The 56,885-nt window shown below is 71.8% G+C and carries 49 protein-coding genes and 2 pseudogenes (2 of these 51 running past the window's edge); 17 read left to right on the top strand and 34 right to left on the bottom strand.

Going from position 1 to position 56,885, the window contains the following annotated elements:
- Positions 1–510, top strand: the 3' portion of a protein-coding gene (gene lexA / locus ACFHWT_RS11690) for a transcriptional repressor LexA (protein WP_416594620.1). Its footprint begins 285 nt before the window's first position; only the last 510 of its 795 coding nucleotides appear in the window; the start codon falls outside the window, past its left edge; it ends in the stop codon at positions 508–510.
- 43 nt (positions 511–553) lie between these two features.
- On the opposite strand, the gene ACFHWT_RS11685 is transcribed toward lexA, so the two are convergent.
- Both ACFHWT_RS11685 and hflX read right to left on the bottom strand, forming a co-directional pair.
- Positions 554–2,401, bottom strand: a complete 1,848-nt coding sequence (locus ACFHWT_RS11685; RefSeq protein WP_416594619.1) for a hypothetical protein — start codon at positions 2,399–2,401, stop codon at positions 554–556.
- Between the two features lie 94 nt (positions 2,402–2,495).
- Positions 2,496–3,938 (bottom strand): GTPase HflX, encoded by a 1,443-nt coding sequence (gene hflX, locus ACFHWT_RS11680; RefSeq protein WP_416594635.1) that lies wholly within the window; start codon positions 3,936–3,938, stop codon positions 2,496–2,498.
- A gap of 319 nt (positions 3,939–4,257) precedes the next feature.
- Between hflX and ACFHWT_RS11675 the strand changes: the two genes are divergently transcribed.
- Entirely contained in the window at positions 4,258–5,751 is a 1,494-nt protein-coding gene (locus ACFHWT_RS11675; protein ID WP_416594618.1) for an NAD-dependent malic enzyme, read from the top strand.
- Positions 5,752–5,824: 73 nt separating this feature from the next.
- Here ACFHWT_RS11675 and miaA read toward each other — a convergent pair whose 3' ends face one another.
- Together miaA and ACFHWT_RS11665 are read right to left on the bottom strand one after the other, a co-directional pair.
- A complete protein-coding gene (gene miaA / locus ACFHWT_RS11670; protein WP_416594634.1) occupies positions 5,825–6,781 on the bottom strand; it encodes a tRNA (adenosine(37)-N6)-dimethylallyltransferase MiaA in 957 nt (318 codons plus the stop codon).
- Complete coding sequence (locus ACFHWT_RS11665) at positions 6,778–7,629, bottom strand: class III extradiol dioxygenase subunit B-like domain-containing protein (RefSeq protein ID WP_416594617.1); 852 nt, start codon at positions 7,627–7,629, stop codon at positions 6,778–6,780. The genes miaA and ACFHWT_RS11665 overlap by 4 nt, the downstream gene beginning before the upstream one ends.
- A gap of 266 nt (positions 7,630–7,895) precedes the next feature.
- Here ACFHWT_RS11665 and ACFHWT_RS11660 point away from each other — a divergent pair, with 266 nt between their 5' ends.
- Both ACFHWT_RS11660 and ACFHWT_RS11655 read left to right on the top strand, forming a co-directional pair.
- Complete coding sequence (locus tag ACFHWT_RS11660; RefSeq protein ID WP_416594616.1) at positions 7,896–9,104, top strand: DUF349 domain-containing protein; 1,209 nt, start codon at positions 7,896–7,898, stop codon at positions 9,102–9,104.
- A gap of 383 nt (positions 9,105–9,487) precedes the next feature.
- A complete protein-coding gene (locus ACFHWT_RS11655) occupies positions 9,488–10,861 on the top strand; it encodes a cellulose binding domain-containing protein (RefSeq protein WP_416594615.1) in 1,374 nt (457 codons plus the stop codon).
- Between the two features lie 100 nt (positions 10,862–10,961).
- On the opposite strand, the gene miaB is transcribed toward ACFHWT_RS11655, so the two are convergent.
- Both miaB and ACFHWT_RS11645 read right to left on the bottom strand, forming a co-directional pair.
- On the bottom strand, positions 10,962–12,461 hold the full coding sequence (gene miaB, locus ACFHWT_RS11650; RefSeq protein WP_416594614.1) for a tRNA (N6-isopentenyl adenosine(37)-C2)-methylthiotransferase MiaB: 1,500 nt from the start codon (positions 12,459–12,461) through the stop codon (positions 10,962–10,964).
- Between the two features lie 37 nt (positions 12,462–12,498).
- Complete coding sequence (locus ACFHWT_RS11645; protein WP_416594613.1) at positions 12,499–12,996, bottom strand: hypothetical protein; 498 nt, start codon at positions 12,994–12,996, stop codon at positions 12,499–12,501.
- A 163-nt stretch (positions 12,997–13,159) separates the two neighbouring features.
- Between ACFHWT_RS11645 and ACFHWT_RS11640 the strand changes: the two genes are divergently transcribed.
- From ACFHWT_RS11640 to ACFHWT_RS11625, 4 genes are all read left to right on the top strand, one after another.
- Complete coding sequence (locus ACFHWT_RS11640) at positions 13,160–13,912, top strand: amino acid ABC transporter ATP-binding protein (RefSeq protein ID WP_416594612.1); 753 nt, start codon at positions 13,160–13,162, stop codon at positions 13,910–13,912.
- 84 nt (positions 13,913–13,996) lie between these two features.
- Complete coding sequence (locus ACFHWT_RS11635; RefSeq protein WP_416594610.1) at positions 13,997–14,887, top strand: glutamate ABC transporter substrate-binding protein; 891 nt, start codon at positions 13,997–13,999, stop codon at positions 14,885–14,887.
- Between the two features lie 99 nt (positions 14,888–14,986).
- The gene (locus ACFHWT_RS11630; protein WP_416594609.1) at positions 14,987–15,694 is read left to right on the top strand and encodes an amino acid ABC transporter permease; all 708 of its coding nucleotides are present in this window, start codon (positions 14,987–14,989) and stop codon (positions 15,692–15,694) included.
- A 49-nt stretch (positions 15,695–15,743) separates the two neighbouring features.
- Entirely contained in the window at positions 15,744–16,775 is a 1,032-nt protein-coding gene (locus tag ACFHWT_RS11625; RefSeq protein ID WP_416594608.1) for an amino acid ABC transporter permease, read from the top strand.
- A 36-nt stretch (positions 16,776–16,811) separates the two neighbouring features.
- Here ACFHWT_RS11625 and rny read toward each other — a convergent pair whose 3' ends face one another.
- From rny to ACFHWT_RS11590, 7 genes are all read right to left on the bottom strand, one after another.
- Positions 16,812–18,590: a ribonuclease Y gene (rny, locus tag ACFHWT_RS11620; RefSeq protein WP_416594607.1), complete on the bottom strand. Its 1,779-nt coding sequence runs from the start codon at positions 18,588–18,590 to the stop codon at positions 16,812–16,814.
- 499 nt (positions 18,591–19,089) lie between these two features.
- On the bottom strand, positions 19,090–19,794 hold the full coding sequence (locus ACFHWT_RS11615) for a regulatory protein RecX (RefSeq protein WP_416594606.1): 705 nt from the start codon (positions 19,792–19,794) through the stop codon (positions 19,090–19,092).
- 5 nt (positions 19,795–19,799) lie between these two features.
- Entirely contained in the window at positions 19,800–20,846 is a 1,047-nt protein-coding gene (gene recA, locus ACFHWT_RS11610) for a recombinase RecA (RefSeq protein WP_278168039.1), read from the bottom strand.
- 508 nt (positions 20,847–21,354) lie between these two features.
- Positions 21,355–21,555, bottom strand: coding sequence for a DUF3046 domain-containing protein (locus tag ACFHWT_RS11605; RefSeq protein WP_281554019.1), 201 nt, complete (start codon positions 21,553–21,555; stop codon positions 21,355–21,357).
- A 49-nt stretch (positions 21,556–21,604) separates the two neighbouring features.
- A complete protein-coding gene (locus ACFHWT_RS11600; RefSeq protein WP_416594605.1) occupies positions 21,605–22,927 on the bottom strand; it encodes an MFS transporter in 1,323 nt (440 codons plus the stop codon).
- On the bottom strand, positions 22,924–23,619 hold the full coding sequence (locus tag ACFHWT_RS11595; protein ID WP_416594604.1) for a UdgX family uracil-DNA binding protein: 696 nt from the start codon (positions 23,617–23,619) through the stop codon (positions 22,924–22,926). Before ACFHWT_RS11595 ends, ACFHWT_RS11600 begins: the two co-directional genes overlap by 4 nt.
- A 71-nt stretch (positions 23,620–23,690) precedes the next feature.
- On the bottom strand, positions 23,691–25,040 hold the full coding sequence (locus ACFHWT_RS11590; protein WP_416594603.1) for an aminotransferase class I/II-fold pyridoxal phosphate-dependent enzyme: 1,350 nt from the start codon (positions 25,038–25,040) through the stop codon (positions 23,691–23,693).
- Between the two features lie 38 nt (positions 25,041–25,078).
- Here ACFHWT_RS11590 and ACFHWT_RS11585 point away from each other — a divergent pair, with 38 nt between their 5' ends.
- Both ACFHWT_RS11585 and leuE read left to right on the top strand, forming a co-directional pair.
- The gene (locus tag ACFHWT_RS11585) at positions 25,079–25,771 is read left to right on the top strand and encodes a pyridoxamine 5'-phosphate oxidase family protein (protein WP_416594602.1); all 693 of its coding nucleotides are present in this window, start codon (positions 25,079–25,081) and stop codon (positions 25,769–25,771) included.
- A 43-nt stretch (positions 25,772–25,814) separates the two neighbouring features.
- Positions 25,815–26,489, top strand: a complete 675-nt coding sequence (leuE, locus tag ACFHWT_RS11580; RefSeq protein ID WP_416594601.1) for a leucine efflux protein LeuE — start codon at positions 25,815–25,817, stop codon at positions 26,487–26,489.
- Positions 26,490–26,525: 36 nt separating this feature from the next.
- On the opposite strand, the gene ACFHWT_RS11575 is transcribed toward leuE, so the two are convergent.
- The 10 genes from ACFHWT_RS11575 to ACFHWT_RS11530 all read right to left on the bottom strand — a co-directional run bounded on the left by ACFHWT_RS11575 (position 26,526) and on the right by ACFHWT_RS11530 (position 36,473).
- The gene (locus ACFHWT_RS11575) at positions 26,526–27,590 is read right to left on the bottom strand and encodes a hemolysin family protein (RefSeq protein WP_416594600.1); all 1,065 of its coding nucleotides are present in this window, start codon (positions 27,588–27,590) and stop codon (positions 26,526–26,528) included.
- Positions 27,587–28,924, bottom strand: a complete 1,338-nt coding sequence (locus ACFHWT_RS11570) for a hemolysin family protein (protein WP_416594599.1) — start codon at positions 28,922–28,924, stop codon at positions 27,587–27,589. The genes ACFHWT_RS11575 and ACFHWT_RS11570 overlap by 4 nt, the downstream gene beginning before the upstream one ends.
- A 105-nt stretch (positions 28,925–29,029) precedes the next feature.
- On the bottom strand, positions 29,030–29,413 hold the full coding sequence (gene mnhG / locus ACFHWT_RS11565; RefSeq protein WP_278168028.1) for a monovalent cation/H(+) antiporter subunit G: 384 nt from the start codon (positions 29,411–29,413) through the stop codon (positions 29,030–29,032).
- A complete protein-coding gene (locus tag ACFHWT_RS11560) occupies positions 29,410–29,700 on the bottom strand; it encodes a monovalent cation/H+ antiporter complex subunit F (RefSeq protein ID WP_416594598.1) in 291 nt (96 codons plus the stop codon). Before ACFHWT_RS11560 ends, mnhG begins: the two co-directional genes overlap by 4 nt.
- On the bottom strand, positions 29,697–30,317 hold the full coding sequence (locus ACFHWT_RS11555) for a Na+/H+ antiporter subunit E (RefSeq protein ID WP_416594597.1): 621 nt from the start codon (positions 30,315–30,317) through the stop codon (positions 29,697–29,699). Before ACFHWT_RS11555 ends, ACFHWT_RS11560 begins: the two co-directional genes overlap by 4 nt.
- The gene (locus tag ACFHWT_RS11550) at positions 30,314–31,960 is read right to left on the bottom strand and encodes a Na+/H+ antiporter subunit D (RefSeq protein ID WP_416594596.1); all 1,647 of its coding nucleotides are present in this window, start codon (positions 31,958–31,960) and stop codon (positions 30,314–30,316) included. The genes ACFHWT_RS11555 and ACFHWT_RS11550 overlap by 4 nt, the downstream gene beginning before the upstream one ends.
- The gene (locus ACFHWT_RS11545; RefSeq protein WP_416594595.1) at positions 31,957–32,442 is read right to left on the bottom strand and encodes a Na(+)/H(+) antiporter subunit C; all 486 of its coding nucleotides are present in this window, start codon (positions 32,440–32,442) and stop codon (positions 31,957–31,959) included. The genes ACFHWT_RS11550 and ACFHWT_RS11545 overlap by 4 nt, the downstream gene beginning before the upstream one ends.
- 1 nt (position 32,443) lies before the next feature.
- Complete coding sequence (locus ACFHWT_RS11540) at positions 32,444–35,341, bottom strand: Na+/H+ antiporter subunit A (RefSeq protein ID WP_416594594.1); 2,898 nt, start codon at positions 35,339–35,341, stop codon at positions 32,444–32,446.
- Between the two features lie 180 nt (positions 35,342–35,521).
- Complete coding sequence (locus ACFHWT_RS11535) at positions 35,522–35,968, bottom strand: hypothetical protein (RefSeq protein WP_416594593.1); 447 nt, start codon at positions 35,966–35,968, stop codon at positions 35,522–35,524.
- 166 nt (positions 35,969–36,134) lie between these two features.
- Positions 36,135–36,473, bottom strand: coding sequence for a hypothetical protein (locus ACFHWT_RS11530; protein WP_416594592.1), 339 nt, complete (start codon positions 36,471–36,473; stop codon positions 36,135–36,137).
- A 187-nt stretch (positions 36,474–36,660) separates the two neighbouring features.
- On the opposite strand from ACFHWT_RS11530, the gene ACFHWT_RS11525 reads away from it, so the two are divergent.
- The 4 genes from ACFHWT_RS11525 (at position 36,661) to ACFHWT_RS11510 (ending at position 43,686) form a co-directional block, all read left to right on the top strand.
- On the top strand, positions 36,661–41,307 hold the full coding sequence (locus ACFHWT_RS11525; RefSeq protein ID WP_416594591.1) for an ATP-dependent helicase: 4,647 nt from the start codon (positions 36,661–36,663) through the stop codon (positions 41,305–41,307).
- 128 nt (positions 41,308–41,435) lie between these two features.
- Positions 41,436–41,675 (top strand): CPCC family cysteine-rich protein, encoded by a 240-nt coding sequence (locus ACFHWT_RS11520; RefSeq protein WP_278168020.1) that lies wholly within the window; start codon positions 41,436–41,438, stop codon positions 41,673–41,675.
- A 336-nt stretch (positions 41,676–42,011) separates the two neighbouring features.
- Positions 42,012–42,743 carry a DUF4142 domain-containing protein gene (locus tag ACFHWT_RS11515; protein WP_123600648.1) on the top strand — a complete coding sequence of 244 codons (732 nt, stop codon included), beginning with the start codon at positions 42,012–42,014 and terminating at the stop codon, positions 42,741–42,743.
- Positions 42,744–42,840: 97 nt separating this feature from the next.
- Positions 42,841–43,686 (top strand): DNA-formamidopyrimidine glycosylase family protein, encoded by an 846-nt coding sequence (locus ACFHWT_RS11510; RefSeq protein WP_416594590.1) that lies wholly within the window; start codon positions 42,841–42,843, stop codon positions 43,684–43,686.
- Here the strand turns inward: ACFHWT_RS11510 and pspM are convergent.
- The 9 genes and pseudogenes from pspM to ACFHWT_RS11465 all read right to left on the bottom strand — a co-directional run.
- Positions 43,589–44,374 carry a phage shock envelope stress response protein PspM gene (pspM, locus tag ACFHWT_RS11505; RefSeq protein WP_123600646.1) on the bottom strand — a complete coding sequence of 262 codons (786 nt, stop codon included), beginning with the start codon at positions 44,372–44,374 and terminating at the stop codon, positions 43,589–43,591. The genes ACFHWT_RS11510 and pspM overlap by 98 nt on opposite strands.
- Positions 44,375–44,410: 36 nt before the next feature.
- Positions 44,411–45,292: a PspA/IM30 family protein gene (locus ACFHWT_RS11500; RefSeq protein WP_416594589.1), complete on the bottom strand. Its 882-nt coding sequence runs from the start codon at positions 45,290–45,292 to the stop codon at positions 44,411–44,413.
- A 232-nt stretch (positions 45,293–45,524) separates the two neighbouring features.
- Positions 45,525–46,049, bottom strand: coding sequence for a helix-turn-helix domain-containing protein (locus ACFHWT_RS11495; RefSeq protein ID WP_416594588.1), 525 nt, complete (start codon positions 46,047–46,049; stop codon positions 45,525–45,527).
- Between the two features lie 166 nt (positions 46,050–46,215).
- Positions 46,216–46,713 (bottom strand): CinA family protein, encoded by a 498-nt coding sequence (locus ACFHWT_RS11490; RefSeq protein WP_416594587.1) that lies wholly within the window; start codon positions 46,711–46,713, stop codon positions 46,216–46,218.
- Between the two features lie 104 nt (positions 46,714–46,817).
- On the bottom strand, positions 46,818–47,420 hold the full coding sequence (gene pgsA, locus ACFHWT_RS11485) for a CDP-diacylglycerol--glycerol-3-phosphate 3-phosphatidyltransferase (protein ID WP_416594586.1): 603 nt from the start codon (positions 47,418–47,420) through the stop codon (positions 46,818–46,820).
- A gap of 4 nt (positions 47,421–47,424) precedes the next feature.
- Complete coding sequence (gene rimO / locus ACFHWT_RS11480) at positions 47,425–48,942, bottom strand: 30S ribosomal protein S12 methylthiotransferase RimO (RefSeq protein ID WP_416594585.1); 1,518 nt, start codon at positions 48,940–48,942, stop codon at positions 47,425–47,427.
- A gap of 125 nt (positions 48,943–49,067) precedes the next feature.
- Positions 49,068–49,388, bottom strand: a complete 321-nt coding sequence (locus ACFHWT_RS11475; protein ID WP_416594584.1) for a DMT family transporter — start codon at positions 49,386–49,388, stop codon at positions 49,068–49,070.
- Positions 49,389–49,441: 53 nt separating this feature from the next.
- A pseudogene (locus ACFHWT_RS11470) lies at positions 49,442–51,136 on the bottom strand (DNA translocase FtsK); the annotation flags it as partial.
- A 102-nt stretch (positions 51,137–51,238) separates the two neighbouring features.
- A pseudogene (locus ACFHWT_RS11465) lies at positions 51,239–51,961 on the bottom strand (DNA translocase FtsK 4TM domain-containing protein); the annotation flags it as partial.
- Positions 51,962–52,198: 237 nt separating this feature from the next.
- Here ACFHWT_RS11465 and ACFHWT_RS11460 point away from each other — a divergent pair.
- From ACFHWT_RS11460 to ACFHWT_RS11450, 3 genes are read left to right on the top strand one after another with little or no spacing between them, the layout of a single operon-like run.
- Positions 52,199–52,669, top strand: coding sequence for a YbjN domain-containing protein (locus ACFHWT_RS11460; RefSeq protein WP_416594583.1), 471 nt, complete (start codon positions 52,199–52,201; stop codon positions 52,667–52,669).
- Positions 52,670–52,674: 5 nt separating this feature from the next.
- Positions 52,675–54,501 (top strand): HSP90 family protein, encoded by a 1,827-nt coding sequence (locus tag ACFHWT_RS11455; protein ID WP_416594582.1) that lies wholly within the window; start codon positions 52,675–52,677, stop codon positions 54,499–54,501.
- Positions 54,498–56,066: a YbjN domain-containing protein gene (locus ACFHWT_RS11450; RefSeq protein ID WP_416594581.1), complete on the top strand. Its 1,569-nt coding sequence runs from the start codon at positions 54,498–54,500 to the stop codon at positions 56,064–56,066. Before ACFHWT_RS11455 ends, ACFHWT_RS11450 begins: the two co-directional genes overlap by 4 nt.
- On the opposite strand, the gene ACFHWT_RS11445 is transcribed toward ACFHWT_RS11450, so the two are convergent.
- Positions 56,023–56,397, bottom strand: coding sequence for a DUF2784 domain-containing protein (locus ACFHWT_RS11445; RefSeq protein WP_416594580.1), 375 nt, complete (start codon positions 56,395–56,397; stop codon positions 56,023–56,025). The two genes, ACFHWT_RS11450 and ACFHWT_RS11445, sit on opposite strands and share 44 nt — an antisense overlap.
- 148 nt (positions 56,398–56,545) lie before the next feature.
- Positions 56,546–56,885, bottom strand: partial view of a S1 family peptidase gene (locus ACFHWT_RS11440; protein WP_416594579.1) — the 3' end only. 1,244 nt of this gene lie beyond the right edge of the window; 340 of the gene's 1,584 nt are visible here — the last part of the coding sequence; the start codon falls outside the window, past its right edge; it ends in the stop codon at positions 56,546–56,548.

The following is a 56,885-nucleotide window of genomic DNA, read 5'->3' as shown; positions in this document are numbered from 1 at the left end:
TCCAGCGTCGCGTACCAGCTCAAGGAGTTGGAGCGCAAAGGCTTCCTGCGCCGGGATCCGAACCGTCCCCGGGCGGTCGACGTGCGTCCGCCGCACGACGCCGCCGACGACGAGGCCGAGCGGGCGCTGCGGCCGGCTCCGGCGTACGTGCCGATGCTGGGCCGGATCGCCGCCGGTGGCCCGATCCTGGCCGAGCAGGCGGTGGAGGACGTCTTCCCACTTCCCCGCGAGCTGGTCGGCGAGGGTGAGGTGTTCATGCTGCAGGTCAAGGGCGATTCGATGATCGACGCGGCGATCTGCGACGGCGACTGGGTGGTGGTACGTCAGCAGCCGACCGCCGACTCCGGGGAGATCGTCGCCGCGATGATCGACGGCGAGGCAACGGTGAAGACCTACCGGCGGCGCGACGGGCACGTCTGGTTGATGCCGCACAACGCCGCGTTCGACCCGATCCCCGGTGACGAGGCCACCATCATGGGCCGGGTGGTGGCGGTACTCCGCCGGGTCTGACCCGGCGGGTGCCAGACCTCGGCGGGGCGTCAGCCGCAAGGTGTCAGCCGCGCCATTCGTCCGGGTACTCGGGGGCGGACCGGCCGTAGACGCCGGGTTCCCGCTCGCCGCGCCCGGCGGGTGGACGCGGCCCGCTGCCAGCTCGTGGCTGGTCGTATCGGTCGGCTGGGTAGCCGTCGCCTGGGTAGTCGCCGCCGAGGTCCCAGGATCCGCCTGGCTCGCGTGCCTCCCCGCGGTCGCGTGATCGGCCGGAGTGCCCGGCACCGCCGTAGACGCCGGCCGCGCCGGGCCGGGCCGGTGGCGCCGGTTTCGCCGCCCCGTACACCGCCCCGGAGTCGACCCCGCCGGCCGGGCGGTAGCCGCCGGTGTCCGGCGGCGGTGCCGCGGCCCCGTAGACACCGGCCCGGCCACCAGCGGCGGGCTTGGCCGCGCCGTACGTGCCGCCACCGGCGGGCGGTCTTGCCGCCGCCCCGCCGTAGACGCCGCCACCGCTTGGGGCGGCCGGGGCGGCCGACCCGGCGGCGGGTTTCGCCGCGCCGTAGACACCGCCGGCTTTGCGGCCGGCCGGGCCTGGGCCGCCACCGGGCAGCGCGCCGCTGCCCGGTGTGCCGCTCGCGTAGGCACCGCTGCCCAGCGAATCGCTGGCATACGCGCCGCTGCCCAGCGAATCGCTGGCGTAGGCCGCGGCGCGGTCCCGGTCCCCCGGGTCGCGGTCGGACCGGTCCGGGTCGCGGTCGGCGCGGCCCGCACCGCGTCCGCTGATCGCCGCCGAACGCGCCGACCGCCGGGCCCGGACGATGCCGAAGATGCCGAGCCCGACCAGCAGTGCGCCGAGTACACCGACCGCCGCGATCAGCAGGTTGACCTCCTGCAGGCTGATCCGGTTGAGCCAGGACGGCCCGTCCCGGTCGCTGCCGCCGCCGGCGTCGTCGGCCTCGGCCGCGACCTCGGTGCTCGGGGTGTAACGCAGGATCTCCACCGGGGTCCCCTCGTCGAGGGTGGCGACGTCGGAGATGGTGAGGAAGGTGGTGCCGTCCGGGGAGTAGGCGATCGACTCGCCGAACGGGTCGGTGAGCGGGGTGGCCCGGGGGCGTTCGGTGGTGAGCGTCGTGACGATGTCGCCGTCGGCTGGCAGGTCCCACTCGAAGGCATCGGCGTAGGTGCGCAGGGCAATCCGGCTGCCGTCCGGGGACCGAGCCGCGCCGGTGACGGTGAGCCGGCCGGCGGCGGCGAACAGGTTCGGGGTGCTGGTGGTGGGCAGTTCGAGTTCGCCGACCCGCTCCATCGGTACCGGGTCGGTGTTGTCGCTGCGAAGTGGTTCGATCGGTCGGTACAGGCCGGACGGACCGGTCTCCTTGGTGATGATCAGCGGAGTGCCGTCGTCGGCGATCAGCAGTGCCTCGGCGTCGTGCGGGCCGTCCGGGTAGCTGAGCCGGTGGATGACCGGCTGGGCGGAGCCGTCGGCCGGCAGGGACCACAGCGCGATCGTCGCCCGACGTTCGTCGGCGGTCGGGTTGTCCCCGACATCGGCGATCCAGAGGGTCTGCCTGTCCGGGGAGATCGCCAGGTCCTCCGGGTCCAGCGGCGGCGTGGGGTACCGGACAGCGTTGGCGACGTCGCAGGACGAGTCGAGGAAGAACACCCGCTCGTTGCTGTCGATCTCGGTGCTGTCGTTGACCACGACGTAGCCGTCGGCGGTGGCGACGAGACCGGAGATCTCCCGGAGCCGCTCGTCGATGATCTCGCACACCGGCTCGCCCGGTGTCACCTGCTGGGCAGCGGGCGGGGACGGGTCCTGAGCGGGCAGGGCCATGGCGGGGCCGGCCGGAGCCAGGAGGTGGATCGTGAGTAGTCCGACGGCGATCGTGGCCGGGGTCAGGAGCCGACGCATCCGACGAGTGTCGCACGCCGGCCTGAGTCCGACTGTTACACCGTGATCAATCACGTGAAGTCTTCGGCGGATCACTGGGTTTGCGAAAGGAATGTCACTCGCCCGGGGTGAGGAACGGTTGGAGTTCAGCGGCGAGTGCCTCGTCGACGCGCGCCTGCAGCAGCGTACCGGCGGCGGTGTGCCGGGTGCCGAGGACCTCACCCCGGTGGTGCACCCGGGACACCAGGTCACCCCGGTGGTACGGCAGCATCACGCTGACCTGGATGGCCGGTCGCGGCAGCCGTTGCTCGATGGCGGCGCGCAGGTCGTCGATGCCCCGGGCCTGCCGGGCGGAGACGAAGATCGCGTCGGGCCAGAGCCGTTTGAGCCGCAGCAACTCCTCCTCGCTGGCGGCGTCGATCTTGTTGACGACCAGCAACTCGGGGCGGCGGTCGGCGCCGACCTCGGCGAGCACCTCGCGGACCGCGCGGACCTGTTCCTCGGGGTCGGGATGGGCACCGTCGACCACGTGCACCACCAGGTCGGCCTCGGCAACCTCCTCCAAGGTGGAACGGAACGCCTCGACGATCTGGTGCGGCAGGTGCCGGACGAAGCCGACGGTGTCCGACAGGGTGTAGACCCGGCCGTCGGCGGCGTGCGCCCGGCGGGTGGTCGGGTCGAGGGTGGCGAACAGTGCGTCCTCGACCAGCACCCCGGCACCGGTGATCCGGTTCAGCAAGCTGGACTTGCCGGCGTTGGTGTAGCCGGCGATCGCCACCGCCGGCACCGCGTTGCGGGTGCGGCGGGCGCGTTTGGTCTCACGTACCGTCCGCATGCCTTTGATCTCCCGCCGTAGGCGGGCGATCCGGGTTCGAATCCGGCGCCGGTCGGTTTCCAGTTTGGTCTCACCGGGGCCGCGCAGGCCGACGCCGCCGCCAGCGCCGCCGCCGCGGCCGCTGCCGCCGGTCTGCCGGGACAGCGTTTCGCCCCAGCCGCGCAGCCGGGGCAGCAGGTACTCCAGCTGGGCCAGCTCGACCTGGGCCTTGCCCTCTTTGCTCTTGGCGTGCTGAGCGAAGATGTCCAGGATCAGCGCGGTCCGGTCGATGACCTTGACCTTGACCCTCTGCTCCAGGTTGCGCAGCTGCGACGGGGAGAGTTCGCCGTCGCAGATCACCGTGTCAGCGCCGGAGGCGAGCACCACGTCGCTGAGTTCGCCGACCTTGCCCCGGCCGACGTAGGTGGCCGGGTCGGGCCGGTCGCGGCGCTGGATCAGGCCCTCCAGGACCTGGGACCCGGCCGTCTCGGCGAGCGCGGCGAGCTCGGTTATCGAATTCTCCGCGTCGGTCACCGTCCCGCTTTCCCACACTCCCACCAGCACCACGCGCTCCAGCCGCAGCTGGCGGTACTCGACCTCGGTGATGTCGGCGAGTTCGGTGGAGAGCCCGGCGACGCGGCGCAGCGCGTGCCGATCGGCCAGCTCCAGGTCGCCGACGGTGGTGTCGTCGTCTGTCGGCTCGACCGGGCCGGTCCGGCCGTCCGGGTCGGCGGCGGTCGACAGGTGGAGCGGCGGGTGAACCGTCTCCTCGGCACGATATGTACGCAAAAGCTGCCTCCTCAGGATTCGATCGTGACATGCCGACGGCCGCGCCGCACCTACATATCAGGACCCGGGCTGCCCGCGCGGCCGGCACCGGGCCGGTTCGTGGCCTGTGCCGGCCCGTTCGCAGCCGACGCCGGGCCGGGTGAGGGCCACCGCGACCTGCGGCTGAACGGCTACGGCACGCCGTACGCGGGGCGGAGCGGGCACGGTGCGGATCACGCGCAAGAATGGTGCAGCGGCCCGGTCCGGCCGCCCCCACCAACGACGGAGGGATCCCGTGGCGACCACCCGCCTGCCCAGTGCCGGCTTCTCCATCACCATCCGGATCAGCATTCCCGCCGACGCGTCGGCGATCGGCCGGTTGACCACCTGTGTCGGCGAGGCCGGTGCCATCGTCACCGCGCTCGACGTGGTCGACTCCGACCCGGTCAGCGTGGTGGTCGACCTGACCTGCGACACGGCCGACGCGGCGCACGCCGACGACGTGGTCAAGGAGCTCGAGGCACTCGACGGCGTCGAGGTCCGCAAGGTGTCGGACCGGACGTTCCTGCTGCATCTGGGCGGCAAGATCGAGGTGGCCCCGAAGGTGTCGCTGCGTAACCGGGACGAACTGTCCCGGGCGTACACGCCGGGGGTGGCGCGGGTGTGCTTGGCGATCGCCGACAATCCGGCCGACGCGCGCCGGCTGACCATAAAGCGCAACACCGTGGCGGTGGTGACCGACGGTTCGGCAGTGCTCGGGCTGGGCAATCTCGGTCCGGCGGCCGCGCTGCCGGTGATGGAGGGCAAGGCGGCGCTGTTCAAGCGGTTCGGCGATGTCGACGCCTGGCCGGTGGTGCTGGACACCCAGGACCCGGACGAGATCGTGTCGATCGTACGGGCCATCGCCCCCGGCTACGGCGGGATCAACCTGGAGGACATCGCCGCGCCGCGCTGCTTCGAGATCGAGGCGAAGCTGCGGGAGCTGCTCGACATCCCGGTCTTCCACGACGACCAGCACGGTACGGCGATCTGCGTGCTGGCCGCGTTGACCAACGCGCTGCGGGTGGTCGGCAAGCAGCTGCGCGACGTACGGGTGGTGGTTTCCGGGGCGGGCGCGGCCGGCACCGCCATCATCAAGCTGCTGCTGCGTCAGGGCGTCGGGGACGTCATCGCCTACGACCGGCCGGGGGCGCTGCACCGCGGGCTGAGCGGGCTGAACCCCACCTGGCAGTGGCTGGCCGAGCACACCAACTCGACCGGGTACGCCGGAAATCTGCCCGGCGCGCTGCGGGGCGCGGACGTGTTCATCGGGGTGAGCGCGCCGAACCTGCTGACCGGTGACGACATCGCCACCATGGCGCCGAATTCGATCGTGTTCGCGTTGGCGAACCCGGACCCCGAGGTAGATCCGCGCGAGGCCCGTCGACACGCGGCGGTGGTCGCGACGGGGCGTTCCGACCAGCCGAACCAGATCAACAACGTACTGGCGTTTCCGGGCGTGTTCCGGGGCATGCTCGACGCCCACGCGGAGTCGTTCACCGACGACATGGCGTTGGCGGCGGCGCGCGCCATCGCCGACGTGGTGGGCGAGGATCGGATCAATCCGACGGTGATCGTGCCGAGCGTGTTCGATCCCCGGGTGGCGCCGGCGGTGGCCGCTGCGGTCCGAGCCGCGGCGCAGGCCTCGGACGCGGCCGCCCAGCCGGCCGTCGTCGCGCAGCCGGCCGTGGCCACCGCCCCGGCCGGTGTGCCCGCCATCGCGCAACGGTCAGCGGCAGCCGACAACTGACCCCGGGCGGCTGGCGGTACCCGGACCGGGTTTCGGCGCGGTACCCGGACCGGGTCGGCACCAGCCGCGCCGCTCAGCGCCGCAGAGCGCGCAACGCGGCGTGCGCCGTCCGGACCAGGTCCGGGTCGGCGCCGTCGAGCCAGCGCACCCGGGCGTCGCGGCGGAACCAGGAACGTTGCCGGCGGACGAACCGGCGGGTCGCCCGTACCGTGTCCGCTCGGGCCTGTTCGTCGTCGTACTCGCCGTCGAGCATTCGCAGCACCTGCTGGTAGCCGAGCGCCCGGCTGGCCGTACGGCCGTCCCGCAGGCCCTGCCCGAGCAGCGCACGGACCTCGTCGACCAGGCCCTGCTGCCACATCCGGTCCACCCGGCGGGCGATCCGTTCGTCGAGCTGCCCGGTGGGCAGGTCGACACCGAGTTGTACGGCGTCGTAGTGGGGCACCGGTTCCGGCAGGGCGGCGGCGAACGGTTGCCCGGTCAGCTCGATCACCTCCAGCGCCCGGATGATCCGTCGCCCGTTACCGGGCAGGATCGCGGCGGCGGCCGCCGGGTCGGCGGCGGCCAGCCGGGCGTGCAGCGGAGCCGGGCCGGTTTCGGCGAGTTCGGCTTCGAGCCGGTCGCGCAACGCCGGGTCGGTTCCGGGGAAGTCGAATTTCTCCAGCACCGCCCGCACGTACAGGCCGGAGCCGCCGACCAGCAGCGGCAGCCGTCCCCGGCGCAGGATGTCGTCGATGGCGGCGCGGGCCAGTCGCTGGTACTCGGCGACGCTAGCCGGCGCGGTGACCGGCCAGATGTCGAGCAGGTGGTGCGGTACGCCGGCCCGTTCGTCGACGGTGAGCTTGGCGGTGCCGATGTCCAGCCCTTGGTACAGCTGCATCGAGTCGGCATTGACCACCTCGGCGCCGAGTTGCTCGGCGAGGGTGATGCTCAGCGCGGACTTGCCGGCCGCGGTCGGGCCGATCACCGCCACCACCCGGTCCGGGCGGATCGTCGGTGGTCGGCGCGGCCCGGTGCCGCGGCCGTTGGTCAGTTCCGGTCCCACGAGGCGACAAAGTACGCGACGCCGTACGGTGCGGCGTAGTAGGTGAGCCGGCCGGTCCAGTCGATCACGTCACCGACCGCCGCACCGCCGTTCGTGGCGCCGGCCGCAACGCTGCCGGCGGCCACCTGCCACGCGGCACGGCCGGCGACCCGCAGCGCTCCGGCGAGGGCCGAGTCGAGACGGGCGAGTCTCCGGTGGTCGGCCGTGGCCAGGGCGGCGGCCACCTCGTCGTCGAAGGGTTCCGCCCGGGCATCCTGGTAGCCGGGCGAGGCGAGACCTCGGCATGCGGAGCCGTCCCCCATCACCAGGGCCGCCCACGGTCGGGCGACGGTCCCGGGTCCCGCTGCGGCGGAGCCGGCGAGCAGCCGGCCGCGCTGTCGGCACTGTTCGGGGGGCGTACCGGCGGGGACCGCGACCATCTCGACCGTCGTACCAGCGGGGTCGACGCCGGCGCGGGTGAGCAACCACGCCGCGACGGTCAGGCTCAGCGGCAGGCGGCCGCAGGCACCGGTCGACGTGGCGCCGAAGGCTGGGGCCGCCGGGTCCAGGGACGCGCCCAGGGGTACGTCGACCGCCGCACCCCAGGGCCGGAAGCTGGCGGACAACGGTGGCCGCCAGACCCGCTCCGTCGGATCGGGAGCTGTCGTCGGATCGAGATCGGTGGACGGATCGTCGGTGCCGATGACCACGATTCGCTCGGCGGAGCAGTCGACCAGTGACCGGACGGCGTCGGTGGCGGCGCGCCGCAGCTCGTCGAGCTCGGCGGCGGCCCCGCCGGCCAGTTCGGGAACGATCACCGGCGGGTGCGGGCAGAAGGCGACGCGCAGCGGGGGCACGGCGTCCACGGTAACCCGCGACCCCTGTTGCGCCACGCAGTCGACCAATCACCTTGAGTGTAGAAATTTGGCCCCTTTGGCACCGACTCGTGGGCCAACCACCGACAAGGACACCGTATGGTCACGGTCGGCGACAGGCGCTCGACGCCGGCAGGGTTGGACCTGTGACAATGCGCGGGGGAAACTTACCCGCAACCTAACTGCGCCGTGGCGGCGTCCATCGGGACATCTCGATCCTGCGACGCCGGGAGAACGAGGATGGGCACATGAGCGACTGGACTTCCTTCGGACGGGTTGATGCGGACGGCACGGTCTACGTCAAGACTGCCGAAGGGGAGCGCGCGGTCGGATCCTGGCAGGCTGGAGCGCCGGAGGAAGGCCTGGCACACTTCGCCCGCCGGTTCGCCGACCTGGTGACGGAGGTCGATCTGACGGAGGCCCGGTTGCAGTCCGGCGCCGCCGACGCGACGCATTCGCTCAGCACGATCCGACGACTGCGCGGATCGCTGGCCGAGGCCCATGTGGTCGGCGACCTCGATTCGCTGGCCGACCGGCTGGACAAGCTGGCGACTCTCGCCGAGGAGAAGGCGGCGCAGGCCAGAGCGGCCCGCGACGCCGCCCGCGCTGCCGCGCTGGCCCGTAAGACCGAGCTGGTGGCCGAGGCCGAGCAGCTCGCGGCCGAGTCGACCGGGTGGAAGAGCGCCGGCGACCGGTTCCGGGAGATCCTCGACGAGTGGAAGACGATCCGCGGTGTCGACAAGAAGACCGACGGGGAGCTGTGGAAGCGGTTCGCCGCCGCCCGGGACGGGTTCACCCGCCGGCGCGGCGCGCACTTCGCCACCCTCGACGCGCAGCGCAAGCAGGCCCAGTCGGCCAAGAACGAACTGGTCGCCGAGGCCGAGGCGCTGGCCGAGTCGACCGACTGGGCCAGCACCGCGAGCCGGCTCAAGGAGCTGATGGCCGAGTGGAAGGCCGCCCCACGCGCCTCAAAGGAGGCGGAGCAGAAGCTGTGGGAACGGTTCCGTTCGGCGCAGGACACCTTTTTCACCCGCCGCAGCGAGGTCTTCTCGGCCCGCGACGCCGAGCAGCGCGCCAATCTGGAGCGCAAGCAGGCGCTGCTGACCGAGCTGGAGGCCGTCGACATCGACGCGGATCCGCGTACCGCGCAGGCGAAGCTGCGTGAGGTGCAGGGCCAGTGGCACGACATCGGCCGGGTGCCACGCGAGTCGGCGTCAGGGCTGGACCGTCGACTGCGAGCAATCGAGGACCGGGTACGGGAAACGATGGACTCGGCCTGGCGGCGTACCGAGCCGTCGGCGAATCCTCTGTTAACCCAGATGCGCGAGCAGGTCGCCGAGGCCGAGCAGCGGCTGGAGCGGGCCAGGGCGGCCGGTGACGCCAAGCGGATCCGCGAGGCGGAGAAGGCGCTCGCCGGCAAGCGGCAGTTCCTGGCACTCGCGGAGCAGGCCAAGTAGCGCCAACCGGGTAGCCGACCGACGAACACTGACTCGACACCGGCGACATCCGAGCCCGGACCCGGCGGCGGATGCCCCTGAGTGCCGCCGGCCGCCAGCAACTGTCAGCGGCCGGCGGCCCGATGCCGCCTGCGAGCTCTGGCGGGTCCGGCAACCCGGTCGCTCTCGTGGCTGAGAGGCGCCCTACGGCCTGCTCATGACACAACCCTTTGACATCGCCATCCTTCTATGTTTTGCTAAGGAAAGCGCTTCCCCGCCCGTCCAGCGGGACCCGCCCTGTCATACCTGCGGCGTGGTGCACCGCCAGCACTCCGCACCTGCGAGCCAACCCGGGCTGGCTCTCCCACCGGCGACGCACCCCGCCATGCCGTAAGGAGATCTCGATGCACGCAGCACGGCGCCGCACGGCACTGGCCACCACTGCGGTCGCTGCCGTCGCCCTGACCGGTGCCACGGTCGTCAGCGCAAGCACCGCCCACGCCGCTACCGGCTGCCGAGTCGACTACTCGGTCGCCTCCCAGTGGCCGGGAGGTTTCACCGGCAACGTCGTCCTCACCAACCTCGGCGACGCGATGTCGTCCTGGTCCCTGCAGTGGACCTTTGGCGCCGGCCAACAGGTCGTTCAGGCGTGGAACGCCGACATCTCGCAGAGCGGGAGCTCCGTCACCGCTCGCAATGTGAGCTACAACGGCAACCTCGGTTCGAACGCAAGCGTCTCGTTCGGCTTCAACGGGTCTTGGAACAACTCGTCCAACCCGGCACCGAGCAGTTTCAGCCTGAACGGCGTGGCCTGCACCGGTGGCACCAACCCGACCACGCCGCCGCCCAACCCGACGACACCACCGCCCAACCCGACCACACCGCCACCGAACCCGACCACGCCGCCACCCGGCCAGACGCCGACCGGCCTGGTCGGCTGGGCCACTCAGAACGGCGGCACCACCGGTGGCGGCAACGCTTCCCCGACCACCGTCACCAGTTCCTCGGCGCTGTCCTCGGCGATCAGCGGATCCGGCTCCGCCGTCATCCGGGTTTCCGGGACGATTTCCTGCTCCGGCATGCTGAACGTCGGCAGCAACAAGACGATCGTCGGCGTCGGCTCCTCAGCCACGATCTCCGGCTGCGGATTCAACATCAGCAACCAGCGGAACGTGATCATCCGCAACATCAACTTCCGCAACTGGAACGACGACGCCATCAACGTCCAGACTGAGTCCACCAACGTCTGGGTCGACCACAACAGCTTCACCAACGGGTACGACGGAGCCGTGGACATCAAGCGCGGTTCCGACTACATCACGGTGTCGTGGAACCGCGTCTTCAACCACAGCAAGTCGATGCTGCTCGGCCACTCGGACAACAACGCCAGCCAGGACCGCGGTCACCTGCGGGTCACCTACCACCACAACTGGTTCGACGGCTCCGGTTCCCGGCATCCGCGGGTCCGGTTCGGCAACCCGGTGCATGTGTTCAACAACTACTACTACGACAACGACTACGGTGTCGCCTCCACCATGGACGCCGGCGTTCTCGTCGAGGGCAACTACTTCGAAAACGTCGACGACCCGACGCACGTCGGCTACGCCGCGTCGGACCCGGGCACCCTCGTCGCCCGCAACAACCACTTCGTGAACTCCGGCACCCCGGAAACCGCCGGCGGGGTCGCGAGCATCCCGTACTCCTACTCGTTGACCACCGCCAGCCAGGTGAAGTCCGTCGTCACGAACGGCGCCGGCACCGGCAAGATCGGCCTCTGACCCGATGACGTCCGTCTCCCGGCCGCGCGGTGCGGCCGGGAGACGGCGCGGTGCCGGATCAGCAGCTGACGGCACCCGGGTCAGACGCGGCTGACAGGGTTCAGCGGTCGCAGGCCGAGGTGGCCAGTGTCGCCGGGGGTGGTGCACCCACCGTCGGCAGCCCCAGCAGCACCCCGCCGGTACGTGGCGTCTGCCCCGCCTCGTACGCGTCGCCGGCCCGGGTCCGGCGGTGAGCGACCGGCTCGCCGTCGGCGTTGAGGTGGTGCGGTGCCGCGTAGCTGACGACCACCTCGACCAGGTCGCCGGGGCGAACGCGTCCGGCGAGCCGACCGGCGTCGAAGTGCACCAACCGGCCGTCGCGGGCCCGGCCGGACAGCCGCCCGGTCCGCCCGTCCTTACGGCCCTCGCCGACCGCGACCAGCACCTCGACGGTCTGGCCGAGCAGCCGACGGTTCTCCGCCCAGGTGATCTCCTCCAGGCAGGCGATCAACCGGTCGTAGCGCTCCTGCACGACCGGCTTCGGCAGCTGGCCGGGCATGTCGGCGGCCGGAGTGCCGGGGCGTTTCGAGTACTGGAAGGTGAACGCCGAGGAGAACCGGGCGGCCCGTACCACGTCGAGGGTGCGTTCGAAGTCGGCGTCGGTCTCGCCGGGGAAACCGACGATGATGTCGGTGGTGATCGCCGCGTCGGGCATCGCCGCCCGTACCTTGTCGATGATGCCGAGGTAGCGGTCGGCCCGGTAGGAGCGGCGCATCGCCCGCAGCACGGCGTCCGAACCGGACTGCAGCGGCATGTGCAGCGAATGGCAGACGTTGTCGGTCTCGGCCATCGCGGCGATCACGTCGTCGGTGAAGTCCTTCGGGTGCGGGCTGGTGAACCGGACCCGTTCCAGCCCGTCGATCCCGCCGCAGGCGCGTAGCAGCTTGCCGAACGCGAACCGGTCACCGAACTCGACGCCGTAGGAGTTGACGTTCTGGCCGAGCAGGGTCACCTCCAGCACACCCTCGTCGACCAGGGCCCGTACCTCGGCGAGGACGTCGCCGGGCCGGCGGTCCTTCTCCCGGCCGCGCAGCGACGGCACGATGCAGAAGGTGCAGGTGTTGTTGCAGCCGACGGAGATCGACACCCAGCCGGCGTAGGTCGACTCCCGCCGGGTCGGCAGGGTGGAGGGGAAGACCTCCAGCGACTCGAGGATCTCCACCTCGGCGGCGGAGTTGTGCCGGGCCCGGTCCAGCAGGGTCGGCAGCGCACCGATGTTGTGCGTGCCGAAGACGACGTCGACCCAGGGGGCCCGGCGGACGATCTCGCCCCGGTCCTTCTGCGCGAGGCAGCCGCCGACCGCGATCTGCATCTGCGGCCGCTTCTCCTTGACCGGTCGCAGGTGACCGAGGTTGCCGTACAGCCGGTTGTCGGCGTTCTCCCGCACCGCGCAGGTGTTGAAGACGACGACGTCCGGATCGTCGGACTCCCCCGCCCGGACGTAGCCGGCCGATTCCAGCAGGCCGGAGATCCGTTCGGAGTCGTGCACGTTCATTTGGCAGCCGTAGGTGCGCACCTGGTAGGTACGTGGGTGGCGGGCGTGTGCTGCGCTGGTAGTCATGACATCAGACAGCGTAGCCGGCCGCCCGCCGCCGGGATCACGCGGCGAGTGTCGGAGCCACCGAGTCGGGCCCCCACTGCGAGCCGCCGCAGAACAACCCGGCCCGGCAGCCGGGGTCGGTCAGGCTGCACAGCCGCAGGTTGGTGCGGCGGTCACCGACGCTGGTCGGTTCGATGTCCAGGTGCACCGGACGGACCGTGCCGTCCGGGGACACCAGCAGGTGGCGGGTCGCGTCGAGCGTGTCGTCGGCGAGTACGCAGCGACGTCCGGTCCGGCGGGCGAATGCGGCGAGGACCCGGTGCTCGGGCGGGTCGACCGGTGCGGCGTAGCAGTCGACGTTCACCGGGAAGTCCCCGGCCCCGTCCCAGACGTCGCAGAGCACCACGCCGTCGGGGAACCGCTCCGCCGAAGCCCCACCCAGCGACACCACCGGACGACCGATGATGGCCGCGAGGGTGGCTCGGATCTGACCTGGGGCGAGCGGTCCGTCGACGGACCAGTTCCACAGCGTGGTGCAGAACGGTGCAATCGCCATACGATCATGTTGCCCGGACAGCAGCCGGCACGTGGGCTGTGTTACCGCTCCGTGACCATTTGAGTTGCCTTCCGACACATCACGCCGCCTAAAGTGGCGGGACCACGTGAGGTGACCTCGACCGATCGTGACGACGAGGACGGTGCATGGACAGGGACGGTGCATGACGGTGACAACCAGTGAGCCGCTGATCGTGCTCAGCGGAGTCAACAAGTGGTTCGGTCCACTGCACGTGCTCCAGGACGTCGACCTCTCGGTCGACCGTGGTGAAGTGGTGGTGGTGATCGGGCCGTCCGGCTCCGGCAAGTCCACTCTGTGCCGCGCGATCAACCGGCTGGAGCCGATCAGCTCCGGGACCATCCTGTTCGACGGCCGACCACTGCCGGCGGAGGGCCGGGCCCTGGCCCGGCTGCGCAGCGAGGTCGGCATGGTGTTCCAGTCGTTCAACCTGTTCGCGCACCGGACGATCCTGGACAACGTCACGCTCGGCCCGATGAAGGTACGCCGGGAGAAGGCGTCGGTGGTCCGCGATCGGGCACTGCAACTGCTCGACCGGGTTGGCATCGCCAACCAGGCGGACAAGTTCCCGGCTCAGCTCTCCGGCGGTCAGCAGCAGCGGGCGGCGATCGCCCGGGCGTTGGCGATGCAGCCCAAGGCGATGCTGTTCGACGAGCCGACCAGCGCGCTCGACCCGGAGATGGTCGGCGAGGTGCTGGACGTGATGACCTCGCTGGCAGCCGAGGGGATGACGATGGTCGTCGTCACCCATGAGATGGGCTTCGCCCGGCACGCCGCGAACCGGGTCATCTTCATGGCCGACGGGCAGCTGGTCGAGGACGCCCCGCCCACCGAGTTCTTCAGCAACCCGCGCAGCGACCGGGCGAAGGACTTCCTGTCCAAGATCCTCACCCACTGACATCCCGCTCGAGGACGAGTTTCATCCAACGTGGAGTCGGCCGCGACCCGGCGGGCTTCCCATCGTGAAGGAGAACACTGAGCAATGCGTATGTCACGTATGGCGGCGGTAGCCGCAACGGCCGCGTTGGCGGTGTCCATGGCGGCCTGCGGCGACAGCGGCGGGGACGGCACCGGCAGTGAGAACCCCGACGTGGCGACGCCGAGCTTCGAGGCCGGTACCACGATGGCCGAGCTGAGCGAGGCCGGCACCATGACCGTCGGCACCAAGTTCGACCAGCCCGGCTTCGGTAAGCTGGGCCTCGACGGTGAGCCGGCCGGCTTCGACGTCGAGATTGCCAAGCTGATCGCGGCCGAGCTGGGCATCGCCGCCGACGACATCGAGTACGTCGAAGCGCCGTCCGCGGTCCGCGAGGAGCTGCTGGAGCAGGACCGGGTCGACATCGTCGTGGCCACCTACACGATCAACCCCACCCGCAAGGAGCGGATCGACTTCGCCGGCCCGTACTACGTCGCCGGCCAGCACATCATGGTCCGCGCCGACGACGACTCGATCACCGGGCCGGAGTCGTTCGAGGCCGGGGACAAGAAGATCTGCTCGGTGCAGGGTTCGACGCCGGCGGAGAACATCCAGGAGTACCTGGCGGATGTCGGCGAGCAGCTGGTGCTCTTCGACGTCTACGAGAAGTGTGTGGACGCGCTGCGCGGCGGTCAGGTCGACGCGGTCACCACGGACAACGTGATCCTGCTCGGCTTCATCGCCGACAACGAGGGCGACTTCAAGCTGGCCGGTGAGCAGTTCACCGAGGAGCCGTACGGCATCGGGGTGAAGAAGGGCGACGACGCGTTCCGCGACTTCATCAACGACACCCTGGAGAAGATCTACGACGACGGCTCGTACGCCGCGGCGTGGGAGTCCACCGCAGGTGCCTTCGACGACAACACCCCAACCGGTCCTGCGGTCGACCGCTACTGACCGTCGAAGGTCGCCCCTGATCGATCCCGGCCGGCCCGGCGCAGTCAGCTCCGGGCCGGCCGGTCGCCCAGGTGGACGGTTCGCAGAAGGGTCTTTCGTGTGAGAGTGCTCGTCGACCACTTCGACGTCTTCGTCGGAGGTTTCTGGCTCACCCTGCAGCTGTGTCTGCTGTCCGCGACCGGCGCGCTGCTGATCGGCACGCTCGTCGCGATCCTGCGGATCTCACCGGTGCCGCCGCTACGCTGGCTCGGCGGGGCGTACGTGACGGTGCTGCGCAACGTGCCGCTGACCGTCGTGATGTTCTTCTCGGCCTTCGGGTTGCCCGCACTCGGGTCGAACGCCGACTTCCTGCGGATCCCCGGGCTGAGCATCGTGTTCAGCCGGCTCGGCATCGACCTGCCGTACTTTCGGTTCGCGATCATCGCGCTGAGCGTCTACACCGGTGCGTTCGTCTGCGAGGCGATCCGCAGCGGGATCAACGCGGTGCCGCCCGGTCAGGCGGAGGCCGCCCGCGCGATCGGCCTGACCTTCACCCAGAACCTGCGGTACGTGGTACTCCCCCAGGCGTGGAAGGCCGCGATCGTCCCGCTGGGCAGCGTCATCATCGCCATGATCAAGAATTCGGCGCTGGCCGGCTTCTTCGGGGTGGTCGGTGACCTGTCCAACTCGGCGCAGAACCTGACCAGCGCCCTCGGCGAGCCGATCATCCCGGTCTTCGTCGGCATCTCGATCGGCTTCCTGATCATGACCGTGCCGCTCGGGCTGCTGCTCGACCGGGTCGAGGCCCGCCGGGCGGTGGCCAGATGACCGCCCCGTCCCCGGCGAGCGCCGCAGCCGTCACCGGAGGAACCACGTCATGAGCCAGCAGCAGAGCGTGTTGTACGACGCCCCCGGACCACGGGCCCGACGGGTCACGCTGATCGTCAGCGTGCTGTCGGCCGTCGCCGCCGTCACCGCCGGGTACTTCCTGGTCTACCGGCCGCTGGCCGAACGCGAACAGTTCACCATGGAGAAGTGGGGTCCACTGATCGACCCTGGCAACGAGGTGTTCGGTCAGGTCTGGACACTGCTCGGCGAGGGGGTCACCGCCACGCTGACCGCGGCCGGCCTGGCGATCGTGCTGTCGTTGCTGTTCGGCACCGCGCTGGCGGTGCTGCGGATCCAGCTGAAGGCGCTGCTGCGCCGCCGGTTCACCGGGCTCGCCACCTCGTTCGCGCTGGCGATGCGGGCGCTGAGCTGGCTGTTGAACCTGGTGACCCGGTTCTGCGTCGAGGTGTTCCGCGGCCTGCCGGTGGTGATCACGATCTTCTTCGTCGCCCGGGGCCTGCCGGACCTCGGCCTGGAGATCGTCCTCCCGTTCGGCCACGAGATGCTGCCGTACCTGGTGCTGGGTCTGACCATCTACAACGGCGTGGTGATCGCCGAGATCCTGCGCTCCGGGATGGAGGGTCTGCCGTCGGGGCAGCGCGAGTCGGCCGCCGCGATCGGGCTGACGTCGTTCCAGACCACCCGGATGATCCTGCTGCCGCAGGCGTTCCGGATCATGCTGCCGGCTCTGATCAGCCAGCTGATCGTGGTGCTCAAGGACACCTCGTTGGGCTTCATCATCGGCTACCAGGAGACGCTGCTGGTCGGCCGGACGATCATCCAGAACCTGCGTAACCCGATCCAGGTGTATCTGGTGATCGGGGTACTGTTCATCGCGGTCAACTATGCGCTGTCCAAGCTCGCCGAGTCGGTGCAGCGGCGGCTGGCTCAGGGCCGGCGGACCAGCACCACACCCCAGCCGCCGGCGGCACCGGCGTCGACGGTGGCCGGCCAACAGACCCCGGCCGGCACCGGCGGCAGCGCCACCACCGGCGGCACGGCTACGTCAGGCAGCAGCTGACCGGACGGCCCGCCCGTTGACCGGCCGTCCGGCCGGTCAACGGGCGATCTCGGTGACCCGGGACTCGCGGACCACGGTCACCCGGATCTGCCCCGGGTAGGTCAGCTCCTCCTCGATCTGCTTGGCCACGTCGCGGGCCAGCACCGCGGCGCCGATGTCGTCCACATCGTCCGGCTTGACCATCACCCGGATCTCCCGGCCGGCCTGCATGGCGAAGACCTTCTCCACGCCGATCTTGCCGGCGGCGATCTCCTCGATGCGCTCCAGCCGCTTGACGTACGCCTCCAGGCTTTCCCGCCGCGCGCCGGGACGACCACCGGAGCACGCGTCGGAGGCCTGGGTGAGCACCGCCTCGACGGTCTGCGGCGGCACCTCGTTGTGGTGCGCCTCGATGGCGTGCACCACCTCTTCGGATTCGCCGTACTTGCGGGCCAGGTCGGCGCCGATCAGCGCATGACTGCCCTCGACCTCGTGGGTGAGCGCCTTGCCGATGTCGTGCAGGAACGCGCACCGCTTGATCAGCGGGACGTCCAGACGCAGCTCGGCGGCCATCACCCCGGCGATGTGCGCGGTCTCCACCAGATGCTTGAGCACGTTCTGGCCGTACGAGGTCCGGTAGCGCAGCCGGCCCAGCAGGGTGGCCAGCTCGGGGTGGATCTCGGTGATGCCGACGTCGACGAGCGCCTCCTCGGCAGCCCGGTGGCACAGCTGCTCCACCTCCTGCCGGGCGGTCTCGAAGACCTCCTCGATCCGGTGCGGATGAATCCGGCCGTCGAGCACCAGTTTCTCCAGGGTGAGCCGTCCGGTCTCCCGGCGTACCGGGTCGAAGCAGGACAGCAGGACCGCCTCGGGTGTGTCGTCGATGATCAGGTTGACCCCGGTGACGGACTCGAACGCCCGGATGTTGCGGCCTTCGCGCCCGATGATCCGGCCCTTCATCTCGTCGCCGGGCAGATGCAGGACGCTGACCACGCTCTCCGCGGTCTGTTCGCTGGCGACCCGCTGGATGGCGTCCACCACGATGTGCCGGGCCCGCTGATCGGCGGTGTTGCGGGCGTCGGCCTCGATGTCGCGGACCAGGATCGCCGCCTCCCGTTTGGCCTGGCCCTCGATCGCTTCGACGAGCTCACCGCGGGCCGCCTCGGCGGTCAGCCCGGCGACCCGTTCCAGTTCGCGCTGCCAGCGCTCCTCGGCGGCCGCCAGGTCCGCTTCCCGGGCGGCCAGGGCTGCCTTGCGCTCGGCGAGTTCGGCGGCGGTGGCGGTCAACCGGCGGTCCCGCTCGGCGACCCGGTCGGCTTCCTCGGCGTGCTGACGTTCCCGCTCGTCCATCCGCTGGCCGCGCCGGTCCAGCTCGGCGGACTGCTCCTTGACGGTCCGGGAGAGCATCGCAATCTCCCGCTCGCCGCTGCGCCGGGCCGCTGCCCGGACCTGCTCGGCCTCGGTCTCGGCCTGCCGGTGGGCCCGCTCCAGGATGGTGTCCGCCTCGGCCCGGGCGGCGTCGAGCACCCGACGGGCCTCGGCCCGGGCGGCGGTCGCTTCGGCCTTGGCGGCGGCGGCGTCGGTACGGGCCGCAGCGGCGGCGGCCTTGGCCTGCTCGACGGCGGAGGACGCCTCGTCGGCTGCGGTACGCAGCGCGGCGAGGGAGCGTTCCTGCCGGTCGCGGGCGGCGATGAAAGCCGGGTCCTCCTCGACCGGCGTCGCGGCCGCCGGTGTGGTGAGCCGGCGCAGCGCGCGGGCACCGAGCGCGAGGCCGGCGAGCACCAGGCCGGCGAGCACGACGACCGCGGCGAAGAGCATCCACTCCAGCCCGGTCATGCCAACCCTCCGGGCCTACCGACACTCGCGTGTCCCGCCGGCTTCCTGCGCTGCGCCACGACCGCCTCCAGTCCGCCGTCGGCCTTCCCGGAGGCTTCTCGCTCCGGCCGGCCACGGCTATGGGAACGCCCGACCGTGGCGGCTGACCAACGACCAGACAGCACCTACGTGGGTGCGGGCACGACAACGGCGAAACGGCCGTTGTGCGTGCTGTCGCCGCCGGACCGGCCTGTCCGGTTGCGGCATGTCTGGCTACTGAACTGCTGCTGCGAAGTGATGCCGTACTGTTATGCGATCTATGTTGTGCGGTTAGCCTGCGACGGGTCGGTTGTTCGTCTGTAACGCGAGGCTAGGTCGCGAGGGGCCGTTCGGTCAAGAAGTCATGATCAGACCGACAACGGAACGTAGGGCATCGGCGCGCTCACAGGCAGCATATCGCGCTCAGGACGCGTCGGGATGAGTCGGAAATTTGGCACATCCCGCAGAGGATGGCATCCCGTCAGGTGGACCAGGGCCGCTCAGCATCCGGGTCGGGAACCTCGCCGATCAGCGCCTCGGCATCCACCGTGTCGGTGAACTCGGCCGCCTCGGCGGACTGGGCGGCCAGCGCCTCCCGTACCACCGGCACGGCCACCCCCGCCGAGTAACCCTTGCGGGCGAGCATCGCGACCAACCGCCGGAACACCACATCCGGAGCACCCCGGGCGGTACGCAGCTTGCGCTCGACGAGCTCCGCCGCGGTGGCCCGCTCGGTCGACTCGTCCAGCCCGTCCAGCGCGTCCCGGGCGATCTGCGGATCCACGCCGCGCTGACGCAGCTCGGCGGCGAGGCTGCGCCGGGCCAGCCCTCGGCCGTGGTGCCGGCTGGTCACCCAGGCCTGGGCGAACGACGCGTCGTCGATCATCCCGACCTCGTCGTACCGGTCGAGGACCGAACTGGCCGTGGCCTCGGAGATGCCGCGTCGCCGCAGCACGGCGGCGAGCTCCGCCCGGGTCCGGGGGCGGACGGCGAGCTGGCGCAGGCAGATGTCGCGGGCCTGCTGTGCCTCGTCCACCGGCTGCCCACCGCCGCCAGCGGCGGACCCGGTGGCATGGTCGGTGGACCCGGCCGCCTCGGCGGCGCGGCCGGCACGGAAGGCGCGGGGACGGGGCGGAGCCGCATCCCAGCCCCGTCCCGTCCGTGCGCCGCGTCGTCGCCCGGCCATCCGGATCAGAAGTCGACCGGCGGCAACTCGGGCCCGCCGGCCTCGTCGGCACCGAGCGCGCCGACGCCGAGCTTCTCCAGGATCTTCTTCTCGATCTCAGCCGCCACGTCCGGGTTCTCCCGGAGGAACTCCCGGGCCTTCTCCTTGCCCTGACCGAGCTGGTCGCCCTCGTAGGTGTACCAGGCGCCGGACTTGCGGATGATCGACTGCTCGACGCCGACGTCGATCAGCGAACCCTCCCGGGAGATGCCCTTGCCGTACATGATGTCGAACTCGGCCTGCTTGAACGGCGCGGAGACCTTGTTCTTGACGACCTTGACCCGGGTCCGGTTGCCGACCACGTCGGTGCCGTCCTTGAGGCTCTCGATCCGTCGCACGTCGAGCCGCACCGAGGCGTAGAACTTCAGCGCCCGGCCACCGGTGGTGGTCTCCGGCGAGCCGAACATCACGCCGATCTTCTCCCGCAGCTGGTTGATGAAGATCGCGGTGGTGCCGGTGCTGTTCAACACACCGGTGATCTTGCGCAGCGCCTGGCTCATCAGCCGGGCCTGCAGACCGACGTGGCTGTCCCCCATCTCGCCCTCGATCTCGGCACGGGGCACCAGGGCCGCGACCGAGTCGATCACGATGATGTCCAGCGCGCCGGAGCGGATCAGCATGTCGGCGATCTCCAGCGCCTGCTCACCGGTGTCCGGCTGGGAGACCAGCATGGCGTCGGTGTCCACGCCGAGCGCCCTGGCATAGTCCGGGTCGAGCGCGTGCTCGGCGTCGATGAACGCCGCGATGCCGCCGGAGCGCTGGGCGTTGGCCACCGCGTGCAGGGCCACCGTGGTCTTACCGCTGCTCTCCGGGCCGTAGACCTCGACCACCCGGCCCCGGGGCAGGCCACCGACGCCGAGTGCCACGTCGAGCGCGATGGAGCCGGTGGGGATCACCGCGGTCTGGATCACCGGCCGCTCGCCCAGCCGCATCACCGAGCCCTTGCCGAACTGTTTGTCGATCTGAGCCAGCGCCAGATCGAGCGCCTTTTCCTTGTCTGGCACTGCCGCCATTGCTGCCACCCCTACGTTCGCCGACTTCCCAGGCGTCCTGGCCGAGCTTCTCGTCACCCGGGTCACGCTAGGCGCTGGGTCCGACAGAAAACAGCCGACGGGCCGCAACCTGTGGATGAGCGCCTAGCTGTGGACAATAGCCGAACAGATGTACGAGTGGAAAACCAGACACGCCCACGAATTTCACCACCCAAAGAGGTCATTCGACCGCACAGAGTAAATGCAGCTACGCGGATCCACGCCCGGCAGGCAGAGGTGCGGCAGGCAGGCCGGCGACGGCCTCAGGCCGGCCCCCGGGATACCCCGAGATGCTTTCCGGGTTTGATGCCACGGGTGCATCAAGATGCACCCGTGGCATCAAACCCGACCAGCACCGGCACCAGCGCGGTAACACGATGCACATCGGCTGAGGCGTACCGTGATCAACGGAATCGAAGTCCCAGCTCGACCGACACTCGCCGGCCTGTTCGACCGACCGGCGGAAGTTCGTCGCAATCGGCGCGGGAAGTCAGCGCAACCGGCCGGGAACCCGGTCGGGGTACGCCGCGCAGACCGCCCGCCAGACCACCGCCGTCTCCTCACCCGCCGCCAGCGCCTGGGCGATGGTGCGCCCACCCAACTGGGCCAGCACCTGATCGGTGGCGATGCTGCGGGCGTACGCGGGCCCGAACGCCTCGTCCAACCGGCCCCAGAAGTCCGTCAACCGCATCCTGCCTCCTCACCGCTTCGACGCAACCGCACCGGACACACCGCTACCGTCACCGACCCGCTGGGGAACCGCCAGGTACCGGGCGCAGCACCAACCCCAGCAGCGGCACCGTGGCCAGCGCCGACAGCAACGTCAGGACGCCGTAACCGGACAGCCCGACGATGATCCCGCTGACCGCGCCGGCGCACGCGCCGGCCAGACCCATCACCAGGTCCGACAGGCCCTGGACCGACGGACGGACGTCAACCGGCACCGACTCCGACAGTAGGGTCGAGCCCGCGACCATGGTGCCCGACCAACCGAGCCCGAGCAGCACCAGCCCGATCACCAGGCGTACCGGGTCGTGGCCGGCGGTGCCCGCCACGGCGCACGCGGCCAGCAGCAGCCCGACCCCACCGAGGATCACCGGCCGGCGACCGGCCCGGTCGGTGAGCCAACCTACCACCGGTGACAGCGCGTACATCCCGGCGATGTGCAGGCTCAGCACCAGCCCGACGGTGCGCAGCAGGTCACCGCCGGAGTGCCCCATCCCGATGTGGACCGGCGTCATCGCCATCACCCCCACCATGACCAGGTGGCCGACGGCGACGGCGCAGACACCGAGCCGTGCGGCGGGTCGGGCAACGACCACCGCGAACGCCGCCCGCAGCCCTCGGCCGGACCCGGCCCGCAGACCCCGGCCGGACCGCACCGGGGCGCTCGCCGCGGCGGGGCCGGCGGCCCGTCGGGCGGTCAGCAACGGATCCGGTCGCAGCAGCACCAGCACCAGCAGCGCGGCCAGCAGGAACGCCAGCGTGCTGACGGCGAACGGACCGGCCAGCGGCGGCAGACCGACCCCACTGGCCGACCGGTCGGCCAGCCCGGCAAGGTTGGGGGCGGTCACCGCGCCGACCGTGGTCGCCCAGACCACCAGTGACAGCTGCCGGCCCCGACTCCGCGGCTCGGCGAGGTCGACCGCCGCGTACCGGGCCTGCAGCCCGGCGGTCGTCGCCCCACCGAACAGGACCATGCCGACGAACAGCAGCGGCACCCAGCGCACCGCGGCGGCGGCCACCACCAGCACCGCCCCGGTCGCACCCGTCAGGTAGGCGAAGACCAGGCCGGGTCGGCGGCCGTGCCCGTTCATGATCCGGACCACGGGTACGGCGAGCAACGCCCCGCCGACCACCGCGGCGCTCTGCGCCAGACCGGAGACGGTCACCCCACCGAGCTCGGCGGCGAGCAGGCCACCGACCGAGATCCCGATGGTGACGCCTACGCCGCCGATCATCTGGGTACCGGCAAGCAGCCGCAGCGTACGGCGTTGGATGCGGGTGACGTCACCGGGTGGCGGCGGGTCGGTCACCGACGGCGGTACGGTGAGCGCGGTCATCGGCGTACCGCCGGGGTCGGGCTGCCCCGACCGGCGAGCAGTCCACGGACGACACCGAGGTCGGTGACCAGACCTCGGAAGGCGATCTGCTGGTCGTCGGCGCGCAGCACCGCCGAGGGATGGATGGTGGCCACCAGCTGCGCCGGGGCCACCGGGAACTCCTCGGCCCGCTCGGCCGAGTCCGGCCACGGCAGCGGTACGCCACGCGAGCGGGTCACCCGGAACGCCGGGCCGAGCAGCGCCCGGGCCGCCGTCGCGCCGAGCACCACGACGACGTCCGGGCGCAGCAGCGCGAACTCGGCCACCAGCCAGGGCCGGCAGGCCACGATGTGCACCCGGTCCGGAGTCTGGTGAATTCGTCGACCGCCGCGCGACACGAAGCGGAAGTGCTTCACCGCGTTGGTCAGATAGATCTGATCGACCGGGATCCCGGCGTCGTCCACCGCCCGGCGCAGCAGCCGGCCGGCCGGGCCGACGAATGGCAGACCCTGGCGGTCCTCGACATCCCCGGGCTGCTCGCCGACCATCACCACCCGGGCATCGGGGTTGCCTCGGCCGAAGACCACCTGGCTGGCGGGCTGATGCAGTTCGCATCCCTGGCAACCGGGGGCGGCGGCGCGCAGGTCGGCGAGGCTACGGGCACCGGTGGGGACGTACCCATCGGCTCCGACGGAGGTTTCGTGCGCGGTCACGGGTCCTTCCTACCCGGTCGCGGATTGCCCGGTGCGCCTGGGTTGACCGGTCCGGGTGCGGCCCGCGTACCTCACCTGCCGACCCCGGCAAGTCCCGCTGGACGCAGCGCGTCGCGCACCGCCGCGGCGAACTCGCCAGCCCGGTCCTCGTCGAGACAGCTGACGGTGATCCTGATACCCGGCGCGCTGCGTAGCCGGTGGCGGGCTCCGGCCGAGACGGTGAATCCGGCTGCCTGAAGCTCGGTCACCACCTGGGTCTCGTCCGTCACCGGCACCCAGACGTTGATCCCGCTGCCGCCGTGGCTGGCCACGCCGTGGCCGGCGAGCGCGGCCCGCAGCGTCTCCCGACGGTGCCGGTAGACCCGGCCAGCCTCGGCCACCGTGGCGGCGACCGAGGGATCGCGCCACAACTGTCCGAGCAGCCGCTGCAGGACCGTGGAGACCCAGCCGGAACCGATACGCATCCGACCAGCAACCCGACTCAGCGTGGTCTCGTCGCCGGTCAACAGCGCTATCCGCAGGTCCGGGCCGTACGGCTTGCTGGCGGAGCGGACGAACGCCCATCGGGGTGTCGCGTTGGCCAGCACGTACGGTGGGCCGTCGGAGAGCTCAGCGGCGTGGTCGTCCTCGATGAGCAGCACGTCGTCGGTCTCGCGCAGCAGCCGTCGCAGCCGGTCGGCCCGGTCCGCGTCCAGGGCGGCGCCGGTCGGGTTCTGCGCCCGGGTGGTGACCACGATGGCGGACACACCGGCGGACAGCGCCGCCCGCAGGCCGGGTTCGGTCGGGCCGCGGTCGTCCACCGGCATCGGCACCGGGGTGAGGCCCAGTGCCGCGATCAGGTCCAGCAGGTTGGCCCAGCCGGGATCCTCCACCGCGACCCGGTCGCCAGGGCGCAGATTGCCGGCGAGCAGGCGTTCGATCCCGTCCAGCGCGCCACTGGTGACGGTGAGACCGGCGGCCGGCAGGCCGTCGTCAGCCAACCGGACCGCGGCGAGCGCGGCGAGGTCGGGCAGCAGGCCGGCGTCGGCGTAACCCTGCCCGGACGAGGTGTCGGCCAACTGCCGGGCGACCGCGGCGAGATGCGTCGCCATCGGGGGCAACAGTCGTGGATCCGGCTCACCGGTGGACAGGTCCAGGGTGCCCGGCGGGGCCGGCGCGGACGGGCCGGGTCGGGTCACGGCGACCGGCGGGCGGGCGCGGACCCGGGTGCCGCGTCGGCCGTCGGTGTCGACGATCCCCCGCTGGCGCAGCGCCTGGTACGCCTTCGCGACGGTGGCCGGGCTGACCTCGAGTGTGTCGGCGAGCGCACGCACCGCCGGCAGCAGGGCACCAGGTGCCAACGCACCGGTGCGGACACCGGCCTCGACGCTGGCCGAGATCTCGGTCGCGGTCGCACCGGCCGGCTGATATTGTTCTGACACAATTACAAGATTGTACCAGAACAAACTTGGGAGACCGAATGTATCCCGCCACCGCCCGGACCACCGCCGCCCGACGCCTCAACCGGGTCACCTACCAGCGCGCCGAGGCCCACCGCATCCTCGACGAGGCGTACCACTGCTGCCTGGCGTTCGTCGCCGACGGCGCGCCCCAGGCACTGCCCACCCTGCACGTACGCGTCGACGAGACCCTCTATCTGCACGGCTCCACCGCGAGCACCCCCCTGTTGGCCGCCCGCGACCGGAAAGGGCTCGCCGTCTGTGTTGCCGTCACCCTGCTCGACGGCCTGGTCTACGCCCGCGCCCAGGCGCACCACAGCGCCAACTACCGGTCAGTCGTCGTGCACGGCACCGCTTGGCTGGTCAGCGACCCGGCCGACAAGCGGCGGGCACTCGACGCCCTGATCGACAAGGCGGCCCCGGGCCGGGTCGCGGACAGCCGGCCACCGACGAGCCGGGAACTCGCGCAGACAGCGGTACTCGCCGTCGCTCTCGACGAGGTGTCGGTCAAGGCCCGCGCCGGTGACCCCGTCGACGAGCAGGCCGACCTCGCGCTGCCGTACTGGGCCGGGGTGCTGCCGTTGCGCACCGTCGCCGATCCGCCGCGATCCGCCGCCGGAGTCACCCGGGCGGTGCCGAGCTACCTCACCGCCGTAGCGCTGGCGGCCACCGCCCCGGCACACCCGGACACGGTGCCGCAACGCACACTTTGACCAGCCGAATATCCCTCGCCCGACCGCTGGTCCAGGTAGCAGGATGACGCCCATGCTGGGCATCACCGACATCTGGACGTACGTCCTGGGCACCGTGGCGATCATCCTGCTGCCCGGGCCGAACTCGTTGTTCGTCCTGTCCACCGCCGCCCGACGAGGCGTGCGGCACGGCTACCGGGCGGCCGGCGGCGTCTTCCTCGGCGACACGGTGCTGATGGTGCTCTCCGCAGCCGGGGTCGCCTCCCTGCTCAACACCCATCCGGCGATGTTCACCGTGATCAAGTACGCCGGGGCGGCGTACCTCGGCTATGTCGGTGTCACCATGCTCCGTGGTGCCTGGCGGCGCTGGCGACGGCGCGACGACCCGGCAGCGCCCCGGTTGGTGGACGCCGCCGAGCCGGCGGCCGTCCGCCGCCCGTTCCGGCGGGCGACGGTGATCAGCCTGCTGAACCCGAAGGCGATCCTGTTCTTCGTGTCGTTCTTCATCCAGTTCGTCGACCCGGCGTACCCGTACCCGGCGCTGTCGTTCCTGCTGCTCGGCGCGATCGCCCAGCTGTTCAGCGTCATCTACCTGACCGTACTGATCTTCACTGGGACGTACCTGGCGATGCAGTTCCGGCAGCGGCGCCGGCTCGCCGCGACGGTCACCAGCGGAGTGGGCGCCCTGTTCCTCGGCTTCGGAGTCAAGCTCGCCACCGCCAGCGCGGGAGCAGCCTGACCGCCGATCGGCCAACCGCCACCGTCGGCAGGCACGTCAGCGCATCCGCCGTCCCCTCGGGACGGTGTCGGTCTCGTCGTCGAACTCGCCGATGACCTCCTCGAGCAGGTCCTCCAACGCCACGAACCCGATCGGCCGGTCGGCCCCGGCACCGTTGGTGACCAACGCCAACTGGACCTGATCGGCGCGCATCGCCGCCACCGCCTCAGTGACGGTCGCCGTCGCTGGCAGCAGGAACGGCCGGCTCATCAGCGACTCGGCGGTCGGCGCGCCGGCACAGGTGTTCGCCCGCACCGCATCGCGTACATGCACGATGCCGATCAGATCGCCGGCCTCCCCGCAGACCACCAGACGGGACCGGCCACTGCCCCGGGACAGCTCCTCCACCCGCTCGGCGGTGTCCGTCCGGGCCACCGCGACGACCTGGTCCACCGGCTGCATCACGTCCCTGACCGTGGTGCGCTCCAGCTGGAGCATCTTGGCCAGCAGCTCATGCTGGTCCGGCGGCAGCAGGCCGTGCTCCCGCGACTGTTCCAGCAGGATGCGCAGCTCGTCCGGGCCGTGCACCTGGGCCAACTGGTCCTGCGGTTCGACCCGGAACGCCCGCAGCACGGCATTCGCGATCGCGTTCAACCCGGACAGGACCGGCCGGGACACCCGGGCGAACGCCCGGAACGGCAACGCCAGCAGCAGTGCCGACCGCTCCGGGTGGGTGATCGCCCACGACTTCGGTGCCATCTCGCCGACCACCAGGTGCAGGAAGACCACCAGGGCGAGGGCGAACAGGAACGCGACCAGGTGACTGGCCGCGTACGGCAGACCGGCCCGCTCCAGCAGCGGCGCCACCAGCCGCTCCACCGCCGGCTCGGCCAACGCGCCCAGGCCGAGGGTGCAGACGGTGATGCCCAACTGCGCCCCGGCGAGCATCAGCGACAGCTCGCGGGAGCCGTCCAGCGCCGCCCGGGCCGCCCGCGAGCCGCCCGCCGCCGCCTGTTCCAGCCGGTACCGCTTGCTCGCCACCAGGGCGAACTCCGCAGCCACGAAGAACCCGTTCAGGGCGAGCAGCACCAGTGAGGTCAGCAACGCCCACCCGGTGCTCACCCGATCACCTCCAGCCGTACCGAGTCGGGCACGTGCCGGTCGACGGAGATCACGTGCAGTACGGCCCGCCGGACCGGATGGTGGCCGTTGCCGGCGGCCGTCTCGTCCAGGCTGATCGAGATCTGGTCGCCGACCTCGGGCACCCGGCCCAGTTCCCGCATGACCAGGCCGGAGAGGGTGTCGTACTCGGGGGCGGTCGGCAGCTCGACGCCGGTGGTGTCGGCGACCTCGTCGATTCGCCAGCGGGCCGGCACCAGCCAGGAGCCGTCCGGCTGGCGGGCCGGGGCCGGCTCCGGCGGGTCGTCCTCGTCCCGGATCGGGCCGACCAGCTCCTCGGCGATGTCCTCCAGGGTGATCACCCCGGCGAAGCCGCCGTACTCGTCGACCACGCAGGCCAGCTGCCGGTGCCCCTTACGCAGCCGGTCCAGCACCGCCGGCAGCGGCAGGGTCTCCGGCACCAGCAGCGGGGGGACCATCACCGCCGCGACCGTCGTCACCGCCCGTCGCGACGGCGGTACGGTGAGCACGTCCGCGATGCTGGCGATGCCGACCAGGTCGTCGACGCCGTCCGAGCCGTGCACCGGGAACCGGGAGTGCCCGGTGTCCAGCAGCTCCACCAGCCCGGTCAGGGGCGCGTCGACGCGTACCGTGTGCACGTCCACCCGCGGCACCATCGCCTCGCCAGCGGTCAGTTGCCGAAAGTGCAGCCCTCGGTCGAGCAGCGTGGACATCGCCGAGTCGAGGTGCCCCTCCTGGCGGGACTCGGCGATGATCTGGCCGAGGTCCTCGGCGGTGGCGCCACTGGGCAGCTCCTCGATCGGCTCGATGCCGACCCGCCGGAGCAACCGGTTCGCCGCGATGTCGAACATCCGGATCAGTGGTCCGGCGACGGCCAGGTAGATCAGGGTCGACCGGCTGAGCGCCCGGGCCAACGTCTCGGCCCGGGCGAGGGCGAGGTTCTTGGGGGCCAGCTCACCGAGGACCATCTGCACCACGGTCGAGATGATCAGCGCCAGCCCGACCGAGATGGTCAGGCTGGCGGCCGGTGGAACACCGACCCCACCGAGCAGCTCGGACAATCCGGCACCGAGGTACGGCTCGGCGACGTAGCCGACCAGCAGCGCGGTGACCGTGATCCCCAACTGGGCGCCGGAGAGCATGAACGACAGCCGACTGGTCACCCGCAGTGCCCGGGTGGCGGCCGGGTCGCCCCGGTCGGCCAGGGCCCGCAGCCGGCCCCGGTCGACGGCGACGTAGCCGAACTCCTGGGCGACGAAGTACCCGGTCGCGACCGTCAATACGGTGATCAGAAAGAGACCGAAGACGATCAGCACCGGGGGCTCAGCGCTCCGGCGACCGGCGGCCGGAATGTCGGCAGCCGGGTGCTACCCGGCTGGCTACTGCTGCCCTCCTGGGCAGGAGCGTCGGTCATGGCCGGATTATATAGTGGCCCGCCGCTGCCCACCGGTTCCGTCGCCGCCGGTGCCGTCGACCGCCATTCCGTCCGCCTCGTCGGTGACCAGCAGGTCGCGCCGGACCAGATCGGCCCGGTAGGCGGCCCGGCCGATGATGTGGGCCGCGACCGGCGCGGTCGCCATCTGAAAGACCGCCACCATCAGCAGAGTGGCCAGCTCGGTGCCGCTCTGCAGCCGCAGCGCCAGCCCACTGAGGACCAGTAGCAGGCCGAGAACCTGCGGCTTGGTCGCCGCGTGTATCCGGGCGGCGACGTCGGGGAAACGCAGCAGACCGATGCTGGCCGCCAGGCTGAGCAGCGCGCCGCCGATCAGCAGCGTGCCGGACAGTACGGTCAGCACCCCGTTCACCGTTGCTCCCGTTCGGCGGCGGCCACCGCAGGTGAACGGGCGGCGACGAACCGGACGATGCTGACCGAGCCCACGAACCCGAGCAGGGACAGCACCACGAGCACCGGCAGAGTGGTGGCGTGCCGGTTGACCGCCGCCTCGGCGGCGAGCCCACCGACGATGATGGCGATCAGCACCTCGGCGGCCACCACCCGGTCGAGTAGTGTCGGACCACGGATGATCCGCCCGACGGTCAGCAGGGCCGCCACGGCCAGCAGTACGGTCACCACAACGGCCACGAAGGTCATCGATTTTCTCCGTTCCCTGGGCAGGGATCGTTCCCTGAAAGGGGATGGTCGTCCGGGCGGGAATCGTCAGGCGGGCGGGGGTCGTCCAGGTGACGTACGTCGTCCGCCGAGCCGACGGCCCGGACGATCCGTTCCTCCAACGCCAGCACCTTCCGCCGGGCCCGCTCGACGTCGTGGTGGTCGACGACGTCGAGCACGTGGACGTAGAGGGTGCCGCTGGCCGGGTCGGCCTCGACGATGAGGCTGCCCGGGATCAACGACAACGCCTCCGCGGTGAGGGTCAGGTTCAGGTCCGTCCGGACCCGAAGCCGCACCGCGATGACCGCGCTGCGCGGCGTGTGCCCGAACCGGACGGCGGTCCAGGCCACCTGCGCACTCGCGGTGAACAGGTCGACGACGAACCGGGCGAGGAAGCGCAGCACCGCCAGCGGCCGGATCCGGCCCTCGAAGGCGACCGGCGGCAACGGGAAGACGGTGACCACCACCAGTGCGACGACCGTCCCACCGAGCAGGTTGCCGACGGAGAACCGTCCGTAGAACAGATTCCACAGCACCACCAGAGCGGCGACCGCGACAATCTGGGTACGCCAGCGCGCGGCCCTGGACACCGGACTCATCGCGCTCCTCCCTGCGGGAACACCGCGTCGACGTACGGCGTACGGCTCACCAAATTGGCCGCCGCCTCGGTGCCGACCTGGTACAACGGTCCGGCCAGCACGGTCAGCGCCAGTCCGAGCAGCACCAGTGCGGTGGTCGCGCCGACCAGCAGGGGCGGCATCGGTTCCACTGACCCCGGGCCGTCGGCGGTGAGCGGGGTGGAGGCCGAGTCGGTGGATGGCACCCGGACACCGGACACCGCCCGGGTCGCGGACGGCACCGTCGCCGGCTGCGGGGCCGCAGCAGGTGCCGGCACCGTCGCCGGACCGCCCGCTGGGGCCTGCGGGGCGGTCTTGCGCCAGAAGGCGAGATTCCACACCCGGGTCACCGCGTACAGGGTGAGCAGGCTGGTCAGCACGGCACCGGCGACGACCACCCAGACCAGCGGGCCGCCGTCGGCGACCCCGGCCTGCAGCAACCCGAGCTTGCCGAGGAACCCGGAGAACGGTGGTATGCCGGCCAGGTTCAACGCGGGCAGGAAGAACAGCGCGGCGAGCAGCGGCGCGGCCCGGGCCAGCCCGCCGAGACGTTCCAGGTTGGTGCTGCCGCCCCGGCGCTCCACCAGCCCGGTCGCCAGGAACAGCGTGGTCTGGATGGTGATGTGGTGCACCACGTAGAAGATCGCCGCGGCCAGTCCGGCGGCGGTGCCGAGCGCGATTCCGAACAGCATGTAGCCGATGTGGCTGACCAGGGTGAACGAGAGCAGCCGCTTGATGTCCGACTGGGCGACGGCACCGAGGATGCCGACCACCATGGTCAGCAGCGCGACCACCAGCAGCAGGTCGCGGGAGCGCCCGCCGGGGAACAGCAACGTCTCGGTACGGATGATCGCGTAGACGCCGACCTTGGTCAGCAGGCCGGCGAAGACGGCGGTGACCGGGGCCGGCGCGGTCGGGTAGCTGTCCGGCAGCCAGGCCGACAGCGGGAAGACGGCGGCCTTGATGCCGAACGCGAGAAGCAGCATCAGCTGCAGCACCAGCCGCAGGTCGTCGGGGAGTCCGTCGAGCCGGTCGGCCAGCTGCGCCAGGTTCACCGTGCCGGTGGCGGCGTAGATCAGCCCGATGGCGGTGAGGAAGATGACCGAGGAGAGGATGCTGACCACGACGTAGGTCGTGCCGGCCCGGATCCGTACCTCGGTGCCGCCCAGGGTGAGCAGCACGTAGCTGGCGCCGAGCAGGATCTCGAACCCGACGTACAGGTTGAACAGGTCCCCGGAGAGGAACGCGTTGGTCACCCCGGCGGTGAGAATCAGGTACGTCGGGTGGTAGATCGCCACCGGTGTGCTCTCCCGGCCGTCAGCGCGGCCTTCACCGATCGAATACAGCAGTACGCAGAGCGTAACCGCAGTGGAGACCACCAGCATCAGGGTGGCGAGTTGGTCGGCGACCAGCACGATGCCCAGCGGCACCGGCCAGCCGCCCACCCGTACCACCTGGGGTCCCTCGATGTGGGCGGTGATCAACAGGGCGAGCGCGACGCCGAAGGTGACGGTGAGGGCGGCGACGCTGGTGGTCCGCTGGGCACGCGGATGCCGGGCCAGCACCAGGGTGATGCCCGCGCCGAGCAGCGGCACGATCACCGGCAACGGCACCAGGAAGCTCACGGGTCGCTCCGATCGAGATCGCCGGCGCGGGCCGGGGCGGTACGGGGGGCGCCGATCGCGTCGATCGGGTCGGTGTCGTGGTCGTCGCTGTCCTCGGCGTCGTCCTCGGCGTTGGGCCCCTGGTCGGCCAGGGCGCGCTGCACGATGAGCCGGTCCTCCAGGTCGTCCTGGACCTCGTCGTGGCCGAAGAGCAGCCAGCTGCGGTAGGCCATGGCAAGCAGGAACGCGGTGAGCCCGAGCGTGATCACGATCGCGGTGAGGATGAGCGCCTGCGGCAGCGGGTCGCTCATCTCCTCGGCGGCGGTCACCTCGGCGATGGGTGCCCCGCCGGGCCGCCCACCCAGCAGGATCAGCAGGTTCGCCCCGTTGCCGAGCAGGACCACCCCGAGCACCACCCGGGTGAGACTGCGCTCCAGCAACAGGGTGACGCCGGCGGCGAAGAGCACCCCGACGACCAGAACAAGCACGATGTTGGGCGGCATCTCAGCTCCTTTCTCCGGCAACCCGGTCGAGCCTGCCCTGCGGGGTGTCGTCCACCTCGACGTCCGGTTCGGCGGACCGGGCGATCTGCCGGTCGACCTCGGCACCGAGGCTGCGCAGGATGTCCAGGACCAGACCCACCACGATCAGGTAGACGCCCACGTCGAAGAAGAGCGAGGTGACCAGGTGGACGTCGCCGATCACCGGCAGGTGCAGGTCCACGATGGCGCTCTGCAGCACGTCGGCGCCGACCAGGATCGGACTCAGCCCGGCCCCGATCGCCAGGAACAGACCGACGCCGAGCACCAGCCCGGCGTCCACCGGTGCCGCCTCGTTGAGTTCGTGGCGGCCACCGGCGAGATAGCGCACCGCCAGCGCCAGCCCGGCCACCAGCCCGCCGGCGAACCCGCCCCCGGGCGCGTTGTGGCCGGAGAAGAGCAGGAATATCGAGTAGACCAGGATGGCGTGGAACAGCAGCCGGGTGACGACCTCGAAGATGATCGACCGACCCCGTGCGGTCTGGGTCGCCCCGCCCCGTAGCCAGATCCGCTGGCGCCGGGACCGGGCCGGCGGTGACGGGCCGCCCGGCCGGCCGCGGTGGCCGGCCGCAGCCGCGGCGCCGACCCGGCGCGGACCCGGACCGGTACGCGGCCGCAGGAACACCAGGCTGGCCACGCCGGTCGCCGTGACGACCAGCACCGAAATCTCCCCCATGGTGTCCCAGGCCCGAATGTCGACCAGGGTCACGTTCACCACGTTGCGCCCGCCGCCGTACTCCACCGCCTGCTCGGGGAAGGCCTCCGAGACGGGTGCCGCGTCCCGGTTGCCGACCGCCGCCATCGCCATGCCGGACATCACCACGCCGACGACGACACCGAGAGCGATCCGCGCGTACCGGCTGGAACGCAGTGGACGTTCCGAGAAGTAGATCGGCAGTCGACGGACCACCAGGACGAACACCACGATGGTGATCGTCTCGACGAGGACCTGGGTGAGCGCCAGGTCGGGCGCGCCGTGCAGGACGAACATCAACGCGGTGCAGTACCCGGTCACTCCGGCCAGGATGACGGCCTTCAGCCGGCGTTGCGCCCGGACCGTGGCGATCGCGGCGACCACCAGGACCGCTGCCACCGCGATCTGCACCGGCGTGTCGTACCAGCGCCACTGCCCGGTCCATGGCCGGGTCACCAGCAGCGCTCCACCGGGCACGGTGACCAGTACCAGCAGGATGATGCCGAGGTACTGCGGCAGCGATCCGCGCTGAGTGGCGCCGGTGACCTCCACCGAGATCCGGTCCAGCAGGTGGGTCACCTGGGCGTAACTGGTCGCCCCGTCGGTCGGGGCGCGCAGCCGCCGCTGCACGGCGGCCACCCGTTCCCGGGCCAGGAACAGCGCGGCACCGCCGACGAGCGCGACCAGGGACAGCCCCAGCGCGGGGGTGAATCCGTGCCACAGCGCCAGGTGGTAGTCACCCGGGCCGAACAGTCCGGCGTACGGGGTGAGCACCCTGTCGACGACGCCGGCCGCCGGCCCGAGCAGCAGGCCGAGCAGCGCCAGTACGCCGACCGGCAGCACGAACACCGGGCCGACCGGCGCGGCGGCGGTCGGCTCCCGACCGGGCTTGCCGGCGAACGCGCCCCAGATGAACCGGGCGCTGTACGCGGTGGTGAGCACCGAGCCGAGGACGATCAGCGCCAACACGACCGGGTCCGGTGCGAACGCCTCCAGCACCGCTTCCTTGCCGACGAAGCCGAGCAGCGGCGGCACTCCGGCCATCGACGCGGCGGCGAGCGTGGCGGCCACGGCGACCGCCGGCATCCGCCGACCCAGCCCGCTCAACTCGGTGAGGTCGCGGGTGCCGGCGCACTGGTCGACGATCCCGACCACCAGAAACAGGGTCGCCTTGAACAGGGCGTGGGCGAGCAGCATCGTCGCCCCGGCCAGCGCCGGGCCGCGTTCACCCGCGCCGGTCACCACCACCAGCAGGCCGAGCTGGCTCACGGTCCCGTACGCCAGCAGCAGCTTGAGGTCGGTCTGGCGCAGCGCCGCCCAGCCGCCGACCAGCATGGTGGCGGTGCCGGTGGTGACGATCAACCAGTACCACCAGGGGTTGCCCGCGTACACCGGCGACAGCAGGGCCACCAGGTAGATGCCGGCCTTCACCATGGCGGCGGCGTGCAGGTAGGCGCTGACCGGGGTGGGCGCGGCCATCGCCGAGGGCAACCAGAAGCTGAACGGGAAGATCGCCGACTTGGCCAGCGCGCCGACGAGGACCAGCACCAGCGCGACGGCCAGGTAGCCGCCCGCCGGCGGCGGGCTGGCCGCGATCTGCGACCAGCGGTAGGTGCCGGCCTGCTCGCCGAGCGCGATGAACCCGACGAGCATCGCCAGGCCGCCCAGGGTGGTCACGATCAGCGCCTGGGCGGCGGCCCGGCGGCTGGCCCGCTTCTCCGGATGGTGGCCGATCAGCAGGTAGGAGAAGACGGTGGTCAGCTCCCAGAAGACATAGAGCAGGATCAGGTCGTCGGCGAGGACCAGACCGAGCATGGCTCCGGCGAATCCGACGAAGTTCGCGGTGAACCGGCCGAGGCCGGGCTCACCCGGCGCGAAGTAGCGGGCGCAGTAGATCAGGACCATAGCTCCGACGCCGCCGACCAGCAGCACCATGAGCCAGGACAGGGTGCCGACCCGAAACGCCAGGTCGAGGCCGAGCTGCGGCACCCACCGGTACGTCTCGTCGAGCGTGGCACCGTCGCGTACCGCACCGGTGTTGGCCAGTGCCCAGCCGGCGGCTGCGCCGGGCGCGCCGGCCAGTAGGTAGCAGGCCCGCGGTCCACACCAGCGGACCAGCACCGGCGCCACGAGCGCCGTCACCAGGTGGACGATGAGCAATACCAGCACGCACGGCTCCAGGTAGGTGTGGTCGCGGGCCCGCGCGTCGGCACGGGTCCGTTGCCGGGCTCGCCCGGCCGGCGGAGAGGAACGCCGGACGGCGCGACGCGGCCGTGGGGGGGGGTGACGTGGCAGTGGCGGAGGTTCGGGACGTCCGGCCCTGACACTCCGCCGGGTCGGTGGCCCGGCTCAGTCGAAAATGGGCAGTTGCGCGGCCGCAGTGGTCAGCTGCGCGGCCGGCCGGTCGGGTGGCGCCCGGCTGGAGCAGGGCCGCATGCCGCGGCGCAGGAGCGGATCGGCGGCCGACGACCGGGCGGCCTGACCGGTGGCGGATGGCGCGGCGGACCAGGTTGGCGTGGTGACGGCACCGGTCGGGGTGCCGTGGTCGTCGCCGGCCGGGCCGGGCCGGGCCGACAGGCTCTGCTGCTGCCGGTGGTCGGCGTCGTCGACGCAGTTGCGACCACCGGGCGAGACCGTCTGGTGCAGCAGCGCGGCTCCGATGGAGGCCGGCCCGGCGGCGACGGCGACGGCTGGTACGGCGACCGAGGCGGCACCGTGCACTGCGGTGACGGTGAGCAGGACGAGTAGGACGACGGCGATCCTGTGCGGAGCAGGGAGGTGGCGCAGCTGTGCCATCCGTGCCCCCCTCCGCTGTCGACGCCCGCCAGCCTACCGGTCTCCCGGTGACGGCCGCCTGGCTGGCCGTGCCCGCCGGACGGCGGCCGGGCCTGGACGTCGCCGGTTTCCGGAGTCTGGATGGTAAGCGATCGAAGCGGATTCGGTGGTTACCGTACGGTTACCGTCACGTGCCGGCTGGTTCGGTGGGCGGCACTGGAATCGGCGACGTCGCCGGGCGGGCCGACGTCGCCGGTCCGGCGGACGCGGCCACGTCGGCGAGCGGCAGCAGACCTCGTCGGCTGGCCAGCAGCATGTGGTAGTGCACGGTGGCGCGTACCCGCGCGCGATCGGCGGCGCTCGCTGATCCGCTGTCGACGACCAGGGCCCGCAGGGTGTCGGCGAACCGGTCCACCGCGGCCGGGTCGAGCCGGTGGTGCCGCAGCCGCAGCAGCGCCACCAGTCCGTCCACCTTCCGGAGCAGCACCTCCGTGTCGTGGTGGAGGCCGCGCTCGGCAACGGGCATGGAGGTACTCCTTGAGAGATCGGATGATGACGGAAAGTTACTCCATGACTACTAAGTCGGGCAAGCCAGACCTGCCGGTTCCACTCGAATTTGTGGGATCTGGCCGCCCGGGCGGGCCAGCTTCGTCGTACCCGACGGGCAGGATGGTGCACGCTGGCAGCCGGACCGACCGATGGAGGGACCAGCGATGACCGCGGTGTTGGAACGCTTCGGGGCAGCCACCCGGGAGTGGTTCTCCGCCGCCTTCGCCGCGCCGACCGCCGCGCAGGCCGGCGCGTGGGAGGCGATCAGCGACGGCCGGCACGCCCTGGTGGTCGCACCCACCGGATCCGGCAAGACCCTCGCCGCGTTCCTCTGGTCGCTGGACCAGCTGACCCGCTCGCCCGCTCCGGACGATCCGCGGCTGCGGTGCCGGGTGCTCTACCTGAGCCCGCTCAAGGCACTCGCGGTCGACGTCGACCGCAACCTACGCACCCCGCTGGTCGGCATCGGCCAGGCCGCCGCCCGCATCGGTGCGCCGGCACCGCAGGTGACCGTCGGCATCCGCACCGGCGACACCCCGGCCGATCAGCGACGCGCCTTCCTCCGACAACCGCCGGACGTCCTCATCACCACTCCCGAGTCGCTGTTCCTGCTGCTCACCTCGTCCGCCCGGGAGTCGCTGCGCGGCGTACGTACGGTCATCGTCGACGAGGTGCATGCGGTCGCCGGCACCAAACGCGGTGCGCACCTGGCGTTGTCGCTGGAGCGGTTGGACGCGCTGCTGCCGACACCCGCCCAGCGGATCGGCCTGTCCGCCACGGTCCGGCCGATCGAGGAGACCGCCCAGTTCCTCGGTGGCCGTCAGCCCGTGCAGGTAGTCGCCCCGGCCACGGCCAAGACCATCGACGTCAGCGTCCAGGTGCCGGTGCCGGATCTCGACCAGCTGGACGAACGTGAGTCGGCGCCGGAGGACCCCGATCGTCCGCCGCCGGCCGGCCGGTCGATCTGGCCGGCGGTCGAGGAACGCGTCTTCGACCTGATCCAGCGGCACCGGTCGACCATCGTGTTCACCAACTCCCGGCGCTCGGCGGAACGGCTCTGCGCCCGGCTCAACGAACTCGCCGCGGACCGGGCGGACGGCACGGACCAGCAGTCCGGCCCGCACCCCGCCGACAGCAGCGGCAACGACCGGCGGTCCAGCACCCGGATGCCGGCGGAGATCATGGCCCAGTCGGACACCGCGCACGGCGCCCCGACAGTGATCGCCCGCGCCCACCACGGCAGCGTGTCGCGCTCCGAACGGCAGCAGATCGAAGAGGCGTTGAAGTCCGGCCAGCTGCCGGCGGTGATCGCCACCTCCAGCCTGGAGCTCGGCATCGACATGGGTGCGGTCGACCTCGTCGTACAGATCGAGGCACCGCCGAGCGTCGCCGCCGGCCTGCAGCGGATCGGCCGGGCCGGGCACCAGGTGGGCGCGCTGTCGCACGGGGTGATCCTGCCGAAGCACCGGGGTGACCTGCTGGCCTGTGCCGTGGTCAGCGAGCGGATGGCCCACGGCGCCATCGAGCAGCTGCGGTACCCGCGCAACCCACTCGACGTACTGGCCCAGCAGATCGTGGCCATGGTGTCGCTGGATCCCTGGCCGGTGGACGCGCTGGCGACCCTGGTACGCGGCGCGGCCCCGTACGCCGAACTGCCCGACTCGGCGCTGCGCGCAGTGCTGGACATGCTCTCCGGCCGGTACCCGTCGACCGCGTTCGCAGAACTGCGTCCCCGGCTGGTCTGGGACCGCGACGCCGACCTGCTCACCGGGCGACCGGGCGCGCAGCGGCTGGCCGTCACCAGTGGAGGCACGATCCCGGACCGTGGCCTGTTCGGTGTCTTCCTGGCCGGCGCCGAACGGCCCGTGCGGGTCGGCGAGCTCGACGAGGAGATGGTCTACGAGTCCCGGGTCGGCGACATCTTCCTGCTCGGTGCGACGTCGTGGCGGATCGAGGAGATCACCCCGGACCGGGTGCTGGTCACCCCCGCCCCGGGCCAGGCGGCCCGGATGCCGTTCTGGAAAGGCGACCAACCCGGTCGCCCGGCCGAGCTGGGCCGGGCGCTGGGCGCCCGGCTGCGCCAGCTCGGCCGGCAGGACCTGACCGCCGCCCGCGCCGGGCTGCTGTCGTCCGGTCTGGACGACTGGGCCGCCGACAACCTGCTGCGCTACCTCGACGACCAGCGCGCCGCCGTCCGGAGCCTGCCGGACGACCGGACGGTCGTCGTCGAACGGTTCCACGACGAGCTCGGCGACTGGCGCCTGGTCGTGCACAGCGTCTTCGGTGCTCAGGTCAACGCCCCGTGGGCACTGGCGATCGGGCACCGGATCACCGAGCGGTACGGCGTCGACGCCCAGGTGCTGCCGGCCGACGACGGCATCGTGGTCCGCCTGCCCGAAATGGCCGACGCACCACCCGGCGCCGACCTGGTCGCCTTCGACGGTGACGAGATCAGCCAGCTCGTCGAGGCGGCCGTCGGCGGGTCGGCCCTGTTCGCCGCCCGGTTCCGGGAATGCTCCGCCCGGGCGCTGCTGCTGCCCCGCCGGGATCCGCGACGCCGGCAGCCGCTGTGGCAGCAGCGGCAACGCGCCGCCCAACTGCTCGACGTGGCGCGGGAGTTCGCCGACTTCCCGATCACCCTGGAGGCGGCGCGGGAATGTCTGCGGGACGTCTTCGACATGCCGGCGTTGGCCGGGCTGATGGGCGACCTGGCGGCACGGCGGTTGCGGCTGGTGGAGGTCGAGACACCCCGACCGTCGCCGTTCGCCCGTTCCCTGCTGTTCGGCTACGTCGGAGCGTTCCTCTACGACGGGGACCTGCCGTTGGCCGAACGCCGGGCCACCGCGCTGAGTCTCGACTCGACGTTGCTCGGCGAGCTGCTCGGCCGGGTCGAGCTACGGGAACTGCTCGACCCGGCGGTGCTCGACGAGACCCACCGGCAGCTGCAGTGGCTGGACGGGCACCGCCGATTGCGCGACGCCGAGGACCTGGCCGAGCTGCTGCGGGTCGTCGGCGACCTGTCCGACGCCGAGCTGCGGGCCCGGCGGGTCGACCCGGGCTGGCCGGCCGAGCTGTCCCGGGCCCGGCGCGCGCTGCGGGTGCGGATCGCCGGACAGGAGCGGTGGATCGCGGTGGAGGACGCCGCCCGGATGCGCGACGCGCTCGGTGTCGCGTTGCCGGTCGGCGTCGCCGCGGCGTACCTCGCCCCGGTGGCCGACCCACTCGGCGACCTGGTCGCCCGCTACGCCCGTACCCGGGGACCATTCGGCACCGCCGGGTGCGCCGCCCGGTTCGGGTTGGGCACCTTCGTCGTCGAACAGACCCTGCGCCGGCTCGCCGCGACCGGGCGGATCGTGGCCGGCGAGTTCACCCCGGACCGGGTCGGCACCGAGTGGTGCGACGCCGACGTGCTGCGGCTGCTGCGGCGCCGCTCGCTCGCGGCGCTGCGTCGCGAGATCGAGCCGGTGCCGGCCACCGCCCTGGTCCGGTTCCTACCCCGGTGGCAGCAGGTCGCCGGCCCGGGTCGCGGGGTGGACGGGGTGGCGGCCGCCGTCGAGCAACTGCAGGGAGCGGCCCTGCCGGCCGGCGCGGTGGAACGGCTGATCCTGCCCGCCCGGGTGACCGACTACTCCCCCGCGTACCTGGACGAGCTTTGCGCCTCCGGCGAGGTCACCTGGTCCGGTGCGGGCGCGGTCGGCTCCGGTGACGGCTGGATCCGGTTAGTGTTCACGGAGACCGCACCGCTGCTGCTGCCGCCGCCGGACCCGGCGCTCACGCTGACTCCAGTGCACGAAGCGGTGCTCGCCGCCCTCGCCGACCAGCAGGCGTTGTTCTTCCGGCAGCTGGCCGACCGGGCCGGCGCGGCGCTCACCAACACTGCCGACCTCGCGCCCGCCGGCGCCGCTGGCGCTGTGCTCGCCGACACTGCCGATCCGGCCGGGCGGATCGAGACGGCGATCTGGGAGCTGGTGTGGGCCGGCTGGTTGACCAACGACACGCTGGGGCCACTGCGGGCCGTACTCGGACCACGCCCGACCCAACGGGTGCGCACCGCCGCCGGGCCGCAGGTTCGAGGGCGGGCCCGGCGGGTCGGTCGAGAGTTTCTCGCCCGTACCGCCGCGCCGCAGCTGGCCGGTCGGTGGTCGTTACTGCCGCCTCGTGACCCCGACCCGACCCGGCGGGCGACGCTCGCCGCCGATGTACTGCTCGAACGGCACGGGGTGGTGACCCGGGGGGCGGTCACCGCCGAGGGACAGCCGGGTGGGTTCGCCGCTGTGTACCCGGTGCTGGCCGCGCTGGAGGAACGCGGCGCGGCCCGCCGGGGCTACTTCGTCGACGGGCTCGGTGCGGCCCAGTTCGCGGTACCCGGTGCGGTGGACCGGCTGCGGGAACTCGCCGGCTCCGATCCGGCGCACCGCCGGCAGCCCGAGGCGGTGGTGCTGGCGGCAGCCGATCCGGCGAACCCGTACGGCGCGGCGCTGCCCTGGCCGGAGCGCCCGGCGGACAGCGCCGACGAGTCGGCGGCGGGGCACCGACCCGGGCGTAAGGCCGGGGCGCTGGTCGTCCTGGTCGACGCGGAGGCGGTGCTCTACGTCGAACGCGGCGGTCGCAGTCTGCTCTGCTTCACTCAGGACGAACAGCGGCTCGATGCGGCGGCCCGAGCGCTGGCCGGCGCGGTGAGCTCCGGGGCGCTCGGCACCATCTCGGTCGAGCGCGCCGACGGGGAGCGGGTGCACGGCTCCCCGCTACGTACGGCGCTGGCCGCCGCCGGCTTCCGGGCCACCCCGCGTGGACTGCGGTTGCGCGGCTGATCGGGGACGTCGGCGGGGCACGGGCGGGTACGCCGGGTGCACCCGCCGTCGGCGGCGCGCTGCCGGCGGACCGTCGACGGGGGTACCTCAGGCACATGCCCGAAACGTTCCTGTGGAAGGCTTAGCGGGTGGTCCCGTACTCCGTCGACAGATGCCCCTGCTGTGGTTACCGGACCGGATGCACCACCTGCCCCGTCTGCTTCTGGACCGACGACGGCCAGGGCGATGACGACGCTGAGGTGGTGCGTGGCGGGCCGAACGGCGACTTGAGCCTGTCCCATGCCCGGCTCAACTTCGCGATCTACGGTGCCAGCCATCTGCGGTACGCCGACATCGTCCGGCCCCCGCGTCCTGATGAGTATCCGTAGCGATTCCAGTGATCCGCCGGGTCAGGAATGGGCCGACATTCTGCTACGGTGTCGGCACCCTGTCACCGCGACGCCACAAACCGCACTCCTGCCGCGGTATGTCAAGCGGCCAGATTCGCACTGGGCGGACAACCCCGTGACCTCGATGTTGAACCGGGGACATCAGCCGAACGGACGATGCCGGCGAGTTGAGTCAGATTAGCCACAGGAAACGATTAAATGCTTCTTTTTTTTGTGGATTCCAAGCCAGCAGCATTGACGCGCGGGTGGTATTCGACATAACGTTCTGATCGATCATCAACCGCTCTGTCGACCCCACTCGGAGGTTGAGACACTATGGCCCGGGCACGATCTGCGGCACACACCCCACGCCGGCTGACAGTGGTCCTGGTGGGTCTCGTCGCCGGGCTGCTCGCACTGCCCGGCGTCGCGCTCGCCCAGCCGTCCGGGGCGACCCAACTCGCCGCCACCGACATCCAGCTGCTCAACGGGGTCCGGCTCGCCGGGCTGTGGGAAATTCCCGCCGGTCAGCTGGCGGCGGAGAAGGGCAGCACGCAACGGGTCCGCGAGGTCGGCGCCGCCATCGCCGAACAGCACGTCGAGCTCGACCTGTTGGTGGTCGAGGCGGCGAACAAGCTGGGTGTGGAGCTGCCCACCGACCCGACCCCCACCCAGCAGGGCTGGGTCAACGAGATGAAGACCTCGGAGGGCGCCCGGTTCGACCGGATCTTCGTTGAGCGGCTCCGCGCCGCCCACGGCAACATCTTCCCGGTCATCGGTGCAGTCCGGGCGAGCACCCGCAACGACGTTGTCCGGCAGCTCGCACAGGACGCCAACGGCTTCGTCCAGACCCACATGTCACTGTTGGAGAGCACCGGTCTGGTGCGCTACGGCGAGCTTCCCCCGGTGGCCGTGCCGGCACCAGCTGACGACAGCCTCTTCGCTGCGGTCCAAGCCAACGCGGAGCTCAACAACGGCGTCAACTCGACGGCGATCTGGGTGGTGCTGATCGGCGCGCTGGCGCTCGGCACCGCCGCCACCTTCGCCGTCTTCCGACGGCGGTACTGACCGTTGTCGTCACCCCGACTGCCCGGGCGGAGACATCCGGCCCGGGCAGTCGGCTACCCGGGCCCATTCGGTCGCGACCTGCGGCAGGATTGTCGTCGTGCCTGAAGGCGACACCGTCTGGAACACCGCCCACCGGCTGTGCGACGTGCTGGCTGGCCGGCGGCTCACCGGCAGCGACTTCCGGATCCCCCGGCTCGCGACCATCGACCTGTCCGGCTGGACCGTGCTGGACTCCGTGAGCCGTGGCAAGCACCTTCTGCTGCGGCTCAGGGCACCGGACGACCGGCGGTACACCCTGCACTCGCACCTACGGATGGACGGCAGTTGGCGGACCTACCGGCTCGGTCAACGCTGGACGGCCCGGCCGGCACACCTGATCCGCGTGGTGCTGCGCACCGGTGAATCCGTCGCCGTCGGCTATCACCTGCACGAGCTGGCCCTGGTGACGACGGAGCGGGAGCCGGAACTCACCGCCGGGCTGGGGCCGGATCTGCTCGGTGCCGACTGGGACCCGGCCGAAGCGGTCCGCCGGCTCGCCGCCCGGCCCGAGATGCCGGTCGTCGAGGCGCTGCTCGACCAGCGCAATCTCGCCGGGATCGGCAACGTCTACGCCTGCGAGTTGCTGTTCCTGCGTGGTGTCGCGCCCGGTACACCGGTGCGCGAGGTGCCGGACCTGGCCGCCGTCGTCGACCTGGCACGCCGGCTGCTGGTCGCCAACCGGGGGCGGGCCAGCCGCAGCATCACCGGCCTGCCCGGGGAGGCCACCTACGTGTACGGGCGCTGGCGGCGGCCGTGCCGCCGCTGCGGTACGGCCGTGCGTCGCATCGAGCCGGCGGTGGGGCGGGTCACCTACTGGTGCCCGACGTGCCAGCCGGGTCCGGTGGCTGGCGCAGCTCCGCCAGCCCGGCGGCAACCCCCCGCAGCAGGTCACCGGCCTCGGTGAGCCGGCTCACCGACGGGTGCTGCCCGACCGCCCGACCGTCCTCGGCGACGTAGTTGGCGGCCGCCGCGACCAGACCTTCGTAGGCGACGGTGCCGGCTTCCAGTTGCTCGACGAGCACCCGGTGCGAATTGGCCAGCCCGGCGTCGGCCGGAGCCAGCCGTACCGCCTTCTCCACGCTGGCCACCCGGTACGCCAGGTCACGCAGTGACTGCTCGGCCACCGCAGCTTCGAGCTGGGCCGACTCGCCCGGCCCGGTCAGCCGCGGCACCAGACCGGCGAGGGTACGCGCGGCCCGGTCCAGCCGGGTCCAGACGTCCGCCGCCGCCGTTCCGCGTAACGCCAGCAGCGCCTGCTGTCGGCGTACCTCGCCGACGGCGGCCCGGCCGAGCGGAATCCGCTCGACGGTGGCGACCAGCTTGAGCCGGGCCTGCTCGGCGGCGATGGCCGGATCCGGCGCGGGGGGCGGCGGTTGCGCGGTCAGCGCCCGCAGATCGGACCAGCGCCAGAAGGCCAACGCGGTGCTGGCGCCGGCCGCCGCCGCCCACACCGCGTCGACCGGGCTGACCCCCGCGTACGGCAGCAGGACCGCCGCCGCGCCACCGAAGCCGCCGGCGAGCACGGTCCACCGGCGGGCGCCCCGACGCAGGCGACGCAGCCTGCGGAAGTAGCGGGTCCGTGGATCCACCACCGTTGCTCCTTCCCGCCCTCTCGGCCAGCCCGATGGTCAGCCGGCGGCGGAGGCGTCACCGGTGTTCTTGTCCTTCGCCATCGAGGCACGGAGCTGGTCGAGGCGGGCGACACTGGCGCTGTCCGCGCCGGCCGTGCTGTCCGCACCGGCCGGGGTCTGCTCGACCGCCGGCCCCGGCTGTGCCCCGGCGAGCTTCTCTCCGGCCATGCTGGCCCGGATCTGATCGAGCCGCGACGAGCCGGCCATGTCGAGGGTGGACTTCTGCACCTCGAGCATCCGCCCCTCGACGGAGTTGCCGGCCAGCTCGGCCCGGCCCATCGCGGTGGCGTAGCGCTGCTCGATCTTGTCCCGCACCTCGTCGAGCGACGGCGTGTTCTTCGGCGCGGCGAGCGCCGACATCGACTCCAGCGACGACGCCACGGTCTCCTGCATCTTGGCCTGCTCGAGTTGGCTCAGCAGCTTGGTCCGCTCGGCCAGCTTCTGCTGCAGGATCATCTGGTTGTTCTCCACCGCCTGACGGGCCTGGGCAGCGGCGGCCAACGACTGGTCGTGCAGGGTCTTGAGATCCTCCATCGACTGCTCGCCGGAGACCAGCTGGGTGGCGAGAGTCTGGGCGGTCTGCTCGTACTTGTTCGCCTCCGCCTCGTCGCCCTCGGCGCGGGCCTTGTCGGCCAGCACCAGCGCCTGCCGGGCCATCCCCTGCAGCCGCTCGACCTCGCTCATCTGCCGGGAGAGCTTCATCTCCAGCTGTCGCTGGTTGCCGATCACTGCGGCGGCCTGCTGAACCAGTGCCTGGTGCTGGCGCTGGGCGTCCTCGATCGCCTGCTGGATCTGCACCTTGGGGTCGGCGTGCTCATCTATCTTGGCGCCGAACAGCGCCATCAGGTAGCGCCAACCCTTGACGAACGGGTTCGCCATCTCTGCGGTATCCCCTCACTATCGGCGCGAACGGTCAGGCGGTCACGGCGACCCGACCCGGGCGGTACGGTGCGCCGGCACCCCTACCATCGTCCCAGGCCGTCGCCACCGCGTCAGCTGGCGTCGGTGGGATCCGGCAGGGTACGTCGGTCGAGGGTCAACCTTAGTGTCCCGGATCCAGCGGTGGCGAGCCCTGGACCCGGCCGCCCGCGGCAGCCCGATCCGTCGTGGCTCAGGCGGCGCAGACGACGTCACGGTCCCGACCGCCGGTGTTCGACACCCGCCGGGAGGCCCGCAGCGTCGTCTTGAGCGGCGAGTCGCTGCGGACCGAGACGGTCACCCCGCCCTCGGCGGCGACCTGGTGCACGGAGGCGTCGCCCCGCTCTGCCGTACCGACGGCACCGTCCGGGGCGGAGCGCAGCACCTCGCTGTGGCTCGGCCGCTCGTCCAGGGACCGCTCGGGCGACGCGGAGGGTGAGGTCGGGGACTGCTCGGGGAACGGAACCAGCAGGCACTGCCGCTGCTCGGCGACGGCCACGGTGTGGCTCACGTCACGCAGCACCTCGGACAACTGAGCACCCAGCGCGTCGCAGATCGCAGCGAGCAGCTCACTTGAGGCTTCCTTCTGGCCGCGCTCGATCTCGGAGAGGTAGCCGAGGCTGACGTTGGCGGCGGTGGAAACTTCGCGCAGAGTCCGGCGCTGACCCTGCCGGCGGGCACGCAGCGCGTCACCGATGACGCGGCGTAGCAGGACCATCGCACCTCCCCCTGTCCGGGACCGGCCGGCGAGTGCCGGAGGCTTCCCGCAACCTTATCCGTTCGTCACCCGATCGACACCCCACCCGAGAGCACGAATCGGGCCCGGCAGGGCGATCCGGGTCAGATGTCAGTTATATCCGCTCGGCGTCCCGGGTGTCCCCCGCTCAGGCCCGCGTGGCGCGTAGTTGCGTCGTCAGCAGTCGCAGGGCAGCGGTCACGCTCGACCTGCGTACCGCGTCTCGACCGCCACCGAGGTCCAACCGCCGGACCTGATGCACGCCAGCCGGACCGGCCAGGGCGACGTAGACCCGCCCGACCGGCTTTCCGCCCTGCGGCTGCGGGCCGGCCACCCCGGTGGTGGCCAGCGTCCAGTCGGCGGCGCACCGGACCCGGGCACCCCGGGCCATGGCGACCGCGACGTCCGGGTCGACCGGTCCGCGGTCGGCGAGCAACCGCTCCGGCACCCCGGCCAGGGTGCGCTTCAGATCGGTGGCGTACACGACCAGCCCGCCGCGGAAGACCAGGCTCGCCCCGGCGACCTCGACCAGGGCGGACGCCAGCAGCCCACCAGTGAGCGACTCGACGACCGCCAGCGTCTCAGCCCGCTCCGCCAAGGCGTGCACGACCGCCGCCGCCGGGCTGCCGCTGGGCGACCGCCCCATGCCGAGATCGCCGCCGTCGGGCGCCGACCGCCCGCCCGCTGGCGACCTGAGCGGAGGTACTCGGTCCGGCCCGGCTGGAGACACTCGGTCCGACCCGGCCGACGTCACCGGTCCGGCCCGGTACGGCGCAGCCGCAACGCGCGGACCAGGTAGTCCAGCCCGGTCGCCACGGTGACCAGCAGCGCGGCCGCCATGATCCACGGAGCGACCGCAGCGAGCACCGACGGCAGCGGCAGCAGGTACCAGACGATCGCCATGATCTGCAGCGCCGTCTTTGCCTTACCGCCCCGGCTCGCCGCGATCACCCCGTGACGCAGCACCCAGAACCGGATCAGCGTGACCCCCCACTCACGCACCAGGATCAGCCCGGTCACCCACCAGGGCACCAGGTCGTACCAGGACAGCAGTACCAGCGCGGTGCCGGTCAGCGCCTTGTCGGCAATCGGGTCCGCAACCTTGCCGAACGACGTCACCAAGGCGTACCGGCGGGCGATCCAGCCGTCGATCAGGTCGGTCGCCGACGCGACGACGAACGTCAGGCAGGCGGCGATCCGCCAGCCCGGATGGGTCATCCCGGAGAGAACCACGAACACCACGAAAACCGGCACCAGCACCATGCGTAGCCCGGTGAGTGCGTTGGCCGCATTGACCACCGGCACCGCGGTCACGGCGGTACGCGGACCGGCGGAGGCGCCCGGCTCGGTCATCAGCTCACCCGACCGCGGCGGAGAGTGGCCGGTCGGCCGTACCGGACGAGAGCACGTCACTCGGTACCGCCACCAGGTCGACCCCTTCGGTCCCGGTCACCGTCGCCCGCACCAGATCGCCGGGGCGCAGCATGGCTAGCTCGACACCGGCTCCAGCGCCGGCACCGGCGGCAGCGCCGGCCACCAGGGTCGTCGAGCCGTCCACCTCCGGCGCCTGGTGCGCGGCCCGGCCCTCCACCAGCCCGTCGTCGACACTGTCGACCAGCACCTCCACCGTCGTACCGACCCGATCCTCGGCACGCTGCGCGCACAACTCGTCGGCCAGCGCGCAGATCCGGTCGTAGCGCCGCTTCACCGTGGCGGCCCGCACCTTGTCGGGCAGTCCGGCGGCCTCGGTGCCGTCCTCGTCGCTGTAGTCGAACACCCCGATCGCGTCCAACCGGGCCGCAGACAGGAAACGGACCAGTTCGTCGACGTCCGACCGGGTCTCGCCGGGGAACCCGACGATGAAGTTGCTCCGCGCGCCGGCCTGCGGCGCCAGTGACCGGGCCGAGGCCAGCAGGTCGAGGAACCGCCCGGTGGAGCCGAAGCGCCGCATCCGGCGCAGTACCGGCTCGCTGGCGTGTTGGAAGGACAGGTCGAAGTACGGTGCCACACCGGCCGTGGTGGCGATCGTCTCGATCAGGCCCGGACGGGTCTCCGCCGGCTGCAGGTAGCTGACCCGGACCCGGACGATGCCGTCGACGGCCGCCAACTGGGGCAGCAGCTTCTCCAGCAGCCGCGGATCGCCCAGATCCTTGCCGTACGAGGTCGAGTTCTCGCTCACCAGCACGAGTTCCCGAACGCCGGTGCCGGCCAACCACTCGGCCTCGGCCAGCAGCTCCTCGGGACCGCGGGAGACGAACGCCCCCCGGAACGCCGGGATGGCGCAAAAGGCGCACCGGCGGTCACAGCCACTGGCCAGTTTCAGCGACGCCACCGGTCCGCTGGCCAGCCGACGCCGCAGGACCGCGCGCAGGTGCGCGGGGGTGTGCTCGTCGACCGTCGCGTGACCGGGCACGACGACACCGGAGCGCTGCCGGGACACCGGGGTCAGTGGCAGCATCGTGCGGCGGTCCCGCGGCGCGTGCGCGGGCAACTGCTCGCCGGCCAGCACCGCCCGCAGCCGGCCGGAGATGTCCGGGTAGTCGTCGAACCCGAGGACGGCCTGCGCCTCCGGCAGGTGCTCGGCGAGCTCCCGACCGTACCGTTCGGCCATGCAGCCGGCGGCCACTACCTTGGCCCCGCCGTCCGCGGCGTCGAGCAGCGTCTGCACCGAGTCCTGCTTGGCCTTCTCGACGAAGCCGCAGGTGTTGACGAGCACCACGTCGGCACCGTCGGCGTCGGTGGTCACCTGCCAGCCGTCGGCGTCCAGCCGGGCGGCCAACTCCTCCGAGTCGACCTCGTTGCGGGCGCACCCCAGGGTGAGCAGGGCGACACGCCGGCCGGGCGGTGGGGCGGGAGGCGGGGGAAAAGCAGACACCTGACGAGGGTACCGGGCCACCGGCGGGCGGCGGCCGGGCGGCGCGACGCGCAACGATCCGACCGAACGTGCCCGACGCACCACCGGACCGACAAACGCCGGTCCAGGCCAGGGCGGACGCCGGTCTAGGCCGAATGGAACAGCCGCAGACCGACCACGCCGGCGACGATCAGAGCGATGGAGACCAGGCGCGCGGCGTGGCCCGGCTCGCCGTACCAGAGGATCCCGGCTATCGCGGTGCCGGCGGCACCGATGCCAATCCACACGGCGTACGCGGTGCCGACCGGCAGGTCGCGCAGGGCGAGCGAGAGCAGCCCGAAGCTGCCCAGCGCGACGACGACGAAGAGCACCGACGGCACCAACCGGGTGAATCCGGCGCTCTGCTTCAAGGCAAGCGCGAAACCGGTCTCCAGTAGGCCGGCGACCACCAGCAGGACCCAGGCCATCACCCACCCCCATCGGTACGGCCGACCATAGTCAACCGACCGCACCAGTGCGGTCAGCTCGCCTCGACGGCCCGCAGACTCGCCAGTGCGTCCTCCAGCTCGTCCGGCTTGACCAGGACGTCGCGGGCCTTGGAACCCTCGGACGGCCCGACGATGCCCCGGGTCTCCATCAGATCCATCAACCGGCCCGCTTTGGCGAACCCGACCCGCAGTTTGCGCTGCAGCATCGAGGTCGACCCGAACTGTGAGGTCACCACCAGCTCGATCGCCTGGACCAGCAGGTCGAGGTCGTCGCCGACGTCCTCGTCGATCTTCTTCTTGTTTTCCTGGGCGGTGGTGAGCACGTCGGGGCGGAACTCCGGCTCGCGCTGCTTCTTGCAGAAGGCGACGATCTCGTCGATCTCCTTTTCGCTGACCCAGGCGCCCTGGATGCGCAGCGGTTTCGACGCCCCCATCGGCAGGAACAGGCCGTCGCCCCGGCCGATCAGCTTCTCCGCGCCCGGCTGATCCAGGATGACCCGCGAGTCGGACAGCGACGACGTGGCGAAGGCCAGCCGGGACGGCACGTTCGCCTTGATCAGGCCGGTCACCACGTCCACCGACGGCCGCTGGGTGGCCAGCACCAGGTGGATGCCGGCGGCCCGGGCGAGCTGGGTGATCCGTACGACCGAGTCCTCCACGTCCCGGGGGGCGACCATCATCAGGTCGGCCAGCTCGTCGACGATCACCAGCAGGTACGGGTACGGCCGGATTTCCCGCTCGCTGCCGGGGGGAGCGGTGATCTCCCCGGCCCGCACCTTACGGTTGTAATCGTCGATGTGCCGGACACCGTTCGCGGCCAGGTCGTCGTAGCGCATGTCCATCTCGCGCACCACCCACTCCAGCGACTCGGCCGCCTTCTTGGGGTTGGTCACGATCGGAGTGACCAGGTGCGGGATGCCCTCGTACCCGGTCATCTCGACCCGCTTGGGGTCGATCAGCAGCAGCCGTACCTCGTCCGGGGTGGCCCGGCTGAGGATCGAGATGAGCAGCGAGTTCAGGCAGGACGACTTGCCGGCGCCGGTCGCCCCGGCGATCAGGATGTGCGGCATCTTCGCGAGGTTGGCCACCACGAAGCCACCCTCGATGTCCTTGCCGAGCGCCACCAGCATCGGATGGTGGTCGGCACCGGCGGCACGGGAGCGCAGCACATCGCCGAGCGACACGTCCTCCCGGTCGGTGTTCGGGATCTCCACGCCGACCGCGCTCTTACCCGGGATCGGGCTGAGGATCCGCACGTCCGGTGACTTCACCGCGTACGCGATGTTGCGGGAGAGCTGGGTGATCCGCTCGACCTTGACCCCGTGGCCGAGCTCCACCTCGTAGCGGGTCACCGTCGGACCGCGGGTGAACCCGGTGACCGCCGCGTCGACGTCGAACTGCTCGAACACCCCCTGCAGCGCGGCGATCACCTCGTCGTTGGCCTTGCTGCGGGTCTTCGCCGGCGGACCGGTCCGCAGCAGTTTGGCCGGCGGCAGGCGGTAGTCCCCGGACAGCCCGGTGATCGCCAGCTGCTCGGCGCGGGTCGGGGTCGGGGAATGCTCCGGCGGCTCCGGCGAGGTGCGGGTGGTCGGCACCTTCGCCGCCGGCCGGCGCGGCAGCTCCATCGTCTCCTGCAGATCGAGCGGCTCGGCCGGGGCACCGTCGGCACCGGCCGACGGTTCCGGCAGGGCGTCGGCCGTCCGGCTGGCCTGCCGGCGGCGCGGCGGGCGGCGGCGGGCCCGCTCGTCGCCGGCGGTCTCGTCGTCCCCCGTGTCGGTACCGGTGTCGTCACCGGCCGACGCCGGGTCTGACTCCGGCCCCCGCCCGGTCACCACCCCGGCGAGCAGCCCGAGCCGCTCCGGAATCCGGTTGATCGGGGTGGCGGTGACCACCAGCAGACCGAAGATCAGCAGCAGGATCAGCAGCGGCACGCCGACCCAGTAGCTGACCGTGTGCTCCAGTACCGTACCGACGCCGAGTCCGATCAGCCCGCCGGCGTAGTCACGTTGCAGGTCGTCGTCGGGACGTTGGCCGATGTGCAGCAGCCCCGCCGTGGCGACCAGCATCGCAGACCAGCCGACCAGCCCGCGGCCCCGGGGTTCCGGCTCCTCCGGTGGGTCACGCATCAACCGGACCGCGCCGATCAGCAGCAGCAACGGTACGGCGACCGCGATCGCGCCGACGAACAGCCGCATCATGTCCGCGACGCGGACCCCGAACGGACCGGCCGCACCGAACCAGATCGCCATCGAGGTGAGGATGGCCAGGCCGAGTACGAACAGGCCGGCGCCGTCGCGCCGGTGCTCCGGGCTCAACTCCCGGGCGGTGGCCGCCCGGCGACCGGCGGTGCGCACCGCCCAGCCGACGCCGTGCGCCAGCCCCATCCAAGTGGCGCCGACCGCGCGACCGACCAGGACGGCCGGCGAGTTGCGGGCCGGGCGCTTGCGGGCCGTCGGGCGCTTGCGGGCCGGCGTCCGGGCACGGCCGGTCGCGGCGCCACGGCTGGTCGACCCGCCGCGCCGCCGACTCGCCTGGGAGGTTCGGCCGGCCATAGAGTCCCACGGTAACCCCGCCGGCATACAAACCCTCGCTTTTCCGGGTCGTGTCCGAGCCACGCGGGGCGGCGCGGCTGTGCCACCATTCCGAACGGCCCCTACTGTCCCCCGAGGCCACGACGACGCCGTGCACCGCCGGACCCCCGTCCGGACATCGCCGGCCCGTCCGCGCGCCGGCCCCCGGCCGGGGCGCGAGGCCCGCCGTCCGCCGTGCCGTACCGAAAGGACCACCGCATGCCCCCGCCGGACCCAGACGACCTGCCCGACGCGCCCTCCGGCGGTGGTGCGATGCAGGTGCTGCGGCCGCTGACCACCGCGATGATCGCCGAGACCCTCACCGCCCGTGGTTACCACTTCCAGGCCGACTCCGACGGCGACCTGATCGGCCGGTGGAACGACAACCTGATCGTGTTCTCCCGGCTCGGGCCGAACGGCGAGGTGCTGCGGGTCCGGACCATCGCGTCGACCCTGTTCACCGTGGACGACGTGCCCGCGCTGTACGCCTTCTGCAACGAGTGGAACCACGACCGGCTGTGGCCCAAGACCTTCGTCCACGTCGACGACGACGGCACCGCCCGGGTCTGCGGTGAGTTGATCACCGCGTTGGAACGTGGAGTCAGTGCCCCGCAACTCGACCACCTGCTCGACTGCGGGATCGCCACCGGGTGCCAGGTCTGCGACGCCGTCGCCGAGTTGGCGGGCTGACCCGGATGGAACACCGTTTCCAGGTCGACCTGCGCGGCATCGTCGACCTGCTCAGCCACCACCTGTACGCCAGCCCTCGGGTGTTCGCCCGGGAGCTGGTGCAGAACGCCACCGACGCGATCACCGCCCGGCGGGAGGCCGAGGCCGACTGGGCCGGCGGTACCGTCCGGATCGAGCCCACCGCCGACGGTGGCCTGCGGGTGCACGACGACGGCATCGGCCTGACCGAGCCGCAGGTGCACACCTTCCTGGCCAGCGTCGGGCGTACCTCCAAACGGGACGACCTGGGCTTCGCCCGGCAGGACTTCCTCGGCCAGTTCGGCATCGGTCTGCTGTCGTGCTTCATGGTCGCCGACACCGTCGAGGTGGTCACCCGGTCGGCCCGGGGCGGACCGGCGGTGCGCTGGACCGGGTACGCCGACGGGCGTTACACCACCGAGGTCGACGACGCCGCACGCGGACCGGTCGGCACCACCGTCACGCTGCGCCCCCGCACCGACGCCGGGCACTGGCTGGCCGCCGACCAGGTCCGTGACCTGGTCCGCGACTACGCCCGGCTGCTGGACGTACCGGTGCTGTTCTGCCCGCCGGGAGACGAGCCGGTCCGGCTGACCGAGCCGCAGGCCCCGTGGGAGGTGGTCCACGCCGACCCGGCGGCCCGCCGGGAGGCGCTGCTGGACTACGGCGCGACGCTGCTCGGGGCCCGGCCGATGGACGTGATCGACCTGCGGGTACCGGAAGCCGGGCTGGTCGGTGTCGGTTTCGTGCTGCCGTCGCCGTCGACGGTCGGCCAGGGCGGCCATCGGGTCTACCTGAAACGGATGCTGCTCAGCGACGACGCCAGCAAGCTGCTGCCGGAATGGGCGTTCTTCGTCCGCTGCGTGGTCGACACCTCGGTACTGCGCCCGACCGCCAGCCGCGAGGCGCTCTACGAGGACGACCTGCTCGGCGCGGTCCGCGACGGGCTCGGCGAGCAGATCCGCAGCTGGCTGCTGGAGCTGTCGGTCAGCCAGCCGGAACGGCTCGCCGCGTTCCTGCGGGTGCACCATCTCGGGGTGAAGGCGCTCGCCGTCCGCGACGACGAGATGCTGCGGCTGGTCGACTCGTGGCTGCCGTTCGAGACCAGCCGGGGAATGATGCCGCTGCGGCTGTTCCGCCAGCATCTGGCGATGATCCGGTACGTGGAGACGGTCGACGAGTTCCGGTCACTGGCCGCGATCGCGTCCGCCGCCGGTACGCCGATCGTCAACGCCGGCTACGCCTACGACGCGGAGATCCTGCAGCGCCTTCCCCGGCTGGACCCGGCGATCCGCACCCGCCGGCTGGACCCCGGCGAGCTGGCCGCCCGGTTGGAGACCCTCTCGCCCGGACAACTGGCGGTGGCGGAGACCTTCCTGGCCACCGCCCGCACGGTGCTGGCCGAACTGGACTGCGTACCGCAGTTGCGGCAGTTCGACCCGGTCACGGTGCCGGCCCTGTACGTCCTCGGCCAGGCCGCCCGCGAGCAGGACAGCGTGCGCCGTGCGGTGGCCGGCTCCGACGAGCTGTGGTCGGAGGTGCTGTCCGCGTTCGCCGACGTCGACGTCGACCACCGTCCGGAGCTGGTCTTCAACTGGCGGCACCCGCTGATTCGCCGACTCGCCGCGCAACCGGCCGGAGCGGCGCTACGCAACGCCGTCGAAGCGCTGTACGGCCAGGCGCTGCTAGCCGGTCACCATCCGTTGCGGGCGGTGGACAGTGCCGCGCTCAACCGGTCCTTCCTGGCCCTGCTGGACCGGGCCTTCACCGATCCGGCCGACGGGCCGGGCACCCCCACCGAGGAGACACCGTGACCGCCGAGGAGCTGGTCCAGGCGCTGGACGAGGCCACCGACCTGCCCGACGGCGACGGCAAGATCGCCGAGCTGGAACGAATCGCCGCGCACGCCGACGCGGCCGGGCAGGCACGGATCGGTTTCGACGCGCGGATGGCGCTGATCGAGACGTACAACCATCACACCGAACGCTGGCGGATGCTGCCGGCGTTCGGCTGGTGTCTGAACACCTTCGACCGGTACCCGGAGATGTTCGAGCCGTGGGACGCCGAGCTGCTGCGCTGGTACCACAAGTGGGCGGTCGCGACGCTGCGCGGCACGCCGCAGGTGGGTCTGGCGCAGACCCGGGCCGCGCTGGACGACATGGAGCGCCGGTTCACCGCCAGCGGGCAGAGCCTGCAGGCGGTGTACAACCTGCGCTGCAAGATCGCCGACCATGTCGGCGACGAGGCCCAGGCCCGGCAGTGGCTGGACCGGTGGCGCACCGCCCCGCGCGACGAGAACAGCGACTGCGCCGGCTGCGACCCGTCCCGCCAGGCGGAGCTGCTCGCCGGCTGGGGTGAGTGGGAGGCGGCGCTGGCGATCGCCGAACCGGTGCTCAGCGGCGCGGTCGGCTGCACCGAGCAGCCGGAGAAGGCGCTGGTCGCGGTGATCATGCCGTACCTGCGGCTGGGCCGGTACGCCGACGCGGCGCAGGCGCACGTCCGGGCGTACCGGCGGCACCGGCACGAACGCGACGCCTTCCCGTACCTGGCCGAGCACCTGCGGTTCTGCGCGTTGGTCAGTCAGCACCAGCGTGGCCTGGCGATCCTCGCGGAGCATCTGGAGTGGTTCGACCGGCCGTACGACGACGCCTCGGCGATGGAGTTCGCCGCCGCCGGTGCCCTGGTCTGCCGGCTCGCGACCGCCGCCGGCCACGGCGACGAGACGATCCACCGGCCGGAGTACGCCGACCGGCCGGCCGCAGACCTGACGGTGGCCACGGTCGGCGCGCAGCTGGCCGCCACCGCCACCGAGCTGGCGGGCCGGTTCGACGCCCGCAACGGCACCGACCACCAGTCGCGGCGGATCGCCGGCTGGCTGGCGGCCGAACCGCTGACCGACGCCGTCGAGCTGCCGGCCGATCAGCCGGCCACCGGCGGCGAGGTCGGCGTACCGCCGGGCGGTAGCCCGGACGTGGTCTCGCCGTTGACGCTGGAGGGCATCACGGCGGCGCTCAACGAACGCGGCGACCGGTACTTCGTCGACGACAACGGCGTGGTCGGCGGCAAGTGGGGGCATGCGGTGATCCAGTTCGAGCGGCTCGGCGAGCAGCAGCGGGTGCTGCACAGCCGGGTGCTGGCCGACCGGCGGCTGCCGGCGGACCGGCTGGCCGAGGCGTACCGGTTCTGCAACTCGTGGAACCACGACCGGCTGCTGCCGAAGGCCTATGTGCACGACACCGGGTCCGGCGAGCTGATCCTGGCCGGCGACGTGAGCACCGACCTGGCGTACGGGGTCAGCGGGGCGCAGCTCGCCGCGCTGGTGAACGCGGCGGTGATCACCGGGGCGCAGTTCGCCGACGCCGTCGCCGAACTGCCCTGACCACCCCGGCCCAGCTGGCCACGACGACCACGGCCAGCACCAGCCGGGCCGCCCAGGCGTACTGGTCGGGGTAGATCACCCCGGTCAGGTAGCGCTCGACGAACCCCTCGTCGAAGCCGGCCTGGCCGGCCCGGCGGCGGGACCAGTGCTCGGCCACGGTGAGCGGGCAGCTCAGGTTGGCCGCCACCACCAGCACTCCCCAGCCCGCCGCGGTCAGATGCAGCCAGATCGTCCGCGGCCACCGCCAGGCCAGGAACCCGCCGACCGCCAGGTAGGCGAGGAACCCGAAGTGTGCCGTCAGGATGACGACGGTCAGCAGCTCGTAGCCCATGGTGACCTCCCCGTAGGCCAGGCTACGAGCGCCGGTCGACGGCCGACAGGGTACGCGTACTCAGCAGGTGCGCCGGGGAGTGCGCCGTCGCCGGGGGTGCGCCGTCCCCGGGAAGGGCGGTCCCCGGGGACGGCGCGGCGGGTGGCGGTCAGTTCACCGAGAACCCGAGGAGGTAGCCACCCACGCCTCGACCGGACTGCACCCGGTACCGGTAGGCACCGGCGGGTCCGGAGAAGCTCAACCGGGTCACCGTGGCGCCGGCCCGGTCGCCCCAGGCGACGGTGCGCCAGCCGTCGGCGGTGAAGCGTTGCAGCGTAAGCCGGAAGGCCGCGCCGGCCGGTGCCTGCAGGCAGGCGGTGTGCCGGCCGGCACCGGCCCGGAAGAACCGTCCGTCCGGCTGGGTCTGTCGGCCACCGGCACGGGTCAGTTCGCCGTCACGCAGCACCGTGTGGCCGGCGCACGGACTCTGCGGCGGGTCCGCCGGCTGG

This window comes from Micromonospora sp. LOL_021, assembly GCF_048060215.1.
Taxonomy (GTDB): domain Bacteria; phylum Actinomycetota; class Actinomycetes; order Mycobacteriales; family Micromonosporaceae; genus Micromonospora_E.
The sequence above is the reverse complement of the archived record's forward strand: the minus strand, read 5'-3'. Positions and strand labels throughout refer to the sequence as shown.

What these genes read in the sequence shown, in the direction of transcription:
- ACFHWT_RS11685 (WP_416594619.1), bottom strand. Translation starts at nt 2,401, where the DNA reads ATGCGTCGGCTCCTGACCCCGGCCACGATCGCCGTCGGACTACTCACG.
- ACFHWT_RS11660 (WP_416594616.1), top strand. Translation starts at nt 7,896, where the DNA reads ATGAGCGACTGGACTTCCTTCGGACGGGTTGATGCGGACGGCACGGTC.
- ACFHWT_RS11655 (WP_416594615.1), top strand. Translation starts at nt 9,488, where the DNA reads ATGCACGCAGCACGGCGCCGCACGGCACTGGCCACCACTGCGGTCGCT.
- miaB (WP_416594614.1), bottom strand. Translation starts at nt 12,461, where the DNA reads ATGACTACCAGCGCAGCACACGCCCGCCACCCACGTACCTACCAGGTG.
- ACFHWT_RS11645 (WP_416594613.1), bottom strand. Translation starts at nt 12,996, where the DNA reads ATGGCGATTGCACCGTTCTGCACCACGCTGTGGAACTGGTCCGTCGAC.
- ACFHWT_RS11640 (WP_416594612.1), top strand. Translation starts at nt 13,160, where the DNA reads ATGACGGTGACAACCAGTGAGCCGCTGATCGTGCTCAGCGGAGTCAAC.
- ACFHWT_RS11635 (WP_416594610.1), top strand. Translation starts at nt 13,997, where the DNA reads ATGCGTATGTCACGTATGGCGGCGGTAGCCGCAACGGCCGCGTTGGCG.
- ACFHWT_RS11625 (WP_416594608.1), top strand. Translation starts at nt 15,744, where the DNA reads ATGAGCCAGCAGCAGAGCGTGTTGTACGACGCCCCCGGACCACGGGCC.
- rny (WP_416594607.1), bottom strand. Translation starts at nt 18,590, where the DNA reads ATGACCGGGCTGGAGTGGATGCTCTTCGCCGCGGTCGTCGTGCTCGCC.
- ACFHWT_RS11615 (WP_416594606.1), bottom strand. Translation starts at nt 19,794, where the DNA reads ATGGCCGGGCGACGACGCGGCGCACGGACGGGACGGGGCTGGGATGCG.
- recA (WP_278168039.1), bottom strand. Translation starts at nt 20,846, where the DNA reads ATGGCGGCAGTGCCAGACAAGGAAAAGGCGCTCGATCTGGCGCTGGCT.
- ACFHWT_RS11605 (WP_281554019.1), bottom strand. Translation starts at nt 21,555, where the DNA reads ATGCGGTTGACGGACTTCTGGGGCCGGTTGGACGAGGCGTTCGGGCCC.
- ACFHWT_RS11600 (WP_416594605.1), bottom strand. Translation starts at nt 22,927, where the DNA reads ATGACCGCGCTCACCGTACCGCCGTCGGTGACCGACCCGCCGCCACCC.
- ACFHWT_RS11585 (WP_416594602.1), top strand. Translation starts at nt 25,079, where the DNA reads ATGTATCCCGCCACCGCCCGGACCACCGCCGCCCGACGCCTCAACCGG.
- leuE (WP_416594601.1), top strand. Translation starts at nt 25,815, where the DNA reads ATGACGCCCATGCTGGGCATCACCGACATCTGGACGTACGTCCTGGGC.
- ACFHWT_RS11560 (WP_416594598.1), bottom strand. Translation starts at nt 29,700, where the DNA reads ATGACCTTCGTGGCCGTTGTGGTGACCGTACTGCTGGCCGTGGCGGCC.
- ACFHWT_RS11555 (WP_416594597.1), bottom strand. Translation starts at nt 30,317, where the DNA reads ATGAGTCCGGTGTCCAGGGCCGCGCGCTGGCGTACCCAGATTGTCGCG.
- ACFHWT_RS11545 (WP_416594595.1), bottom strand. Translation starts at nt 32,442, where the DNA reads ATGCCGCCCAACATCGTGCTTGTTCTGGTCGTCGGGGTGCTCTTCGCC.
- ACFHWT_RS11535 (WP_416594593.1), bottom strand. Translation starts at nt 35,968, where the DNA reads ATGGCACAGCTGCGCCACCTCCCTGCTCCGCACAGGATCGCCGTCGTC.
- ACFHWT_RS11530 (WP_416594592.1), bottom strand. Translation starts at nt 36,473, where the DNA reads ATGCCCGTTGCCGAGCGCGGCCTCCACCACGACACGGAGGTGCTGCTC.
- ACFHWT_RS11525 (WP_416594591.1), top strand. Translation starts at nt 36,661, where the DNA reads ATGACCGCGGTGTTGGAACGCTTCGGGGCAGCCACCCGGGAGTGGTTC.
- ACFHWT_RS11515 (WP_123600648.1), top strand. Translation starts at nt 42,012, where the DNA reads ATGGCCCGGGCACGATCTGCGGCACACACCCCACGCCGGCTGACAGTG.
- ACFHWT_RS11500 (WP_416594589.1), bottom strand. Translation starts at nt 45,292, where the DNA reads ATGGCGAACCCGTTCGTCAAGGGTTGGCGCTACCTGATGGCGCTGTTC.
- ACFHWT_RS11495 (WP_416594588.1), bottom strand. Translation starts at nt 46,049, where the DNA reads ATGGTCCTGCTACGCCGCGTCATCGGTGACGCGCTGCGTGCCCGCCGG.
- ACFHWT_RS11490 (WP_416594587.1), bottom strand. Translation starts at nt 46,713, where the DNA reads ATGGGGCGGTCGCCCAGCGGCAGCCCGGCGGCGGCGGTCGTGCACGCC.
- pgsA (WP_416594586.1), bottom strand. Translation starts at nt 47,420, where the DNA reads ATGACCGAGCCGGGCGCCTCCGCCGGTCCGCGTACCGCCGTGACCGCG.
- ACFHWT_RS11475 (WP_416594584.1), bottom strand. Translation starts at nt 49,388, where the DNA reads ATGGCCTGGGTCCTGCTGGTGGTCGCCGGCCTACTGGAGACCGGTTTC.
- ACFHWT_RS11460 (WP_416594583.1), top strand. Translation starts at nt 52,199, where the DNA reads ATGCCCCCGCCGGACCCAGACGACCTGCCCGACGCGCCCTCCGGCGGT.
- ACFHWT_RS11455 (WP_416594582.1), top strand. Translation starts at nt 52,675, where the DNA reads ATGGAACACCGTTTCCAGGTCGACCTGCGCGGCATCGTCGACCTGCTC.
- ACFHWT_RS11445 (WP_416594580.1), bottom strand. Translation starts at nt 56,397, where the DNA reads ATGGGCTACGAGCTGCTGACCGTCGTCATCCTGACGGCACACTTCGGG.